Genomic DNA, 56207 nt, shown 5'->3' on the forward strand with positions numbered 1-56207 from the left:
ATCCGCAGCTGGTCGCCGCTGACGCCCTCGTCGGACAGGGCCTGCATGACCTGGTCGGCGAACGCCTCGTCGTCGAGTTGGACGACGCTGACGTTGACCGACAGCCAGGTGTCGAAGGTGCCGCCGTAGCGGCGCTTGTCGCGTAGCGCGCGGCGCAGCACCTTGAGGCCGATGTCGCCGATCAGGCCGTTGCGCTCGGCGGCCGGGATGAACGAATCCGGGGGGACCCAGCCGCGCTCCTGGTCGGGCCAGCGGGCCAGCGCCTCGTAGCCGACGATCCGGCCGCCGTCGAGCGCGACCACGGGCTGGTAGTGCACGGTGAGCCGGTCGGCCTCGACGGCCCGGCGCAGGTCGATGTCGAGGGAGACCCGCTGCCGCGCGGTGGTCATCATCGGCGTTTCACAGACGGTGACGGCGCCGGGGGCGTGCCGGCCGGCCTCCTCGAGGGCGAGGCTCGCGCGGGACAGCACGGTCTCGCCGTCCTCTCCCGGGCGGGCCGCGGCGGCGCCGGCGCTGAGCTGCCCGTAGACCGCCGAGGTCCAGCCGCTGCCCCGGGCGACCAGCTCGTGCAGGCGCTGGTCGAGGCGGTCGGTGCTGTCGAGCATGATGAGCATGTCGCCATCGGGGAGCACCGAGAGGGCGTCGCGCTCGGCCAGGCAGCCGGCGATCCGGGAGCTGATCCGGTCGAGCAGTTCGGTGGCCACGGCCGGGCCCAGTGAGCTGCGGATCTCGCGGTAGTCGTAGATGGCCAGGCGGGCCACGGCGAACCCGGTCCGCCGGTCGCGGGCCAGCGTAGCTACGCGATCACACAGAGTAGCCGCCTCGACGAGAGCGCCGGCAGGCACGCACGTCGTCAGGTCCGCTGTCACAATTTCCCCCTGAGCACGCGGGACCGCTCCAGCCAGCGACCCCGGCGCACTTTGTGATGGCCGGACGACCAACGGTACGGGATAGGTCGGGCAAATCGCGTACCCGGAATGACCGAAATCACCCGCATCCAACATCTCCCCTGTTTGGGGGAATGCAGCGGGCCCGAAACTTGTCATACCCCGCGGTTAGAGTTGCCGAGGCAGAGATTCTGCAGGTCTTCCATCATGTCAGGAGTGGGCTGGGCAGTGGCCGACCGACTGATCGTCCGCGGCGCGCGGGAGCACAACCTGCGCGACGTCAACCTGGATTTGCCCCGCGACGCAATGATCGTCTTCACCGGGCTGTCCGGGTCCGGCAAATCCAGCCTGGCCTTCGACACGATCTTCGCAGAGGGTCAGCGGCGTTACGTAGAGTCACTTTCCTCGTACGCGCGGCAGTTCCTCGGCCAGATGGACAAGCCCGACGTCGACTTCATCGAGGGCCTGAGCCCGGCGGTGTCGATCGACCAGAAGTCGACCTCGCGCAACCCGCGCTCGACGGTCGGCACGATCACCGAGGTCTACGACTACCTGCGGCTGCTCTACGCCCGGGTCGGCGAGCCGCACTGTCCGGTCTGTGGTGAGCCGATCGCCCGGCAGAGCCCGCAGCAGATCGTCGACCGGGTGCTGTCGATGCCCGAGGGCACCCGCTTCCAGGTGCTGGCCCCGGTGGTCCGCGGCCGCAAGGGCGAATATGTCGACCTCTTCGCCGAGCTCCAGTCCAAGGGCTTCGCGCGGGCCCGGGTCGACGGCGTGGTGCATCCGCTGACCGAGCCGCCCAAGCTCAAGAAGCAGGAGAAGCACACCATCGAGGTGGTCGTCGACCGGCTCGCGGTGAAGGCTTCGGCCAAGCAGCGGATGACCGACTCGATCGAGACCGCCCTGCGGCTGGCCGCCGGCGTGGTGCTGGTCGAGTTCGTCGACGAGCCCGACGACTCGCCGACCCGCGAGCGGGTCTTCTCCGAGCACCTGGCGTGCCCCAACGACCACCCGCTGGCGATCGAAGACCTCGAGCCCCGGGTGTTCTCGTTCAACTCGCCCTACGGCGCCTGCCCGGAGTGCACCGGCATCGGCACCAAGAAAGAGGTCGATCCCGAGCTGGTGGTCCCCGACCCGGAGCGCACCCTGCGCGAGGGCGCGATCCAGCCGTGGGCGACCAACCAGACACTCGAATACTTCCTGCGCCTGCTGCAGGCGCTCGGTGACGCCGAGCACTTCGACCTCGACACCCCGTGGCGGGCGCTGTCCAACCGCGCCCAGAAGACGATCCTCTACGGCTCGCACGACCAGGTGCACGTCCGCTACCGCAACAAATACGGTCGCGAGCGGTCCTACTACACCGGCTTCGAGGGCGCGGTGCAGTGGATCGAGCGGCGGCACGGCGACACCGAGTCCGACTGGTCGCGCGACAAATACGAGGGCTACATGCGCGACGTGCCGTGCCCGGTCTGCGGCGGCGCGCGGCTCAAGCCCGAGGTGCTCGCGGTCACCATCGACGGCCGCAACATCGCCGAGGTCACCGGCATGTCCGTCGGCGACTGCGCCGAGCTGCTCGGCGGCATGGAGCTCAACGACCGGCAGAAGCTGATCGCCGAGCGGGTGCTCAAGGAGATCAACGCCCGGCTGCGGTTCCTGGTCGACGTGGGACTCGACTACCTGTCGCTCGACCGGCCGGCCGGCACCCTCTCCGGCGGCGAGGCGCAGCGCATCCGGCTCGCCACCCAGATCGGTTCCGGTCTGGTCGGCGTGCTCTACGTGCTCGACGAGCCGTCGATCGGCCTGCACCAGCGCGACAACCACCGGCTGATCGAGACGCTGGTCCGGTTGCGCCGGCTGGGCAACACGCTGATCGTGGTCGAGCACGACGAAGACACCATCCGCACCGCCGACTGGGTCGTCGACATCGGCCCCGGCGCGGGCGAGCACGGCGGCGAGATCGTCCACAGTGGTTCCTTCGACGACCTGCTGAAGAGCGAGGAGTCGATCACCGGCGCCTACCTGTCCGGCCGCCGGCAGATCCCGACGCCGATGGTCCGCCGGCCCGCGACGCCGGGCCGCGAGCTGGTGGTGCAGGGCGCCCGCGAGCACAACCTGAAGAACCTGACCGTGCCGTTCCCGCTCGGCACCTTCATCGCGGTCACCGGCGTCAGCGGCTCGGGCAAGTCCACCCTGGTCAACGACATCCTCTACACGGTGCTGGCCAACCAGCTCAACGGCGCGCGGCTGGTGCCGGGCCGCCACCTGCGGGTCACCGGCCTCGACGACCTCGACAAGGTCGTCGGCGTCGACCAGTCACCGATCGGCCGCACGCCGCGCTCCAACCCGGCCACCTACACGGGCGTCTTCGACAGCATCCGCAAGTTGTTCGCGGAGACCACCGAGGCCAAGGTCCGCGGCTACGGCCCGGGCCGGTTCTCGTTCAACGTCAAGGGCGGCCGCTGCGAAAACTGCGCGGGCGACGGCACGATCAAGATCGAGATGAACTTCCTCCCCGACGTGTACGTGCCGTGCGAGGTCTGCAAGGGCGCCCGCTACAACCGCGAGACGCTCGAGGTCCACTACAAGGGCCGCACGATCTCCGAGGTGCTGGAGATGCCGATCGAGGAGGCGTCGACCTTCTTCGAGGCGATCCCGGCGATCCACCGCCACCTCAAGACGCTGGTCGACGTCGGCCTGGGCTACGTCCGCCTGGGCCAGCCGGCCCCCACGCTGTCCGGCGGTGAGGCGCAGCGGGTCAAGCTGGCGTCCGAACTGCAGAAGCGCTCGACCGGCCGCACGGTCTACGTCCTCGACGAGCCCACCACGGGCCTGCACTTCGAAGACATCCGCAAGCTGCTCAAGGTCCTGGAGAGCCTGGTCGACAAGGGCAACACGGTCATCGTCATCGAGCACAACCTCGACGTCATCAAGACCGCCGACTGGATCATCGACATGGGCCCGTCCGGCGGCCACCGGGGCGGCCTGCTGATCGCGGCCGGCACCCCGGAGGAGATCGCCGAGGTCCCGGAAAGCGCGACCGGCGAGTTCCTGCGCCACACGCTGGCACTGACCGGCCCACCAAAGGGCTCCGACAAGGCGACGGCGCGGGCGGCCAAGGCCAACGGCAACGGCAAGACCAACGGCAACGGCAAGACCAACGGCAACGGCAAGGCGGCGGTGCCGAAGGCGCAGACCTTGCCTGCCGACGACGAGCCGGCGCCGGCCACGAACGGTCGGGCCACGCGGTCGAAGACCGTCGCGGCGGCGAAGACCGCGCCGGCCCGGAAGTCCGCGGCCGCGGCGAAGGCAGCGCCGGCCGCGAAGGCGACCAGCGCGGCGAAGGCGACCGGCGCGGCGAAGGCGACCGCGGCCAAGACCACCGCGGCCAAGGCCACCAAGGCAACGACGACCAGCACCCGGGGGAAGGCCGCAACACCCACCGAGGAGAAGCCGGCGAAGAAGGCCGCTCCCCGCGCCCGCACGGCCTCCAAGACCACCACCCGCGCGCGCGGCTGAACACCCGGGCCCTTTTGGGCTCGGACACGACTCCGGACGGTGCGGGCTCCGGGAACTCCGCTCGGGCCCCGCGGCCCGGCGGCGGGCTCGGCGACTCGGGTACCTGGCCGACGCGTTGACCCCGTGCCACCTGGCCGCGCGGCGGCCCGGTCATCCGCCGGCCTGCGCTGCCTGGGGTAGGCCCGTCGGCTCGGGTTCCCTGGTCGTAGTCACCCTGCGCCAGCCGCAACACCGCCCCGGCGTCGGGTCGGTACTTGTGGTCCGCGCCGCATGGCGCCCGGCCTGCGGGCTCGGCTCCCCCGTCCATGCGGTGCGCCGCGCCGCTCGGCCTGGCGTGGAGACTCGCGCCCGGTCGTGGACCGGCCTGCTCCGCTTGCCGGCCCGGCCCGACCCGGCCGCGCGGTGATGCGGCTCCGCCGTTCGAGGGCTGAGGAATCAGTGGCATCTGCGGCATTTGGCACCCCTCGCGGCGAGAACTAGGTAAAAGATGGCTGCTGAGGGTGCATTTGTTTCCCAGATCTCTAGTGGACCGGCACGTGGGCGGCGGGTCTGAGCTGACCGACGCTGCGCCGTTCGCGGAGCTGATGGTCGGTCGCGCGCCCGAGCAGGCCGGCACGTACGGCATGGGAATCGACGAACGGTGTGTGGGTGATGATCTCGGCGGTGTTGAGCCGCAAGCGCGCGGTCGCGGCGGGCTCGGCGGTAGTCCTGGCCGCCCCCGTTGTGGCCGGGTGCCTGGTGCGATTGCCGGATCGCCCAGACATGGGCATGTTGGACCCAATCGAGGAGCGGGTGGGTGACGACTATACGCCGGACGGGACGTCGTCGCACCGCTTCCGGGGGGTGGCGCGGCGCTGTCACCGTCGGCGGCCGGCAAAGCAACCAGCGCCGACCCCGGGCGCAGACCGTAGCGACGAGATCGGTGGGGACGGCAACCGGGCCGACCGCGCGGCATCGACCTCACCGTCCACCAGTCGCCCTCAGCCGCGGCTGGGCCGGGGGTGACGCCGGACGGCGGCGACGTGGATCTCGTTCGAAGAGGGGCCACAGCAGGTCACAAGGCTTGGCTCAGTATCGTGCCGGAACGAAATGTCCGACCCGCGCGGGCTGAACCAGAGGCGGCAACCGTTCGTGTGACTTGGCGGGGAAGTAGAACTTTCAACTGACCGTGCGGCCGAGGAGAGGCATAGCGGATGAGTAAGGAAGAGACGGTGACCAGCCGGCGTGCGCTGCTGGCCGGCGTGGGGGCGGTCGGGGCAGTGACCGTGCTCAGCGCCTGCGGCGCCGACGACGATGCCGGGTCGGCGGCCACCTCGGGACAGGCCGGCGAGCCCACCGACCAGGCCGAAGACCCGGGCAGCAACGGCGGCGGCCAGGTGCTCGGCAAGGTCGCGGACGTGCCGGTCGGTGGCGGCGCGATCTTCACGTCGGCCCAGATGGTCGTGACGCAGCCGACCGCGGGGCAGTTCCACGGGTTCCGCGCGGTCTGCACCCACCAGGGTTGCCCGATCGCCAGCGTCGACAGCGGCACGATCAACTGCAGTTGCCACGGCAGCAAGTTCGCGCTCGACAGTGGTGAGCCGCGCAACGGGCCGGCGACGCGGCCGCTGACCTCCCGCGAGGTCGTGGTCAAGGGCGACGAGATCGTCCTGGCATAACAGCCGGGCGGGCCGGCGGGTCGGCCACCAAGATCAACCGATCTTGACAGGGGTGAGCGTTACGCTTGCCGCCGTGGCTGACCCGTCGACCTACCGCCCCCCATCGGGCTCGATACCGGAGCTTCCGGGCGTCTACCGGTTCCGTGACGCGACCGGTCGGGTCATCTATGTCGGCAAGGCCAAAAACCTGCGCAGCCGGCTCAACTCCTACTTCGCCGACCCCTACGGGCTGCACCAGCGCACCCGCCAGATGGTCACCACGGCGGCGTCGGTCGACTGGATCACCGTCGGCACCGAGGTCGAGGCGCTCCAGCAGGAATACACCTGGATCAAGGAATACGACCCGCGGTTCAACGTGCGCTACCGCGACGACAAGTCCTATCCCTACCTGGCGGTGACCCTCGACGAGGAGTTCCCGCGGCTCCAGGTGATGCGCGGCGCCAAGCGCAAGGGTGTGCGCTACTTCGGTCCCTATTCACACGCCTGGGCCATCCGCGAAACGCTCGACCTGCTGTTGCGGGTCTTCCCGGCGCGCACCTGCTCCAAAGGCGTCTTCAAGCGCGCCGGCCAGATCGGCCGTCCGTGCCTGTTGGGCTACATCGGCAAGTGCTCGGCGCCCTGCGTCGGCTCGGTGACCGCGGCGGAGCATCGGCAGATCGTCGACGACTTCGTCGACTTCATGGCCGGCAAGACCGACACCCTGATCCGCCGGCTCGACCGCGAGATGATGGCGGCCAGCCAGGAGCTCGAGTTCGAGCGCGCCGCCCGGCTCCGTGACGACCTGGCCGCCCTGCGCCGGGCGATGGAGAAGCAGACCGTCGTGCTCGGCGACGGCACCGACGCCGACGTGGTCGCCTTCGCCGAAGACCCGCTCGAGGCCGCGGTGCAGGTCTTCCACGTCCGTGGCGGGCGGGTGCGCGGCCAGCGCGGCTGGGTCGTGGAGAAGACCGAAGACCTGAGCACCGGCGACCTGGTGCACCACTTCTGCTCCCAGGTCTACGGCGGCGAGCAGGGCGAGACCGACGTGCCCCGCGAGCTGCTGGTGCCGGCGCTGCCGCCCGACGACGACGCGCTCGCCGACTGGCTCAGCCAACACCGCGGCAGCCGGGTGAGCCTGCGGGTGCCGCAGCGTGGCGACAAGAAGGCGCTGCTCGACACCGTCGCCCGCAACGCGCACGAGGCGCTGGCCCGCCACAAGCTCAAGCGGTCGGCCGACCTGACCACCCGCAGCCAGGCGCTCGAGGAGATCGCCGAGGCGCTCGGCATGGATACCGCCCCGCTGCGCATCGAGTGCTACGACATCTCGCAGATCCAGGGCACCGACGTGGTGGCCAGCATGGTCGTCTTCGAAGACGGGTTAGCCCGCAAGAGTGAATATCGGCGCTTCGTGATCAAGGGTGCGACCGACGACCTGTCCGCGATCTCCGAGGTGCTGCGCCGGCGGTTCGCCCGCTACCTCGACTCGCGCGCCGAGACCGGCGAGCTCGGTGACGAGATGGAGATCGACCCGGACCGACCCGGAATCGACCCGCGTACGGGCAAGCCGCGCCGATTCGCGTACGCACCGCAACTGGTCGTGGTCGATGGCGGTGAGCCGCAGGTGCGCGCGGCGGCCGCGGTGCTGCGCGACCTGGGCATCGACGACATCGCGCTGTGCGGCCTGGCCAAGCGGCTCGAAGAGGTCTGGATCCCCGACGACCAGTTCCCGGTCATCATGCCGCGCACCTCCGAGGGGCTCTACCTGCTGCAACGTGCCCGCGACGAGGCGCACCGGTTCGCCATCACGTTCCACCGCGAGCGCCGCTCGAAGCGGATGACCGCGTCGCAGCTCGACGGCGTCCCGGGGCTCGGCGAGATCCGCCGCAAGGTGCTGCTGCGCCACTTCGGCTCGGTCAAGCGGCTGACCGCGGCCACCGTCGAGGAGATCGCCTCGGTGCCCGGTTTCGGCCTGCGCACCGCCGAGGCGATCAAGGCCGCCCTCGGCGGCGAACCGGCGCCGAACGGGCCAGCCGCGACAGACGAGCCCGCCGCGACAGACGATCCGACACCGCCGGCCGAGCCGACCCCAGCGCCGGCCCGGCCGGCGCCCGACGAACCCATCCCGACAGCGACAGAAGAGGGCGATGAGTCCGATGTTTCCCGCGATGCCTAGGATTTCGCGTCGTGGGTGAGCGGGAGAACGACGAGTTGGACAGGTCCGACACCACGCTCGTGATCGTCACCGGCGTCTCGGGCGGGGGCCGGAGCACGGTCGCGCGCGCGTTGGAGAACGTCGGCTTCTACGTCGTCGACAACCTGCCACAGACGCTGATGCTGGAGATGGCCGAGCTGGCCTACGCCGCCGGCGGCCCGGCCCGGCTCACCGCGATGGTGCTCGACGTGCGCAGCCGGGCCTTCTCCGCCGACCTGACCGGTGCCGTGCACGCGCTGAAGAAGCGCGGCTTCAACCCGCACGTGGTCTTCCTCGACGCCGACGACGACGTGCTGATCCGGCGCTTCGAGAGCGTCCGCCGCTCACACCCGCTGCAGGGCGACGGCCGGCTCGCCGACGGCATCGCGGCCGAGCGCAAGCTGCTCGAGGAGGCCCGCGACCAGGCCGACGTGATCATCGACACCAGCCACCTCAACGTCAACCAGCTGCGCCGCCGGATCGAGGAGATGTTCGGCGGTGAAGACGCCCGCCGGCTCAAGGTGACCGTGCTCAGCTTCGGCTTCAAATACGGCCTGCCGCCCGACGCCGACTTCGTGCTCGACGCCCGCTTCCTGCCCAACCCGTTCTGGGTGCCGGAGCTGCGCGACCTGACCGGGCGCGACGAGGCGGTCAGCGGCTACGTGCTCGGCCAGCACGGCGCGGTGCCGTTCGTCGAGACCTACTCGCGGCTGATCGTCGGCACCGCGCCCGGCTTCGAGCGCGAGGGCAAGCGCTACCTGACGGTGGCGGTCGGCTGCACCGGCGGCAAGCACCGCAGCGTCGCCATCGCCGAGGAGCTGGCCACCCGGCTGCGCGAGGCCCGGGTCTCCGCGTCGGCGCAACACCGCGACCTGGGGCGTGAGTGATGCGGGTCGTCGCGTTCGGGGGTGGCCACGGCCTGTCCGCCTCGCTGCGCGCCCTGCGTGGCCTCGACGCCGACCTCGACATCACGGCCGTCGTCACGGTCGCCGACGACGGCGGCTCGAGCGGCCGGCTGCGGGCCGAGCGGTCCGCGCTGCCGCCCGGCGACCTGCGCCAGGCGCTGGCCGCGCTGGCCGCCGACCGGCCCGACACGCAGGCCACGGCCGAGCTCTTCCAGCACCGGTTCGCGCCCGACGGCCGCGATCACAGCTCGCTCGACGGCCACACTGTCGGAAATCTGGTACTCGTCGGGCTGATGGAACAGCTCGGCGACCCGGTGTCCGCTTTGGATCACGCGGCGCGGATGGTCGACGCCGCCGGCCGGGTGCTGCCGATGGCGGTCAAGCCGGTCGGCATCGAGGCCGACGTGCGCGGCGCCGACCCACGCCGGCCGCTGACGCTGTTGACGGTGGAGGGCCAGCACGCGGTGGCGGTCGCGCCCGGCCGGGTGGAGGCGGTCCGGCTGACACCGGCCGACCCGCCCGCGTGCCCGGAGGCGGTGGCCGCGGTCGAGCGGGCCGACTGGCTGATCTTCGGGCCCGGTAGCTGGTACACCAGCGTGATCCCGCACCTGCTGGTGCCCGACCTGGCCGCCGCGATCGTGGCCAGCCCGGCGCGCCGGCTGGTGACCCTCAACCTGGCAGCCGAGCCCGAGACCTGGGGCCTGTCGGCTGCTGATCACCTGGCCGCGTTGCAGTGGTATCTGCCCGGCCTGAAAGTTGACACGGTTCTCGCCGACGGGACCGCCGTCGGTGACCCCGAACCCGTCCGTCGTGCGGCAGAATCGCTGGGTGCGCGGCTGGTCCTCGCACCGGTGGCCGACGCCGACGGCAGTCCGAGGCATGATCCTGCCGCTCTGGGGGCGGCCCTGGTGCCTGTCCTGGGCGCCAGTCGTTAAGCACGTGAGACCCACCGGCTTCCGGCCGGAGACCAGCACGCGAGGTGACGAAGAGTTATGGCGATGACCGCCGCGGTCAAGGACGAGCTGAGTCGGGTCGACGTGCCCAAGCCGTGCTGTCGGCGGGCCGAGATGGCGGCGCTGCTGCGCTTCGCCGGCGGCCTGCATATCGTCTCGGGCCGGGTGGTGGTCGAGGCCGAGCTCGACACCGGCGCGGTCGCGCGCCGCCTGCGCCGCGAGATCGCCGAGGTATACGGCTACCCGAGCGAGATCCACGTGCTGGCGTCCGGCGGCCTGCGCAAGGCCAGCCACTACATCGTGCGGGTGGTCAAGGACGGCGAGATCCTGGCCCGCCAGACCGGCCTGCTCGACGTCCGGGGCCGCCCGGTCCGGGGCCTGCCGCAGCACGTCGTCTCCGGCAACGTCTGCTGCTCGGTGGCGGCCTGGCGGGGCGCCTTCATGGCACACGGCTCGCTGACCGAGCCGGGCCGCTCCAGCGCGCTGGAGATCACCTGCCCGGGCCCCGAGTCCGCGCTGGCGCTGGTCGGCGCCGCCCGGCGGATCGGCATCACCGCCAAGGCCCGCGAGGTCCGCGGTGTCGACCGGGTCGTGGTCAAGGACGGCGACGCGATCTCCGCGCTGCTCACCCGGATCGGCGCGCACAGCAGCGTGCTGGCCTGGGAGGAGCGCCGGGTCCGGCGCGAGGTGCGGGCCACCGCCAACCGGCTGGCCAACTTCGACGACGCCAACCTGCGCCGCTCGGCGCGGGCGGCGGTGGCGGCCGCGGCCCGGGTGACCCGGGCCCTGGAGATCCTCGCCGACGACGCACCGACGCATCTGACCTCGGCGGGCAAGCTGCGCCTCGATCACCGTCAGGCGTCCCTCGAAGAACTCGGTGCGCTCGCCGACCCGCCGTTGACGAAGGACGCCATCGCCGGCCGGATCCGCCGACTGCTGGCCCTGGCCGACAAGCGGGCGCGTGATCTCGGCATACCCGACACCGAGGCGGCTGTGACGCCCGACATGTTGGTGGTCTGACACCCCCACCTGCCGCGTCGGCAAAACAGCCACTCAGATACTGTCGTCAGGTACGGCGACGGGGCCGGCAACCGGTTCTAACACCGGCCGGCGTACGCGGTATTCGCGGCGGCCGGCAATCTCATCATCGAGGAGATGAAACCTGTGACCATCCGGGTTGGCATCAACGGGTTCGGCCGCATTGGCCGCAACTTCTTCCGGGCCGTCCTCGCCTCTGGGGCGGACATCCAGCTGGTCGGCGCCAACGACCTCACCGACAACGCCACCCTGGCACACCTGCTGAAATACGACTCGATCCTCGGCCGGCTGCCGTTCGAGGTCAAGGCCACGGCCGACGAGATCTCGGTCGGTGGGCAGTCGTTCAAGGTGTTCGCCGAGCGCGACCCGGGCAAGCTGCCCTGGGGTGACCTGGGCGCCGACGTCGTGATCGAGTCGACCGGCCTGTTCACCGACGCGACCAAGGCGCGGGCGCACGTCGACGGTGGTGCCAAGAAGGTCATCATCTCCGCGCCGGCCAAGCACGAAGACTTCACCGTCGTCATGGGTGTCAACGACAACCTTTACGACCCGGCGAAGCACACGATCATCTCGAACGCCTCGTGCACCACCAACTGCCTCGCGCCGATGGCGAAGGTGCTCAACGACACGTTCACGATCGAGCACGGCCTGATGACCACGATCCACGCCTACACGCAGGACCAGAACCTGCAGGACGGCCCGCACAAGGACCTGCGCCGGGCCCGCGCGGCCGCGCTCAACATCGTGCCGACCTCGACCGGTGCCGCCAAGGCGATCGGCCTGGTGCTCCCGGAGCTCAAGGGCAAGCTCGACGGCTACGCGCTGCGGGTGCCGATCCCGACCGGCTCGGCGACCGACCTGACCGTCAACGTCGCGCGCGAGACCTCCGTCGAAGAGGTCAACAACGCGATGAAGGAAGCGGCGGCCGGCGCGCTCAAGGGCTACCTGACCTACACGGAAGACGAGATCGTCTCGACCGACATCGTCACCGACCCGTCGTCGTGCATCTTCGACTCGGGCCTGACCAAGGTCATCGGCAACCAGGTCAAGGTCGTCGGCTGGTACGACAACGAGTGGGGCTACTCCAACCGCCTGGCCGACCTGGTCAAGCTCGTCGGGGCCTCGCTCTGACCATCATGAAGACGCTTGACGATCTCCTCGCGGAGGGAGTCGCAGGTCGGCGCGTCCTGGTGCGCGCCGACCTGAACGTCCCGTTCGCCAAGGACCAGCCGGGTCTGATCACCGACGACGGTCGGATCCGGGCCGTCCTACCCACCATCGAGGCGCTCCGCGACGCGGGCGCCGCCGTGATCGTGATGTCCCACCTGGGCCGCCCCAAGGGCGCGCCCGACCCGAAATACACGCTGGCCCCGGTCGCCACCCGGCTCGGCGAGCTGCTCGACGGCCCGATCGTCTTCGCGGAAGACACGGTCGGCCCTTCGGCGCGCCAAAAGGTCGACGCCCTCGCCGGCGGTCAGGTGCTGCTGCTCGAGAACCTGCGGTTCAACGCCGGTGAGACCAGCAAGGACGACGCCGAGCGCGGCGCGTTCGCCGACCAGCTCGCGGCGTTCGCCGAGGCATACGTCGACGACGCGTTCGGCGCGGTGCACCGCAAGCACGCCAGCGTCTTCGACGTACCCGCGCGGTTGCCGCACTTCGCCGGTGGCCTGGTGCTCCGCGAGGTCGAGGTGCTCGACCGGCTGACCACCGACCCGGAGCGCCCCTACGTGGTGGTGCTCGGCGGTGCGAAGGTCTCCGACAAGCTCGCGGTCATCGAGGCGCTGCTGCCCAAGGTCGACCGGTTGCTGGTCGGCGGCGGCATGTGCTTCACGTTCCTGCGGGCCCAGGGCCACGGCATCGGCAAGTCGCTGCTCGAAGACGAGATGGTCGACACCTGCCGCGACCTGCTCGCCCGCGGCGGCGACAAGATCCTGCTGCCGACCGACGTGGTGGCCGCCACCGCGTTCGCGGCCGACGCCGACCACGAGGTGGTGGCCGTCGACGCGATCCCGGCCGACCGGCTCGGGCTCGACATCGGCCCGGCCAGCGTGGCCGCCTTCGCCGGCGCTCTCGGCGACGCGCGCACGGTCTTCTGGAACGGCCCGATGGGCGTCTTCGAGCTGGCGCCGTTCGCGGCCGGCACCCGGGGCGTGGCTGAGGCGATCATGAAGGTCGACGGCCTGACCGTCGTCGGTGGCGGTGACTCCGCGGCCGCGGTCCGCGCGCTCGGCCTCGACGACGACGCCTTCGGCCACATCTCGACCGGCGGGGGAGCCTCGCTGGAATACCTGGAGGGCAAGAGCCTTCCGGGCATCGCCGCTCTGGAGTCCTGATGGCGCCGCTCGCGCGCCGGCCGTTGATGGCCGGCAACTGGAAGATGAACCTCAACCACCTCGAGGCCATCGCCCTGGTCCAGAAGCTGGCGTTCAGCCTCAACGAGCAGCAGCTCACCGACGTCGAGACGGTGGTGATCCCGCCGTTCACCGACCTGCGCAGCGTGCAGACCCTGGTCGACGGCGACAAGCTGCTCATCGGGTACGGCGCACAGGACCTCTCGCCGCACAAGGGTGGCGCCTACACGGGCGACATCTCCGGCCCGATGCTGGCCAAGCTCGGCTGCTCCTACGTCGTGGTCGGCCACTCCGAGCGGCGGCAACACCACCACGAAGACGACCAGGTGGTCAACGCCAAGGTGCAGGCGGCACTGGCCAACGACCTCACGCCGATCTTCTGCCTCGGTGAGGGCATGGATGTCCGCGAGGCCGCGGGGCACGTGGCGCACTGCACGTCGCAGCTCGAGGCCGGGCTCGCCGGGCTCAAGGCCGAGCAGGTCCGCAAGGTCGTCATCGCCTACGAGCCGGTCTGGGCGATCGGCACCGGCAAGACGGCGACGCCGGACGACGCGCAGGAGGTCTGCGGCGCGGTCCGGGCCCGGCTGCAGGAGCGGTTCGACGCCGAAACGGCCGAGACCACCCGCATCCTGTACGGGGGCTCGGTCAAGGCCAACAACGTGGCCGGCATCATGGCCATGCCCGACGTCGACGGTGCGCTGGTCGGCGGCGCCAGCATCGACGCCGACGAGTTCGTGCAGATCGTCCGGTTCCCGGAGCACCTCAAGAAGTAGTGGGGCACCGGCCGGGTCCGCACACCGCGGACCCGGCCGCTATCCTTGGCGATGCCGCCACCGATGCCTGGACCTTCGGTCGGCACGGAGAACCTGGTTTCGAGGAAGCGCCCACCGAGAGGAACGACCACCACCATGCCGATCGCATTCGCCTACACGTTGATCGTGTTGCTGATCATCACGAGCGTGCTGCTGACGATGCTGATCCTGCTGCACCGCGGCAAGGGTGGCGGCCTGTCCAGCATGTTCGGCGGCGGCGTCAGCACCAACCTCGCCGGTTCCTCGATCGCCGAGAAAAACCTCGACCGCTACACCCTGCTGGTGGGGGTCGTGTGGTTCGCGTGCATCGTGGGTCTGGGCCTCTGGCTCAAACTCGCGGTCGCAAGCTGACCCTCATGTCGGCCAAACAGTCGTAAAATCGTGCGCGGTCCGGACGTCTGATCCGGGCCGCGCACTGTTTTTCCAGCTCAGGTTAGTTCCGCTTCACCGCGTCAGGAAGCCGCGTCCCCCGCGGCCGACCCCGCACGACGACAGGAGCGAGATACCGTGCCAAGCGGCAGCGCAATCCGAGGCACCCGCGTCGGTTCCGGCCCGATCCGACCGACGGAGCGGTGCGAGCCCGCACCTCGCCATCCGGTGACCTACTGGTGCGCCAACTCCCACCCGACCGAGGTCTCCCTCGCCGCCGACGTCACCCCACCGGTGACCTGGGACTGCCCCCGCTGTGGGCAGCCGGGCGGCCTCGACGCGGCCAACCCGCCCGGCCGGCCGCGCAGCGAGCCCTACAAGACCCACCTGGCCTATGTGAAGGAGCGCCGCAGCGACGCCGACGGCGCCGCCATCCTCGCCGAGGCGCTCGCCAACCTCCGCCAGCGCCGCGGCGAAAACTAGCCGCCGCTCCAGCAGCGGGCGCCGGTCGTGAACGCGACCGGCGCCGCCGCCCGTTCGACCTGCCCGGGCTGGCCGGTCAGGTCCGGACGCTGCGGAAGGTGCGCGGCACCTGCGCCGCGGCCGCGCTGTCGAGCTGCCAGATCGTGCGGTTGACGCCGTGCACGCCCGCCGCGGGCAGCTGCACCGGCCCGGCGCCGGCCAGGGCCATGCCCACCGCGCCGGCCTTGTCGGGCCCGGCCGCGACCAGCCAGACCTCGTCGGCGGTGTTGATCGTCGGCAGGGTCAGCGTGATCCGCACCGGCGGCGGCTTCGGGCTGCCCCGCACCGCGCTCACCGGGCGGGTCTCGTAGGCCACCGGGTGCTCCGGGAACACCGACGCCACGTGGCCGTCTTCGCCCACGCCGAGCATCAGCACGTCGAAGTGGGGGAGCGGGGCGGTGCCGGGCCGGGCCGCCCGGGCCAGCTCCTGCGCGTAGCGGGCCGCCGCCGCCTCCGGGTCGTTGCCGTCCGGGCCGTCGGACGGCGGCATCGCGTGCACCCGGGCCGCCGGCACCTTCAGCGCGTCGAGGAGCTGCTCACGGGCCTGGGTCTCGTTGCGGTCGGGATGCCCGGCCGGCAGGAACCGCTCGTCACCCCACCAGAAGTCGACCCGCGACCAGTCGACCGCGTCGCTGGCCGGCAGGTCCCGGACGGCCCGGTGTGTCGCGCCGGCGATGCGGCCACCGGTCAGCACCCACGCCGCGGCACCGCGGTCGGCCTGTGCGTCGATCAGCGCCACCACCAACCGCGCCGCCACCGCGTGCGCCAGCACGTCGGCATCGGCGTGGACGATGACACCCGTCTCACTCATGCGTCGGCGCCCGGCGTGGGGGTGGTCGGCGCGGAGCCCTGTGCGGTGCCCGCACCGGCCGAGGCCGGGCGGACCCGGTCGCCGGTGCGCGGCGGCATGTCTTCGACCTGGGTGGGCGGGCCGCCGCCGACGATGCCGGGCCCCATGCCGGGCGCGTGGCCGGCGGTCACCGGGTCCTTCCAGACGTGCACCCGGTGCGCCGGGCGGGTGTCGAGCCCGGTCTCGCCGGTCATCGCGCTCAGCGCCTCGGCGTAGACCTGGTCGGGGTCGAGCCGGCGCAACTCCTCGGCCAGTTCCTCGCCGAGCGGGCGGCGGACCAGCGGCAGCTGCCGCTCGATCTGGTGCGTGCGGGTGAAGACCGCCATGTCCTGGTCGCGCACGAGCTTGACCTCGTCGTTGTTGGCCGCGACCATCGCGACCGACCGCATGATCCGGTAGTCGTCGGTGGTCACCCAGCGGGGCTCGAGCTTGAGCCGGGCGGCCAGCCAGCCCGACATCAGCGCGGCGGTCGGGTCGTGCTCGGGCGCCTCCACGGTGGCGCCCACGAGCTTGGCCTCGGTGGTGTCGAACGCCGACGCGACCAGCGTGCGCCACGGGGTGATCCGGGTCCACGCCAGGTCGGTGTCGCCGGGGGCGTAGTCCTTGGCCCGCTGTCGCAGCGCGGCGACCGGGTCGGGGGTCTGCGAGACGTCGGTGATCCGGCGGTCGGCGACCACACCGAGGAAGTCGTTGGCGATCCGGTCCGGCGGCTCGCCGTGCCACCAGGTGACCACCGGCACGTCCGGGACGAGCAGCGGCATGACCACCGACTCGGCGTGCAGCGCGAGCCGGCCGTACATCCGCATCACGACGGCCTCGCACGGGCCGAGGCGGCCGCCCACGACCACCTCGGCGTCGAGGCGGTTGCTGGGGCGCTCGACGTCGGCGCGCACCACGATCAGCAGCCGGCACGGGTGCATCTGGGCGGCGATCGTCGCCGCCGCCTCGGCCTCGCGGACCCGCTTCTCGTCGACCACGACGATCAGCGTCAGCGCCATGCCGCTGGCCACGCCGCCGGCCGACCGGCGCTCGGTGGCCAGCGCCTTGACCACCTCGTTGCCGGTGGTGTCCCAGAGCCCGATCATGCCCGCCTCCAGTGCCGGCCGTCGCGCCGCAGCAGCTCGTCGGCCGCGTGCGGTCCCCATTCGCCTGCCCGGTAGGGCTCGGGCGCGGTGCCGGCCCAGGCTTCCTCCAGCGGGTCGATGACCCGCCAGCTCTGCTCGACCTCGGCCGCGTCGGGGAACAAGGTGCGGTCGCCGATCAGCACGTCGCGCACGAGCCGCTCGTATGCCTCGGGGCTGGACTCGGTGAACGCGGCGCCGTACTCGAAGTCCATCGCGATGTCGCGGACCTCCATCGTGGTGCCGGGCACCTTGGAGCCGAACTTGAGCACCACGCCCTCGTCGGGCTGCACCCGGATGACCAGCTGGTTGGCGCCCAGCATCTCGATGTCGTAGGGGTTGAACGGCAGGTGCGGCGCCTTCTTGAAGATGATCGCCAGCTCGGTCACCCTGCGCGGCAGCCGCTTGCCGCAGCGCAGGTAGAACGGCACTCCGGCCCAGCGCCTGTTCTGCACGCCGAGCTTCACCGCGACGTAGGTCTCGGTGGTCGAGTCGGACGGCACGTCCTTCTCCTCGAGATAGCCGACCGCGCGCTCGCCGCCGACCCAGCCGGGCAGGTACTGCCCGCGGACCGTCTCGTCGCGGATGTCGTGCGGCAGCGTGATCGCCCGGAGCACCTTGAGCTTCTCGGTGCGGATCTCCGACGCGTCGAAGCTGGTCGGCTCCTCCATCGCGACCAGCGTCATCAGCTGGAGCAGGTGGTTCTGGAGCACGTCTCTCGCCGCTCCCGCGGCGTCGTAGAAGCCGGCCCGGGAGCCGATGCCCACGTCTTCGGCCATGGTTATCTGCACCGAGTCGACGTATTTGCTGTTCCACAGCGGCTCGAACAGGTTGTTGGCGAACCGCAGGGCCAGGATGTTCTGGACGGTCTCCTTGCCCAGGTAGTGGTCGATCCGGAACACGTCGTCGCGGGTGAACACGTCGTCGACCAGGTCGTTGAGCGACTTGGCCGAGGGCAGGTCGTTGCCGAACGGCTTCTCCACCACGACCCGGCGCCAGCCGCCGGACTTGCGGTTGTCGGCCATCCCGGTGCGGGCGAGTTGCTTGAGCACTATCGGGAACGCCGGTGGCGGGATCGCGAAGTAGAACGCGGCGTTGCCGGCGATGCCGTGCGTGTCGCGCAACTCGTCGAGCGTCGACGCGAGCGTGTCGAACGCCTCGTCGTCGTCGAACGCGCCCGGCACGAACTTGATGTTGCCGACGAGCCGGGCCCAGACCTCTTCCCGCCACGGTGTACGCGCGCCGCGCCGCGCCGCCTCCATCGCCAGCGACTCGAAGTCGCCGTCGCCCCAGTCGCGCCGGGCGAACCCGAGGACCACGAAGCCCGGTGGCAGCAGCCCCCGGTTCGCCAGGTCGTAGATGGCCGGCAGCAGCTTCTTGCGAGACAGGTCGCCGGTGACGCCGAAGATCACCAGCGCACAGGGCTCGGGGATCCGCGGCAACCGGCGGTCCTGCGGATCACGCAGCGGGTTCACTCATACCACCTAGGATTTCGCACTGCCTCTAGTGTCGGTCCTGCCGGGCGGGCAGGCCCGACAACGCGCGCAGCAACTCGTCGATCCCCGCCGCACGCTCGGTGAGGTGCAGCCGGACGACGGGCCGTCCGCGGTCGGTCATCGCCTTCCGGTCGCCGGCCGCCTGGGCGGCCTGCAGGTCGGCGAACGTGTAGGGCTTGCCCGGAATCGCCAGATCGCTAACCACCGCACCGGTGACCTGCAGGAACGAGCCGACCTGGGGCCCGCCCTTGTGGTACTGCCCGGTCGAGTGCAGGTAGCGCGGGCCCCAGCCGAACGTCACCGGACGCCCGGCGGCGGTGGCCAGCAGCGCCCGCGCCTGCTCGGCCCGGGCGTCGGCGAGCCGGTCGAGGAACGCCAGCACGGCCAGATACCCGTGCGGGTCGATGCCGTCGACCAGCGCGCCGAGCACGGCGGCCAGGCTGTCGCCGCTGCCGCCGTAAACCTCGATCGCGCCCTCGGTGAACGCCGGTGCCTCGTCGGGCAGCCCCTCGGCCAGGATCCGGGTCGTGTTGTTCTTCGACTCGGTGACGTTGGGCTGGTTGAAGGGGTCGATGCCGATCGCCCGGCCCGCGATCGCCGTCGCGTATTCCCAGGTCAGGAACTGGGCGCCGAGCGGACCGTTGACGGCCAGGTCGGGCCGGACGCCGCCGCCGGGCATGCCGAACGGCGGCTGGGCGCCGCCGACCGTCACGGTGACGACGTCGCTGCCGTGCGCGCCCGGGCTGTCCGGCGTCTCGATGACCACCGGCAGGATGCCCTTGCCGTCTTTGCCGGTCGACTCGGCGATCAGCTGCTCGGCCCAGTCGCCGAGCCCCATGATGCCGGTGCCGTCGGAGATCAGGGCCACCTTGTCGCGCCCGCCGGCGGCCGCCGCACCGAGCGCGGCGCCTAGCGCGAGGCCGGGGTTGCCGCTCTCCTCGGCCAGCGCCGGCAGCAGTTCCTCGGCCTGGTCGAGCAGCTCGGCGACGTCGACACCGGCCAGCGCGGACGGCACGACCCCGAAGGCGGTCAGCGCCGAGTAGCGGCCGCCGACCTCGGAGTCGGCCAGGAAGACCTGGGCGCCCATCTCGCCGCCGGTGGTCTCCAGCGGCGAGCCCGGGTCGGTGACGACCACGAAGTGGCGGGCCGCCTCGGACTCGCTCATGCCGGCGTCGAGGAACGCCTGCCAGTAGGCCCGCCGTTGGCTGTCGGTCTCGACGGTGCCGCCGGACTTGCTGGACACCACCAGCAGCGTGCGCTCCAGGCGGTCGGCCAGGGCGGCCCGGATCTGGCCGGGGTCGGTGGTGTCGAGCACGGTCAACTCGACGCCCAGGGTTCGGGTGATCACCTCGGGGGCCAGCGACGAGCCGCCCATGCCGGCCAGCACGACGTGGTCGAGGTCGGCCAGCTCGGTGCGCAGCTCGGCCAGCCGGGGCAGCAGCTCCCGGCTCTGCCGGAACGTGTCGACCCAGCCCAGCCGGATCTTCGCCTCGGCCTCCGCGTCGGGACCCCACAGCGTGGCGTCCTTGGCGACCAGCTTGGCCGGCACGTCGGCGCCGACCAGCTCCGACCGGATCGCCGCGGCCTCGGTGCTGCCGGCGCCGTAGACGGCGATGCCGGCCGCGGCGACGACGCCGTCGGCGAACGCCGGACCGGCGTCGTCGTCTGCCGCCGGAACCCCGTCGGACCCGAACCCGTAGGTGCTCACCGAGAACCCACGCTCCCCTTCGCGGCGTCGGTCGGCTTCGAGGACCCGTTGCTCGCCGCCTTCAGCGACTTGTCGACCCCGTCGATAAGCTCCTGCCAGCTCGCGGCGAACTTCTCGACGCCCTCGTTCTCGAGCGTGTCGAACACGTCGTCGAGGTCGATGCCCACCTGGGTCAGGTCGGCCATCACCTGCCGGGCGTCGTCGTAGTTGGTGGTGACGGTGTCGGGCCGGGTCTGGCCGTGGTCGGCCCAGGCGTGGATCAACGACTCGGGCATCGTGTTGACGATGCCGGGCGCGATCAGGTCGGCGACGTAGAGCGTGTCCGGGTAGTCCGGGTTCTTCGTCGAGGTCGACGCCCACAGCGGCCGCTGCGGCTTGGCGCCCGCGTCGGCCAGGGCCTGCCAGCGCTCGCCGCTGAACACCTCGGAGTAGCGCTCGTAGGCCAGCCGCGCGTTGGCGACCGCGCCCTTGCCGCGCATCGCCTTGGCCTCGTCGCTGCCGATCTTCTCCAGCCGCTTGTCGATCTCGGTGTCGAAGCGGGAGACGAAGAACGACGCCACCGATGCCAGGTTGGTCAGGTCGTGCCCGTTGGCCTTGGCCTGCTCCATGCCGGCCAGGTAGGCGTCCATCACCTGGCTGTAGCGGTCGAGCGAGAAGATCAGCGTGACGTTGACGCTGACGCCGGCGGCCAGCGTCGCGGTGATCGCCGGCAGCCCTTCCTCGGTCGCCGGGATCTTGATGAAGGCGTTGGGCCGGTCGATCAGCCACCAGAGGCCCTTGGCCTCGGCGATGGTCTTGTCGGTCTCGTGCGCCAGGCGCGGGTCGACCTCGAGCGAGACCCGCCCGTCGACGCCGTCCGAGGCGTCGAAGGCCGGGCGCAGGACATCACAGGCCCAGCGCACGTCGTACGCCGTGAGCATGCGCACGGCCTCTTCCGTGGAGACGCCCCGGGTGGCCAGGTCCTGGACCTGACCGTCGTAGGCGGTCGCGTCGGAGAGCGCCTTGGCGAAGATGGTCGGGTTGGTGGTCACGCCCACGACATGCTGCTCGCGACGCAACTGGTCAAGGGTGCCGGTGCTCAGCCGTACGCGGGAAAGGTCGTCGAGCCAGATGGCGACGCCCGCGGCGGTGAGTTCGGCCAGGCGGTCGGTCATTATCCTTCGCTCCCTCAGTTGCCCGTGGTGGTGCCGGTGATGGCGCCGACCCGCGCGAGCGAGGCATGCGCCTTCGCCACGACGTTGTCGGCGGTGAATCCGAACTGCTCGAAGAGCACCGTGTGGGGCGCGCTGGCGCCGTAGTGCTCGATGCTGACGCTCTCGCCGAGGTCGCCGACGAGGTCGCGCCAGGACATCGCGATGCCGGCCTCGACGCTGACGCGCGCCTTGACCGAGTTGGGCAGCACGGTCTGGCGGTATTCCTCGTCCTGCGCGCGGAACCACTCCTGGCAGGGCATCGACACGACCCGGGTGGGCGTGCCGTCGGCCTCCAGCCGTTCCCGGGCCGCGAGGCAGAGCTGCACCTCGGAGCCGGTGCCGATGAGGATCACGTGCGGCTGGGCGTCGGACGCCTCGGCCAGGATGTAACCCCCGCGCGCCACGCCGTCGGCCGGTGCGTAGCGCTCGCGGTCGATGGTCGGCAGCGCCTGGCGGGTCAGCGCCAGCGCGGTCGGCCGGTCGGTGTGCTCCATCGCCATCCGCCACGCCCACGCGGTCTCGTTGGCGTCGCCCGGCCGCACCACGTCGAGCCCCGGGATGGCCCGCAGCGCGGTGAGGTGCTCGATCGGCTGGTGCGTCGGCCCGTCTTCGCCGAGGCCGATGGAGTCGTGCGTCCAGACGTAGGTGACCGGCAGCTTCATCAGCGCGGCGAGCCGCACCGACGGTCGCATGTAGTCACTGAAGACCAGGAACGTGCCGCCGTAGGGGCGGGTCGCGCCGTGCAGCACGATGCCGTTGAGGATCGCGCCCATCCCGTGCTCGCGGATCCCGAAGTGCAGCGTGCGGCCGTACTCGTCGCCCGGGAACTCCTTGGTCGCGTGCTCGGCCGGCACGAACGACGGCTCGCCCTTCATGGTGGTGTTGTTGCTCTCGGCCAGGTCGGCCGAGCCGCCCCACAGCTCCGGCAGCACCGGCGCGAGGGCCTCGAGGACCTTGCCGGAGGCGGCCCGCGTGGCGAGGCCCTTCGGGTCTGCCGGCCACACTGGCAACGCGTCGGTCCAGCCCGCCGGCAGGGCGCGCGAGGTGAGCCGGTCGAAGAGGGCCCGGCTGTCGGGGTTGTTGGTCGACCAGGTCGCGAACGCCTTGTCCCACTCGGCGTGCTCGGCCTGGCCGCGGGCGACCGCCTTGCGGGTGTGCTCGAGCACCTCGGCGGAGACGTCGAAGCTCTTCGCGGGGTCGAAGCCGAGCACCTTCTTGGTCGCGGCGACCTCGTCGGCGCCGAGCGCCGAGCCGTGGATCTTGCCAGTGTTCTGCTTGTTGGGCGCCGGCCAACCGATGATGGTGCGCAGCGCGATGAACGACGGGCGGTCGGTGACCGCCTTGGCGGCCTCGATCGCGCGCCAGAGCGCCTCGGGGTCTTCGCGGTAGTCGCCCTCGTCGGCGTGGCCGCTGCGGAAGTCGACCGTCTGCACGTGCCAGCCGTAGGCCGCGTAGCGGGCGGCGACGTCTTCGCTCTTGGCGATCCGGGTGTCGTCTTCGATCGAGATCTCGTTGTCGTCCCAGATCGCGGTCAGGTTGCCCAGCCGCTGGTGCCCGGCGAGCGAGCTGACCTCGTGGCTGATGCCCTCTTCGATGTCACCGTCGGAGACGATCGTGTAGACGTTGTGGTCGAACAGCGGGCCGGCGGAGCCGTCCGCGTCGAACAGGCCCTTCTCGCGCCGGGCGGCCATCGCCATCCCGACCGCGTTGCCGATGCCCTGGCCGAGCGGGCCCGTGGTGGTCTCGACACCCTTGGTGTGCCCGTGCTCGGGGTGGCCGGGGGTCAGCGAGCCCCACTGCCGCAACGACATCAGGTCTTCCAGGCCCAGGCCGTAGCCGGTCAGGTAGAGCTGGATGTAGAGGGTCAGGCTGCTGTGCCCCGCGGAGAGCACGAAGCGGTCGCGGCCCGGCCAGTGCGGATCGGTCGGGTCGTGCCGCATCACCTTGTTGAAGAGCAGGTATGCGGCCGGGGCAAGGCTCATGGCGGTGCCCGGGTGTCCGTTGCCGGCCTTCTCGACCGCGTCCATCGCGAGGACGCGGATCGTGTCGACCGCCTTGCGGTCCAGCTCGGACCAGGTGAATGAGGCTTGCTCTGAGTTGCTGGCTGGCACGATGTATGCGCTCCTCGGCGAGTGTTTCCGGTCCCTCCCCTCTGACCCTAGCGACCCGTGCTAAACACCTGCCGCCGGATCTGGCCCTCGGCGTTGCGATGTGGGCGGACAGACACCGCCCGAGTGGTTCCGGCCGCACCGCGTCGGGTCGACGATCAGCACGGATACGCGCCGCGTACGCTGTCGATCGGCCTGTTGACCGTCGCCGGTCTGCGGTTCGACGAGAAAGGTGGACACGGCCTTGAGCATGGTCACGGAGCGCCCGACGCCGAGCCTCACGCCGGGTCCGGTTCCGGTGCCGCCCCGGCGCGACCCGCGTGCCGTCGTCGGTGCCTATGTGGCCCTGACCAAGCCGCGCATCATCGAGCTGCTGCTGATCACCACGGTGCCGGCGATGCTGTTGGCGGCCGAGGGCATCCCGTCGGTCTGGACGATGATCGTGGTGCTGGTCGGCGGTTCGCTCGCGGCCGGTGCCGCCAACGCGCTCAACTGCTACATCGACCGCGACATCGACCAGCTGATGCGCCGCACCAAGCGGCGCCCGCTGCCCACCCACGCCCTGTCGCCGCGCAACGTGCTGGTGTTCGGGCTGGTGCTCGCGGTGGTGTCGGTCGGCCTGATGGCCGGGTTCACCAACTGGCTCGCGGCCGCGCTGACCGGTGCCGCGATCGCCTACTACGACCTCGTCTACACGCTCTGGCTCAAGCGCACCACGCCGCAGAACACGTTCTGGGGTGGCGCGTGCGGCGCGGCGCCGGTGCTGATCGGCTGGGCGGCCGTCACCGGCGGGCTCTCGCCGCTGGCCTGGGCGCTGTTCGCGGTGGTCTTCTTCTGGCAGATGCCGCACTTCTACGCGCTGGCCATCAAATACAAGGACGACTACGCCCGCGCCGGCATCCCGATGCTCCCCGTGGTCCGCTCGGCGGCCCGGGTCAACCGGGAGATTGTGATCTTCACCTGGCTGACCGTCGCGGCGTCGCTGGCGGCCTGGCCGCTGGGCCTGGGCCCGCTCTACGGCATCACTGCGGTCGTGAGCGGAGCGGTGTTCCTCAGTGAGTCGCACAAGCTGGTGGGCCGATCCAGGGCGGGGGAGCCGCTCAAGCCGATGCGGCTGTTCCACTGGTCGATCACCTATCTGACGATCGTGTCGCTCGCGGTCGCGCTCGACGCGCTGCTCTGAACCGCGTTTCGTACCCCTGTCGCATTTGGGTGGTTAGACCGAGAATCGCGCAATTTTCTCGGGCCGCCGGGCCGCCACGGACGAGGGATACGAGTTGTCCGAGATGTCATCCGCAATTAACCGGATATGTCTAACTTTCGTGTCTCAAACTTCCTGTGGCCTGTCTTAAATCAGCCGATGACAGGAGTCACAAAACACGATCGGATGGCACGCGGAATCCGGTAGGCGTGCTTACGCTCTCGGGCATGGCAGATGGTTCCGATACGACGCTGACGACCGAGCAGCCCGAAAAGGAGACCCCCGCGGGTCTCGTGACCGGGATCCGGTCGTTCGCCGCCGACCACGGCGGCGCCCGGGCAGTCATCGAGTACGTCGGCAAGCGTGGCGCCCGGATCGTCCTCGTCGGCGCGGACGGCACCTGGGCGGACCAGTTCGCGGATGGCACCGACGTGGCCCGCGCGGCCTGTGTGAGCGCGGGCGTCACCGTGGAAAACGAGTGGGAGCGAGAGCTGATGGACCAGATGCGGCCGAGCAACGACCTGTGGCGGTCGATGGCCCGGCGCACCCTGTCCCGCTGACACCTTGTCCACCACCACATCGACTCACGAGCAGGCGGCGACCCGGGAGGCATCCCGGGTCGCTCTTGTCACCTGCGATCAGATTCCCGACCTCGAAGACGACGATCGGCTCGTGCTGGCGCCGCTGGCCGCCCGCGGCGTGACCGCCGAGCCGGTCGTCTGGGACGACCCGACCGTCGACTGGGCCGGCTACGACCTCGTCGTGCTCCGCTCGCCCTGGGACTACGCGCCCCGCCGGCCCGAGTTCGTCGCCTGGGCGCATCGGGTGGCCACCCTGGCCAACCCGGCCGACGTCGTCTTCTGGAACACCGACAAGCGCTACCTGAGCGAGCTGGCGGCGGCCGGCGTTCCGGTGATCCCGACCATCGTGGTCGGGCCCGACGGCGCCTGGTTCAGCTACGGCGGCCTGCCGGACGACATCGTCATCAAGCCGGCCATCGGCGCGGGCAGCGTCGACGCGGGCCGCTACCGCCTCGGCGACCAGGCCGAGGCGAACGCGTTCTACGCCCATCTCCGGCGGCTCACCGAGGCCGGCCGGACGGCGCTGCTGCAGCCGTTCCTGAGCGGGATCGAGAAGGCCGGCGAGACGGCGTTGGTCTACCTCAACGACGGAGACGGCCTGCGGTTCAGCCACGCCGCGCGCAAGGGCGCCATGCTCACCGGCCCGGACGAGGGGGTCAGCGGCCTCTACAAGGAGGAGCGGATCGACCCGGCCGAGCCGTCAGCGGCCGAGCTGGCCGTCGCCGACCGGGCTCTCGACGCCATTCCGGGCGGCCGCGACCGGCTCCTCTACGCGCGGGTCGACCTGGTGCCCGACGACAGCGGCGCGCCCACCCTGATCGAGCTGGAGCTCACCGAGCCCTCGCTCTTCCTGGGCACGGCCGCCGGCGCCGGGGAGCGCCTGGCCGCTGCCATCGCGGCCGCCGCTCGCGCGGGTTGACCACAGCACCGACAGGGTCGCCAGCCAGACCAGGGTGGCGCCGAGCATGTGGAAGCCGACCAGCACCTCCGGCAGCCCGGTGAAATATTGAACGAAGCCGATCAGGCCCTGCGACAGCTCGACCACGACCAGCACCAGGGCGGCCCGGGCGGTGCGCCGGGCACCCGTCGCGCGGGCCGTGAACCAGACCGCGAGCGACAGGCCGATCAGCAGGAACACCACGTCGGCGTGCACCTGGGAGATGGTCTGCGGGTCCAGGCCCGTGCGGTGCGCGTCGACGTCGCCGGCGTGCGGGCCGCTGCCGGTGACGATCACGCCCAGCGCGATGACGGCCAGCGAGACCGCGGTCAGCACGGCGACCAACTGGCGCACGGGCGCCGGCGCGGCCGCCCGGCGGGGAGTGCCGCCGTCGACCGTGCGCCGCCACAGGGCGTACGCCGCGGCCAGCACCCCGATAGACGCGAGGAAGTGCAGGCCGACCACCCACGGGTTGAGGTTGGTCAGCACGGTGATCCCGCCCACCACGCCCTGCGCCGGGATGCCCAGGAACACGCCCAGCGACAGCAGCATCAGCCGCTTGGATTCCGCGGTGCGGGTGCGCCGGAAGTGCAGGAAGGCGGCGACCAGCACGGCGAACGCGACCGCACCGACCACCCAACCGAGCATCCGGTTGCTGAACTCGATCACGCCGTGGATGCCCATCGCGCCGTTCGGCGTGTAGGACGCATCGGTGCATCTGGGCCAGGTCGGGCAGCCCAGGCCGGATCCGGTGAGCCGGACGGCCCCGCCGGTGACCACGATGGCGACGTTCGCGATGATGTTGGCCAGCGCCAGGCGGCGGAGCACGGGGATCACGCGCGAGATCCTACGGACCGTAGGAGAGAGATCCGCCTCCGGCCCCGGTGGCCACGTTGCGGACGGTGATGTCGATCACTGGCGTGCCGGTTTGCTCCTGCCGACGGAATTACGTAACGTTGTGGTAGTGAAATACGTCGCGATGCTGCCTCCGCAGGTGGAGACGCCCGGTTCCCCGGTCGTCCCCGCGGATCGGCGCACCCGCGACCGGGTGCTCCAGCTGTTGCTGGAGCGGGGCACCGCCACGGCGGCCGAGCTCGGCGCCGCCCTGCAGCTCAGCCCCGCAGCGATCCGCAAGCACCTCGACGCCCTGCTCACCGACGGCGACGTGGTCGCCCGGCAGCGCCCGGTGCGCGCCGGCCGGGGCCGGGGCCGCCCGGCCAAGGTCTTCACGCTGACCGACGCCGCCCGGCTGCGCTGCGGCCGGCACACCTACGACAACATGGCCAATGCCGCCCTGCGCTGGATCGCCGCCAACGGTGGCGACGGCGCGGTCGGCGCGTTCGCCGCCGAGCAGGTCGCCGCCCTGGAGAGTCGCTGCCAGGAGGCCATGGCCGGGGCCGGCGACGACCCTATCGCCCGGGCCGAGGCGCTCGCCGACGCGCTGACCGCCGAGGGCTACGCTGCCAACGCGTCCACGATCGCCACCGGCGGGCAGCTGTGTCAGCACCACTGCCCGGTGGCGCACGTGGCGGCCGAGTTTCCCGAGCTCTGCGAGGCCGAGACGGCGGTCATTTCCCGCCTGGTCGGCACTCATGTGCAGCGACTGGCCACCATCGCACACGGTGACGGGGTATGCACAACGCATATCCCGGCCCAGCCAACAGGAACTGTGAGGACAGATAAATGACCGAGCAGATCGTCCAGCCCGTGACGACCCAGGAGGAGCACCTCGCCGCCCTGGGCAGCTACCAGTACGGGTGGGCCGACTCCGACACCGCTGGCGCCTCGGCGCAGCGCGGGCTCAGCGAGGCGGTGGTGCGCGACATCTCCGCCAAGAAGAACGAGCCCGAGTGGATGCTCGACCTGCGCCTCAAGGGCCTGCGGCTGTTCGGCCGCAAGCCGATGCCGGACTGGGGCGCGGACCTCACGGGTATCGACTTCGACAACATCAAATACTTCGTCCGGTCGACCGAGAAGCAGGCGGCCAGCTGGGACGACCTGCCCGCCGACATCAAGAACACCTACGACAAGCTGGGCATCCCGGAGGCCGAGAAGCAGCGGCTGATCGCGGGGGTCGCGGCGCAGTACGAGTCCGAGGTCGTCTACCACAAGATCCGTGAAGACCTCGAAGAGCAGGGTGTCATCTTCCTCGACACCGACACCGGCCTGCGCGAGCACCCGGAGCTGTTCAAGGAATACTTCGGCTCGGTCATCCCGGTCGGCGACAACAAGTTCGCCGCGCTCAACACCTCGGTGTGGTCCGGCGGCTCCTTCATCTACGTCCCGCCGGGCGTCAACGTGGAGATCCCGCTGCAGGCCTACTTCCGGATCAACACGGAGAACATGGGCCAGTTCGAGCGGACGCTGATCATCGTCGACGAGGGTGCCTACGTGCACTACGTCGAGGGCTGCACCGCGCCGATCTACTCGTCCGACTCGCTGCACAGCGCGGTCGTCGAGATCATCGTGAAGAAGAACGCCCGCTGCCGTTACACGACCATCCAGAACTGGTCCAACAACGTCTACAACCTGGTCACCAAGCGCGCCGTGGCGCACGAGGGCGCGACCATGGAGTGGATCGACGGCAACATCGGTTCCAAGGTCACGATGAAGTACCCCGCCGTCTGGATGATGGGCGAGCACGCCAAGGGCGAGGTGCTCTCGGTCGCGATGGCCGGCGAGGGCCAGCACCAGGACGCCGGCGCCAAGATGGTGCACGCCGCGCCGCACACCAGCAGCACGATCATCTCCAAGTCGATCGCGCGGGGCGGCGGCCGCACCTCCTACCGCGGCCTGGTGCAGGTGCTGGAGGGCTCGGCGCACTCCAAGAGCACCGTCAAGTGCGACGCGCTCCTGGTCGACACGATCTCCCGCTCCGACACCTATCCCTACGTCGACATCCGTGAAGACGACGTGTCGATGGGTCACGAGGCGACCGTCTCCAAGGTCAGCGAGGACCAGCTCTTCTACCTGATGAGCCGGGGCATGACCGAAGACGAGGCGATGGCGATGATCGTGCGCGGCTTCATCGAGCCGATCGCCAAGGAACTACCGATGGAATACGCCCTGGAGCTCAACCGGCTCATCGAACTTCAGATGGAAGGGGCCGTCGGCTAAATGCCCACGGAAACCGAGGTGGCCATCACGCCGCCCAAGACGTCGAGCGTGCCCAAGACCAAGGCGCAGAGCCTGCGCTCGACCGATGTCGCCGACTTCCCGGCCCTGACAGGCCTGGAGGAGGAGTGGCGCTTCACACCGCTGAAGCGCCTGCGGGGCCTGGCCACGAAGACGCCGGCGGCGGAGACCAGCCTGCGCTGGGAGCACGAGGGCCTGCCGGCCGGCGTGACCGTGTCGCGGCTGGCCAAGGGCGATGAGCGGATCGGCCGGGTGCTGGTGCCGTTCGACCGCGTCAGCGCGCTCGGCTACGGCAACGCTGACGGCGCGACGCTGATCGCGATCGCGCCCGAGGCCGAGCTGACCGAGCCGGCGCGGCTCCGGGTGATCGGCGGCGGCTCCGGCCCGGCCTACGCACACACCGTGGTCCAGGTGGGCCGGTTCGCCAAGGGCACGCTGGTGGTCGAGCAGGTCGGCACGACGACGCTGGCCGACAACGTCGAGGTCGACATCGCCGACGGCGCCCAGCTCACGCTGGTCACGGTCGCCGACTGGGCGTCCGACGCTGTGCAGGCCCAGCACGTCAAGTTCCGGCTGGGCCGCGACGCCCGGGTCGTGCACATGCAGGTCACCCTCGGCGGCGACCTGGTGCGGCAGTACACCAGCGTGGAATACACCGCGCGCGGCGGCGAGGCCGAGCTCTACGGGCTCTACTTCGCCGACGGCGAGCAGCACCTCGAGCACCGCCAGCTGGTCGACCACAGCGTGCCCGACTGCCGCAGCTACGTCGGCTACCGCGGCGCGCTGCAGGGCGACGGCGCACACACCGTCTGGGTCGGCGACGTGCTGATCCAGGTGCAGGCGACCGGGACCGACACCTACGAGATCAACCGCAACCTGGTCCTCAGCGACGGCGCGCGGGCCGACTCCGTGCCCAACCTGGAGATCGAGACCGGCGAGATCGTCGGTGCCGGGCACGCCAGCGCCACCGGCCGGTTCGACGACGAGCAGCTGTTCTACCTGATGGCACGGGGCATCCCGGAGCACGAGGCGCGCAAGCTCGTGGTCCGCGGCTTCTTCGCCGAACTGCTCCAGAAGATCCCGGACGAGCTGCTCCGCGACCGCCTCGGCGACGCCGTCGAGGCGCGGCTGGCGAAGGGCGAGCAGTGAACTTCGTCCGCCTCTGCTCCGTCGAGGACGTGCCCAAGGGCACGGCGATCCGGGCCGTCACCGACGACCTGGAACTCGCGATCGTGCACGGCGAAGACGACCAGTTCTACGCCGTCTACGACGAGTGCTCGCACGCCGCGGTCGCCCTGTCCGAGGGCGAGGTCGACGGCTGCACGCTCGAGTGCTGGCTGCACGGTTCCCGTTTCGACCTGCGCACCGGCGAGCCCACGGGCCTGCCGGCGACCGAACCCGTACCCGTCTATCCCGTCGAAGTCCGTGACGGCGAGGTCTTCGTCGCCCTCACGCCGAGCAATGGAGTTATGCCCGCATGAGCACTTTGGAGATTCGCGACCTGAGGGTGTCGGTCAAGCTGCCCGACGGCCAGCTCAAGCCGATCCTCTCGGGCGTCGACCTCACTGTCCGCGCCGGGCAGACCCACGCCATCATGGGCCCCAACGGCTCGGGCAAGTCGACGCTGGCCTACTCGATCGCCGGCCACCCGAAATACCAGATCACCGGCGGCTCGGTGACGCTCGACGGCGCCGACGTGCTGTCGATGACCGTCGACGAGCGGGCCCGGGCCGGGCTGTTCCTGGCGATGCAGTACCCGGTCGAGGTGCCCGGCGTCTCGGTCGCCAACTTCCTGCGCACCGCGAAGACCGCGATCGACGGCGAGGCGCCGAAGCTGCGCACCTGGGCCGGCGAGCTGCGGGGCGCGATGGAGCGGCTGCAGATGGACCCGGCGATGGCACAGCGCAACGTCAACGAGGGCTTCTCCGGCGGTGAGAAGAAGCGGCACGAGATCGTCCAGCTCGAGCTGCTCAAGCCGAAGATCGCGATCCTCGACGAGACCGACTCCGGCCTCGACATCGACGCGCTGCGAGTGGTCAGCGAGGGCGTCAACCGGGTTGGCGCGACCGGCGAGACCGGCCTGCTGCTGATCACCCACTACACCCGGATCCTGCGCTACATCACGCCCGACTTCGTGCACGTCTTCGCCCGCGGCCGGATCGTCGAAGAGGGCGGCCCGGAGCTGGCGGAGAAGCTCGAGGCCGAGGGCTACGAGCGCTACCTGGCGGAAACCGGCCCGGCCACCGCCTGATCCACGCACGAAGGGGCTGCCCAGTCATGACGTCTCTCGCGATCCCGTCGACGTTCGACGTCGCCGCGCTGCGTGCCGACTTCCCGATCCTCGGTCGGGAGGTCAACGGCCACCCGCTGGTCTATCTGGACAGCGCCAACACGTCGCAGAAACCACGTCAGGTGCTCGACGTCATGCGCGCGCACCACGAGCGGCACAACGGCAACGTGTCCCGTTCGGTGCACACACTGGGCACCGAGGCGACCCTCGCCTACGAGGGCGCACGGGAGAAGGTGGCCGCGTTCATCAACGCGCCGGCGGCGTCCGAGGTGGTGTTCGGCAAGAACTCCACCGAGGCGATCAACCTGCTGGCGTACGCCTTGTCCAACGCCTCGGCGACCCCCGGCAGTGACCCGCGCTTCCGGCTCGGCCCCGGCGACGAGGTGGTGATCTCCGAGATGGAGCACCACTCCAACATCGTCCCGTGGCAGTTGCTGTGTGAGCGCACCGGCGCGACCCTGCGCTGGTTCGGCGTCACGGAGGAGGGCCGGCTCGGCGAGTCGGGCCTGGAGACCTTGGTCAACGAGCGCACCAAGCTGGTGTCGCTGGTGCACATGTCCAACATCCTGGGCACGATCAACGACCCGACCCGGATCGTCGCGCGGGCCCACCAGGTCGGCGCGCTGGTGATGCTCGACTGCTCGCAGTCGGTGCCGCACCTGCCGGTCGACGTGCGGGCGCTCGGCGCCGACTTCATCGCGTTCACCGGGCACAAGATGCTCGGCCCGACCGGCATCGGGGTGCTCTGGGGGCGCGCGGAGTTGCTCGAGGCGATGCCGCCGGTGTTCGGCGGTGGCTCGATGATCGAGACCGTGACGATGGAGAAGTCGACGTTCGCGCCGGCGCCGGCCCGATTCGAGGCCGGCACGCCGCCGATCGTCGAGGCGATCGGGCTCGGCGCGGCGGTCGACTACCTGACCGGGGTCGGCATGACCGCGGTGCAGGCACACGAGCAGGAGATCACCGCATACGCCCTGGAGGCGCTGGCCTCCGTGCCGACCTTGCGGATCTTCGGCCCGACGACGCCCGACGGGCGCGGCGGCACCATCTCGTTCGCGCTGGAGGGCATCCACCCGCACGACGTGGGCCAGGTGCTCGACGACGAGGGTGTCGAGGTGCGGGTCGGTCACCACTGCGCGCGGCCGGTCTGCGTGCGCTACGGGGTGCCGGCGACCACCCGGGCCTCGTTCTACGTCTACACGACGACCGAGGAGGTCGACGCCCTCGTGCGAGGGCTCGAACGGGTCCGAAAGGTGTTCGGCTGATGCAGTTCGACCAGCTATACCAGGAGATCATCCTGGAGCACTACAAGCGGCCGCACGGCCGTGGGCTCCGCGAGCCGTTCGGCGGCGAGGCGCACCACGTCAACCCGACCTGCGGCGACGAGGTGACCATCCGGGTCGCGGTGTCCGGCGACAAGCTCGCCGACGTGTCGTACGAAGGCATGGGTTGCTCGATCAGCCAGGCCTCGGCGAGCGTCCTGCACGACCTGCTGGCCGACCTGTCCGTCGGCGAGGCGTTCAAGGTGCACGACGCGTTCGTCGAGCTGATGCAGGGCCGCGGTCAGGTCGAGCCGGACGAGGAATTGTTGGGCGACGGCGTGGCGTTCTCCGGAGTAGCGCGCTATCCGGCGCGTGTGAAGTGCGCCCTGCTGCCGTGGATGGCGTTCAAGGACGCGGCCGTACGCGCCGGCGTCACGGTCGGACCCGAGGTGAAGGCATGAGTGAGGAAACTGTGAGCACGCCCGCTCCGTCGAAGGCGTCGATCGACGAGATCGAAGAGGCGATGAAGGACGTCGTCGACCCCGAACTCGGCATCAACGTGGTCGACCTCGGCCTGGTCTACGGCGTCCACGTCGACGAGGAGAACGTCGCGACCCTCGACATGACGCTGACGTCGGCGGCCTGCCCGCTGACCGACGTGATCGAGGACCAGACCCGGGCGGCGCTGACCACCGGCCCGGGCGGCGGCATCGTCACCGACTTCCGGATCAACTGGGTCTGGCTGCCGCCATGGGGCCCCGACAAGATCACCGACGAGGGCCGCGACCAGCTCCGCTCGTTGGGCTTCAACGTCTGACGTAGGTCTCCAGACTTCGGATGAGCATGTCCAGGCCGAACGCGAAGCGTTCGTCGCTGTCGGCCTGCATGAGCTCCTCGACGTGTGCCGTGAGGGTCGGGAAGCGGTCCCGGGGCAGCGTCCGGTAGTAGTCGTGGATCTCTTTGAGGCGGGCTTGGAAGCGCTCGCTCGCGTCGGCCGCGTCGAGGCCGTGGCGCGCGACGATCAGGGCGCCCTCGAACGAGTCCGCCGCGATGTAGAGGGCGAGCCGGTCGGTGGCCAGCGCGGCCACACTCGGCGGCACCCCGCCCGCCAGCATGATCGCGAGCATCCCCTCGCCCATTCGCAGCGCGTGATAACCCACCGGGATGTTGCCCAGGCTCAGCCGGGCGATGTCCCGGTGGTTTGCGTGCGCCCGCTGGATCTCGAACGCCAGCTCGCGTAGCTGCTCCTGCCAGCGCGCCGGGTCGGGCTCCGGTATCCGGATCTCGCTGAGCACCCGCTCGCGGATCAGTTCGAGCAGTTCCTCCTTGTTGGCGACGTGCGCGTAGAGCGACGCCGCGCCCGTGTCCAGCTCGTCGGCGACCCGCCGCATGCTCACCGCGTCGAGCCCCTCCGCGTCGAGCACCTTGAAGGCCGCGTCGACGATCTTGTCCGCGCTGAGCGGCTCCCGAGCGGGGGAGGGCGCACGGCGGGGCTTCTTCCAGGGCGGCGGCGGCAGCACGTCGGTCACACCGAACATCGTACTTGACGCGAACGATGTTCGAGCGTAGAACGGTGTTCGTACATCATCGAACGCCGTTCGTCAGGAGCTGTTCCCATGTCAGTCGCTACCGCGCCCGCCGCTGCCACGACGACGGATCCCCCCGCGTACCGGTGGCGCTGGGTGGTCCTGTTCGCGATCCTCACCGCCGAGGTGATGGACCTGCTCGACTCGCTGGTCACCACCATCGCCGGCCCAACGATCCGGGCCGATCTGGGCGCGCCGCCGAGCACCGTCCAATGGCTGGCCGCGGGTTACACGTTGGCGATGGCGGTCGGCCTGGTGACGGGGGGCCGCCTCGGCGACCTCTACGGCCGCCGCCGGATGTTCCTGGTCGGCACCGTGGGTTTCGTGGCGTCCTCGATGCTCTGCGCCGTCGCCCAGAGCGAGGGCACGCTGGTCACCGCCCGCGTGCTGCAGGGCCTGTTCGGCGCGGTGCTGCTGCCGCAGGGCTTCGGGCTGATCAAGGAGATGTTCCCGCCGCGGCAGGTGGGTTCCGCGTTCGGCCTGTTCGGCCCGATCATGGGCCTGTCGGCGGTGTGCGGCCCGATTCTCGCCGGCTGGCTGGTCAGCGCCGACCTGCTCGGCCTCAGCTGGCGGATGATCTTCCTGGTCAACCTGCCGATCGGCCTGCTGGGCCTGATCCTCGCGGTCCGCTTCATGCCCGAGTCCCGCGACCCGGCCGCCCCGCGCCTGGACCTGGCCGGCGTGGGCCTGATCTCCGCGGCGATGTTCCTGCTGGTCTACCCGATCGTGCAGGGCCGCGAACTGGGCTGGCCGGCCTGGACGTTCGCGTCCATGGCGGCCGCGCTGGCGCTCTTCGCCGCGTTCGGCTGGTGGGAGGCCCGCCGTCAGCGGCGCGGCGCCGACCCGCTGGTCGTGCCGACGCTGTTCCGCAAGCGCGCGTTCACCGGTGGTCTGGTAGCCGGGACCGCGTTCTTCGCCGGGCTGCTCGGGTTCGGCCTGGTGCTGACCCTCTACTTGCAGGTCGGGCTGGGCTTCTCGCCCTTGAAGACCGGCCTGACCGGGGTGCCGCAGGCGGTCGGGGTGATCGTCGGCTTCGGCCTGTCCGCGGCCGGCGGCCTGGCCCGCCGGCACGGTCGTCGGGTGCTCCAGGCCGGCGTCACGGTGATGGCCGTGTCCGCGCTCGGCTTCGTGGCGACGATCCATGTCGCCGGTGCCGTGACGCCGTGGCGGCTGGCACCGGTGCTCGGCCTGTTCGGCATCGGCATGGGCCTGGCGATGGCGCCGTTCTTCGACATCATCCTGGCCGGCGTGGAGCCGCGGGAGAGCGGATCGGCGTCGGGCGCGCTCAACGCGGCGCAGCAGTTCGCGGGGGCACTCGGGGTGGCCGCGCTGGGCACGCTGTTCTTCAACCGGGCGGGCGGCGGTGCCGGGGTCTCCGGGGCCATCGAGACCGTGCTGTGTGCGGTGGCCGGGCTGCTTGTGTTGACCTTCGCGCTGACGTTTCTGCTGCCCCAGACAGCCAGGGCCGAGTGACCCAAAGCCTCGAAAACCCGGTGCGGTCGGTCGGCCGGTTGCCCCATGATGTGCGGGTGATCGAACTGACCCGGACCCAGGTTTCTGTCGCGACGGCCCTCGCCGGTCGCCGACAGCAGCCTGGCTCCGTGCCGGCGTCGATCTCGCCCGATCCGCGATGAGCGACGCGTTCCTCGCCGGCCTGGTCGCCGGCTACGGCGTCGCGATCCCGGTCGGCGCCATCGCGATTCTGATCATGGGGATCGCCGCCCGCACCTCGTTCAAGGTCGGTGCGTCCGCGGCGCTGGGAGTGGCCACCGCCGACGGGCTCTACGCCGCGGTCGCGGTGCTCGGCGGTGCGGCGTTGGCCGGCGTCATCGAGCCGATCGCCACGCCGCTGCGCTGGGTCGCCGTCGTCGTGTTGCTGGTGCTCGCCGGCCACACCGGGTGGTCCGCCGTGCGCCACCACCGCGATCCGGCCCGGGCGGCCCGCTCCGGTGCGGGCCTCGGCACGCCGGCCCGGGCGTACGGCGGCATCCTGGCCCTCACCCTGCTCAACCCGATGACGATCGTCTACTTCGCCGCGCTGGTGCTCGGCCGGCAGGCCAATGACGAGCTGAGCTCGGCCGGTGAGGTGCTCTTCGTGCTGGGTGCCTTCGTCGCCTCGGCGAGTTGGCAGCTGCTGATCGCCTCGGGCGGCTCGCTGGTCGGCCGCCTGCTGACCGGCCCGCGAGGGCGGCTCTACACCGCCCTCGCGTCCAGCCTGCTGATCGTCGTGCTGGCGATCAACCTGGCGGCCGGCTGACGGTCAGCGCTCCGGCGCGTCGAAGTGCACCGAATACATGTCGACCAGCATCGAGTTGCCCTTGATCGTCGAAGCCGACTCGGCACCGGAGACACCGTCGGGTAGCTGGCTGGCACCGCCCTCCGGGCCGAGCGGCACGACGATCAGCGTCGGGCCGACCTCGTAGGCCCGCGGTCCGCCGACGCCGGTGATGGCGGCCCGGATGTTGGCCGCCACCACCTCGGACTGGCGGCCGGCGGCGCCGGCGGTGTCGCGGTCGGCGGTGGAGATGTCGCCGAGCGCGAACACGTCGTCGCCGCCCTTGACCCGCAGCTGTTCGTCGACGGCGACATAGCCCCGGTCATCGACCGCGGCCGCCAGCGCACCGCGCAGGTAGTCGGTCGCCGGCCGGACGCCGAACGCGCGGAACCAGATGTCGGCCTGGACGGTCTCGCCGCTCTCGGTGGTCACCTCGACCGCGGCCGGCGTGGCCGGTGCGACGTCCGGCAGCGCGTGCAGCGGGCTGCCCAGCACGAGCCGGACGCCCATCTTGTCGAGCTGGCGCCGCAGCTCCTCACGCAGCTCCTGGTCGAACGGGCCGTGCAGGATGTCCGGGTTGACGTCGACGACGGTGACCTCCTTGTCAGGGAAGTACGCCTTGATCTCGCCGGCGAGCTCGAGCCCGGACGGTCCGGCACCGACGATCAACGCCCGGTCCGCACCGCTGAGTGCGTCGTGCGCCGCCCGCAGTTGGGCCTTGGCCCGGTGCTGGTCGGAATCGGCGGCCTTGGCCGGGAACGGATAGGCCGAGCCGGTCGCGAGAACCAGGTAGTCGGGTTCCAGCTGGGCGCCGGACGCCAGCGTGACCGTGCGCCCGTCGACGGCCACGGCGCGGTCGCGCACGTATCGGCCGTGGTGCAGGAGCCGGTTCAACGGCATGAAGATCTTGTCGATCCAGGACGGCTCGACGAGCGCGCGCCAGGCCGCGACGTTGTGCAGGAAAGCGTCGGACGGGTCGACGAGCGTGACGTCCGCGACGTCATCCAGCGCCTTGGCGGTCTTCAGTCCGCCGTAGCCGCCGCCGAGTACGACGACGGAAGGGCGCTTGACCTCGGTGTCGGTCACCAGTGTTACCTCCGTGAAAAGGCTAGCCGCACGTATTCGGCTAGCTGCTTCGGAAATACTAGCGACCACGATCGCGCTAGCATGGCGACATGGGGGATAGTCCGGAACGTCACACCGACGAGCTGCGCCAGCGCTGCTCGCGTGGCGACATCGCGCTCGCGCGGGCCTTCAGCCTGCTCGGCAAGCGCTGGACGGGGCTGGTGGTGGGCAGCTTGACCCTGGGGCCGGTGGGGTTCCGCGAGCTTTCCCGCACGATCGGCGGCGTGAGCGACTCGGTGCTGTCCGACCGGCTGGCCGAGCTGTGTGACCAGGGGATGGTGGAGCGGGCGGTCAACCCGGGGCCGCCGGTGACCGTCACCTACAAGCTGACCGAGGCCGGCGAGGGGCTCATCCCGGCGCTCACGATGATCGCCGAGTGGGCCGACAAGTTCATGCCCGAGCCGCCGACCGCCTGCTAGAGGTTCTTCAGCGCCTCGCGCCGGGAGAGTCCGGACAGCGAGGTGGCGGCGACGAACGCGCGCACCGAGTCCGGATCGGTCTTGGCATACTCGCGCAGCGCCCAGCCGATCGCCTTGCGGATGAAGAAGTCGCCGTGCCCGGCCCGCAGAGCGCAGTAGCCGAACAGCCTCTCGACGTCGGTCCGCGACTTGTAGAACAGCTGGTGCAGCAGCGCCGTGCGGATCACCCAGAGGTCGTCGTCGGCGATCCAGGCGTCCATCTCCGCGACCAGGCCGTCGTGCCGCGCGACCATCGGCCCGACCACCCGGGCCGCCACGATGTCGACCGTGTCCCACCAGGGCCTGGTGGTGATCAGCCGGCGGAGCACGGGCAGTGCGGCCGGCGTCAGCACCGCCACGTGCCGCCGCAGATGACCGCACGCGAAGTACTGGTACTCGCGCTCCTCGCGGGCCCAGCACGCGTCGGCGAGCGCGAGCAGGTCGGCCTCGTTCGGCCGGCGCACACCCGCGGTGGCCACGCGGGCCAACTCCCGCTGGCGCGGCGCCATGATGCCGAGAAAGGCGAACTGATCACGCATGTACGCCCGCATCGCGGCCGCTTTCGCCGGGTCGCGGTCGGCCTCGAACAGCGTGGTCAGGCGGGCCAGCACCGGCTCGGTCATTCCGACATTCTGGCGTGCCGTAGCGTCCCGTGGATGACCACCAGCCGGCCGGCCGCGGGCGGCGGGCGCTGGGTCGACGTCGACCCCGACCGCCTGACCCGCTGGGTCGACGGTTTCCGGGAGCGGCACGGCGACTACGCGCAGCGGCCCACCGAGGAGGGCGTCCTGCTCGCCGCGTTCGACGGCGCCACCGCCGCGCTGCACCCGCCGCCCGGCGCGCCGCTCGCCACCGACCTGGCCGACTTCGTGGACACCGCCCGCACCCCCCGCCGGATCGGGCTGCTGCTGGCCCGCAAGTCGGCGGTCGCGGTCGGGGTGGCCGACGGCGACCGGCTGCTCGCGTCCAAGGTGGACAGCTCCTACGTGCAGGGTCGCACCGCCGCCGGTGGCTGGTCGCAGCAGCGGTTCGCCCGGCGCCGCGACAACCAGGCCAGGGCCGCGGCCCGGGAGGCGGCCGACCTCGCGGCCCGGATCCTGCTGCCCGAGGCCGGGACGCTGAGCGCGCTGGTCTGCGGCGGCGACCGGCGCGCGGTCGACGCCGTGCTCGCCGACCCGCGGCTGGCCCCGCTGCTGCCGTTGCGGGCCGACCGCCTGCTCGAGGTCGCCGAACCGCGGCACGCCGTGCTGGTCGAGGCGATCGCCGCCGCCCGAGCCGTATCGATCCTGGTGCGCGACCCGGTGTAGCCTCCCGCCATGGTTTCGCGGTGGACCGTCGACGACACCCTGCGCCAGCCGCTGCGGCGCGCCGGCGTGCTCGCGGCCGTGCTGGTCGTCGCCGGCCTGGTGGTCGGCGGCTTCTTCCTCTTCCGCGGGCAGCGCGCGCCCGAGCAGGGCGCCCGGCTCGCGGCCGACTCGTTCCTCACCCGGCTCGCCGCGGGCAACATCGCCGGCGCCTACGACCAGCTCTGCAACGACACCCGGGGGCGGGTCGAGCGGGAAGACTTCGTCGCCGGGATCGGCGGCCGGCCGGCGGTCCGCTCCTACCGGATCGACGGCGTGGCCGCGACGGGCCCGCACGACGCCACCGTCAGCGCCGCCCTGGTCGACCCGACCGGAGCGAGCACGGCGTACGAGATGCGGGTCACCGTCGATCGCGGCACCTGGCGGGTCTGCGGCAACCCGCTGGACGCCGGCTGAGCCCGGCACTCAGGCCTTGAACGTGTCGCACGCCTTCGGGTCGCCGCTGTCGTAGCCGGTGCGGAACCACTGCTGCCGCTGCGCCGACGTGCCGTGCGTGAAGGCGTCCGGGTTGACCTGCTGCCCGGCCTGCTTCTGCAAGGTGTCGTCGCCGATCGCGGCTGCGGTGTCCAGGCCTTCCTTGATGTCCTGGTCCGTGATGCTCTTGAAGATCGGGTCACCGTCGGCGTCAGCGGTCTGTGTCGCGTTCTTGGCCCACGCACCGGCGTAGCAGTCGGCCTGCAGTTCGAGCTTCACCGACAACTCGTTGGCGTCGCCCGGGTCGCGCTCCTGCTGGCGCCGCATCTGCGCCTCGGTGCCGATCAGCGACTGGATGTGGTGCCCGTACTCGTGGGCGAGCACGTAGGGCTGCGCGAACTCGCCCTTGGCACCCAGCTGGTCGGCCAGCACCTGGTAGAAGGTCAGGTCGATGTAGACCTTGTGGTCGGCCGGGCAGTAGAACGGCCCGACGCCGGAGTCGGCGGCACCGCACCCGGTCTGCACCGACTGGTCGAAGAACACCGTCGGCGCCTTCTGGTACTGCTCGCCGAAGCTCTGCGGCAGCCGCTTGGCCCACCACGACTGGATCGAGTTGACATACAGCGTGTTGCGGCAGTCGAGTTGCTCCAGTTTGTCGGCCGCGTCACAGTGCTGCTGGATGGCACCGTTGTCGGCCGGCTCGTCATTGGTGATGGCGTTCACACCGAAGCCGCCGCCGACCAGCACGGCGATCAGTGTCACGATCAGCCCGACGATGCCGCCGCCGCTGGTCGGGATGGGTAGGCGACCGCCGCCCCCGCCCCCGCCCGCGCCGCGCCGGTCCTCTATCTGGCTGGTGTCGACGTCAGCCCGCTCGTTGAGTTCCACGGGCGTGGATGTACCCGATGATCTTGATGGTTAATCCGGTGGGGATTCGGTCCGGGCAACCGGTACACTTCTCCCGTGCTGCTCTGCGAAGACTGACCTGCCCCGGCGCCGACGGGATCCCACCCGATCGGCGCTCTTGCGTGCCCAGAGTCAGCCTTCCTCACAGAGAGAGCGTTCCTGATGATCACTGCCACCGGGCTGGAACTTCGCGCCGGCGCGCGGATCCTGCTGTCCGACACCACCCTGCGGGTGCAGCCCGGCGACCGGATCGGCCTGGTCGGTCGCAACGGCGCCGGCAAGACCACGACCCTGAAGGTCCTGGCCGGAGAGGGTACGCCGTACGCCGGCGCGGTCGAGCGCACGAGCGTGGTCGGCTACCTGCCGCAGGACCCGCGTACCGGCGACCTCGAGGTCACCGCCCGCGACCGGGTCCTGTCCGCGCGCGGCCTGGACACCCTGCTCGCCGAGATGAACGCCGTCGAGGCCAAGCTGGCCGAAGACCCGACCGACGCTCTGGTCCGCCGCTACGGCTCGCTCGAGGAACGGTTCGCGGCGCTCGGCGGGTACGCGGCCGAGGCCGAGGCCGCCCGGATCTGCGCCAACCTCGGGCTCCCCGACCGGGCGCTGGCCCAGACGATCGGCACGCTCTCCGGTGGTCAGCGCCGCCGGATCGAACTGGCCCGCATCCTGTTCCGTGACGCGGGCGAGGAGGGCGCCGGGATCCTGCTGCTCGACGAGCCCACCAACCACCTCGACGCCGACTCGATCGTCTGGCTGCGCGGTTACATGGCCGCACACAAGGGCGGCCTGATCGTGATCAGCCACGATGTCTCGTTGCTCGACGCGGTGGTCAACAAGGTCTGGTACCTCGACGCGAACCGGGCCGTGGTCGACAGCTACAACGTCGGCTGGAAGACCTACCTGGAGCAGCGCGAGACCGACGAGCGCCGGCGCCGCCGGGAGCGGGCCAACGCCGAGAAGAAGGCCGGCGCCCTGAAGGCACAGGCCGACAAGATGCGGGCCAAGGCGACCAAGGCCACCGCGGCGCAGAACATGGCGAAGCGCGCCGAGAAGCTGCTCGCCGGCCTCGAAGACGAGCGGGTCGGGGACCGGGTCGCCAAGGTGCGCTTCCCGGAGCCGGCGCCCTGCGGGCGTACCCCCTTGACCGCTTCCGGCCTGTCGAAGTCCTACGGCTCCCTGGAGATCTTCACCGACGTCGACGTGGCCGTCGACAAGGGCTCCCGGGTCGCCATCCTCGGCCTCAACGGCGCCGGCAAGACGACCCTGCTGCGGATGCTGGCCGGCATCCTGACGCCGGACACCGGCGAGGTGGTGGCCGGGCACGGGTTGCGGCTGGGCTACTACGCGCAGGAGCACGAGACGCTCGACGTCGACCGCACCGTGCTCGAACACATGCGCTCGGCCGCGGCCGACCAGACCGACGGCGACCTGCGCCGGATCCTCGGCGCGTTCCTGTTCAGCGGCGACGACGTGAGCAAGCCGGCGGGCGTGCTCTCCGGCGGCGAGAAGACCCGGCTGGCGCTGGCCACGCTGGTCTGTTCCGGCGCCAACGTGCTGCTGCTCGACGAGCCGACGAACAACCTCGACCCGGTCAGCCGCGAGCAGGTGCTCGACGCGATCGCCCGCTACCCCGGGGCGATCGTGCTGGTCACCCACGACCCGGGCGCGGTGCTGGCACTCAAGCCCGACCGGGCGATCCTGCTGCCCGACGGCGACGAAGACGCCTGGAGCGACGATCTGCTGGAACTCGTCGAGCTGGCCTAGGTCCGGCTAGACCAGGATCGCTTTGATCACGATGGCGGTGATCGCGCCGGTCGCCACCAGGAGCAGGGGAGTCGGTATCGTCTCGCCGCCCTGGTGGCGCGGTGCCACCGAGGCCATCGTCAGCCAGGGGAAGAACGGCAGCCAAGAGGTCTCCGCCCCGCCGCGGGCCAGGCCGGTCACCAAAGTGAACAGAACGGCGATGCCGGCGGCGACCAGGAACGGCCAGCCCGGCGTATTGCGTGACTTGCGCAAACTGGCATAGAGCGCAGGTCCGGCCGCCAGCAGCAGCACGACCAGGCTGATCCCGCTCCACCAGAGCACCGAGCGGTGCGGCTCGACCCGCACCGCGAAGTCGTGCCGCGCGTCCATCACGCCGTCGAACCAGTTGAAGCCGAGCCGCTCGGCCACGACCACCGGGATCAACGCGGCGAGGCCGGTGAAGAGGTTGAGCGCGGCGCGCCGGCGGGCGAAGTAGAGGAACGCGGCAGCCAGGCCGAGCCAGGGCGCACCGTACGCGAACAGGGCCGCGAGGCCGAGCAGCAGCCCGGCGACGCTGGCCCAGATGCCGGCCCGCACGCCGGTGCGGCGCTCGTCGGAGGCGTGCACGCCGGCCGCGATCATCGCCGCGCCGAGCACCGCGACCACGCCCTCGACCCCGGCGGCGAGCCAGACCGCGTAAGGAGCGAGGGCCAGCACCGGCAGGTAGCGACGGGCGGCGAGATCACCGCAAACGCCCCGGACGGCGAACAGCACCAGGGGTACGACGGCCGCACCGACCGCGGTCAGCAGCAGGCCCAGTCCGACACGTTCCGTGATACCGATGCGCATCAACGCCCAGAGCAGAAGGATCGGCCCCGGTGGATGTCCTCGGGCGACGACCGAGGGGATCACCCCTTCGGTGGTGTAACCCCGCAGATAGTGAAGAGGATCGTCACCCACTCGGGTGGCGTCGGCGACGTAGTCATCGGGTGCGGTCAATGCGTCGGCCAGGTCGTGATAGCCGTGCGCGAGGGCCAGCGACAGGGTCCAGAACACCGCCACCAGCCAGCCGGAAAGCAGCACGAGCGGCCATTTCATGCGCTCCCACCACCCGCGATGGGCCGCCGCGACGGCCCCCGCGGCGACCATCGGCGCAAGCACGCTGGCCAGCGAGATCGTCAGCGTGTAGGAGCCGAGAAAGGGTGCGCCGGCGGTGCCGAGGCGTGCCCCGCCGCGCACCGCGAGCCACGTCGCGAGGGCGCCGACAGCGGCCAGGACGAGCCAGCCGACGAGGTCGGTCCGCTCGTCCCGATGGGCGGCTCGGGCCTCCTCAGGCGTCACGGGCCATCACGGTATCGGGTTGCCGACAGTACCGTGCGTGTCGGTTGGCGAAGAGTTGATATCTAGCGCATGATCGTCCGAGGCGGTCTAATAGGTGGGACCGCATGAAACCGCACAGTCTGGGACGTGAGGAATCAACATGGCAGCCACCGGCACAGCCACCAGCACTGAGAAGGGTCGCCGAATCGTCGGGGCCGAGCGGCAGACGCTGGCCAAGGACCTGGTCAAGCGGTACACCTCCGGTGAGAGCATCCGCGCGCTCGCGGCCTCGACCGGTCGTTCCTACGGTTTCGTCCACCGGGTGCTCACGGAGTCGGGCGTCCAGCTTCGCCAGCGCGGCGGCGCTCGTCGTCGCAAGAAGGCCTGACCCCCGTCCCACCCGGTTTTCCGCCACCCGTGGAGCACGGCCCTCGATGACCACCAGTGGGGTTGATGTCAGCCACGCCGGGCCGGTCGCGACCGTGACGTTGCGCCGGCCCGACGTGCTCAACGCACAGACCACGGCGACCTGGATGGCGCTGCGCGACATCGGTCGCGAGCTGCCCGGCGACGTTCGGGTCGTCATCGTGCGAGGCGAAGGCCGGTCGTTCTCGGCCGGCCTCGACATCTCCGGTGGCGCCGGCTCGGGCTTTCTGGCCGAGATCGGCCGGTTGAGTCCCGAAGACGCTGCCGAACGGGTGCGTGGATACCAGGAAGGCTTCACCTGGCTGCACCGGCCCGACATCGTCTCGGTTGCCGCCGTGCAGGGGCACGCGATCGGCGCGGGGTTCCAACTCGCGCTCGCCTGCGACCTGCGGGTGCTGGCCGACGACGCCCGGCTGACGATGGCCGAGGTCACCCTCGGGCTGGTGCCCGACCTGGCCGGCACGAAGCGGCTGGTGGAGCTCGTCGGATACGCCCGGGCGCTGGAGGTCTGCCTGACCGGCCGGCGGATCGCCGCCGACGAGGCGCTGCGGGTCGGTCTCGCCACGGTGGTCGTACCCCGTGATGATCTTGACTCGGCGGTTTCCGACCTGGTCGCCGCGCTGCTGTCCGCGCCGCGCGACGCCGTCGTCGAGATGAAGTCGCTGCTGTCCGGCGCCGCGTCGCGCTCGTGGGAGGAGCAGCTCCGCGCCGAGCGCGAGGCGCAGGTACGCCGGCTGCGCGACCTGGCCGGCCTGGGAGAGTAGGGAGCCCTCGGGAAGATCCCGTTTACTCCGAATGTTGTCGTACCCGTCAGGGAGACTTCCCCTGTCGAATCACGGCACGGAGGTGCGGGGTGACTTCTCCCGGTGGGATGAACGCGTGGACCATGCTCCGCGCGGAGCGTGACCGCGAGTCCATCCGCGCCCACCGGCTGGCCAGCGGCACCTGGCGGCGGATCATGCGGTTCGCGCGGCCCTACCGGCTCGACATCACGATCTTCCTGATCACGGTCGTGATCGGCGCGGCGATCGGCGTCGCGACGCCGATCCTGGCCGGCCGGGTGGTCAACACGATCACCGGAGGCGGCGCCGGCGCGGCCACCGAGGTGATCCGCATCGCGGTGCTGATCGGCATCCTCGCGGTCGCCGACGCGCTGCTCTCGCTCGCCCAGCGGTGGTACTCGGCGCGCATCGGCGAGGGCATCATCCTCGACCTGCGCACCCGGGTCTACGACCACGTCCAACGCATGCCCCTGGCGTTCTTCACCCGCACCCAGACCGGCGCGCTGGTCAGCCGCCTCAACAACGACGTGCTGGGCGCGCAGCGCGCGTTCACCTCCACGCTCTCGGGCGTGGTCAGCAACACGATCCAGTTGGTGCTCACCGCGGTCGTGATGTTCACCCTCTCCTGGCAGATCACCCTGCTGTCGTTGGCCCTGCTTCCGCTGTTCATCATCCCGGCCCGGCGGGTCGGGCGGAAATTGGCCGCGATCACCAAGGAGTCCTACAACCTCGACGCCAAGATGAACGCCACGATGACCGAGCGGTTCGGCGTGGCCGGGGCGATGCTGGTCAAACTGTTCGGCAAGCCCGAGCTCGAGGCCAAGCGGTTCGGTGAGCGGGCCGAGCGGGTCCGCGACATCGGCATCCAGCAGGCGATGTTCTCCCGCACCTTCTTCGTCGCCATGCTCCTGGTCGCCTCGCTGGCCCAGGCGCTGACCTACGGCCTGGGTGGCTACTTCGCGGTGACCGGCGCGGTGAGCGCCGGCACGGTGGTCACCCTGGCCCTGCTGCTGACCCGGCTCTACGGGCCGCTGACCGCGCTGTCCAACGTGCGGGTCGACGTGATGGGTGCGCTGGTCTCCTTCGACCGGGTCTTCGAGGTGCTCGACCTGACACCGGCGATCACCGAGAAGCCCGACGCGGTCACCATCCCGCGGGGTGCCGGCTCGGTCGAGTTCCGCGACGTGACATTCCGCTACCCTTCGGCCGCCGAGGTCTCGTTGGCCTCCCTCGAAGACGTGGCCACCCTCGACCGCACGGTCTCCGAACCCGTCCTGCACGGCGTCTCGTTCACCGTCCGGCCGGGCGAGATGGTCGCGCTGGTCGGTCCCTCCGGTGCCGGCAAGTCGACCACGTCGATGCTGGTCTCCCGGGTCTACGAGGCGACCGGCGGCGCCGTGCTGGTCGGCGGCGTCGACGTGCGCGACGCGACGCTCGACTCCCTGCGCGACACCATCGGCGTCGTCACCCAGGACGCACACCTGTTCCACGAGACGATCGCCGAGAACCTGCGCTACGCCAAGCCCGACGCCACCGACGACGAGATCTGGGCGGCGCTGGCCGGCGCCCAGATCGCCGAGCTGGTCCGCGAGCTGCCCGACGGTCTGGAGACGATGGTCGGTGAGCGCGGCTACCGCTTCTCCGGCGGTGAGAAGCAGCGCATCGCGATCGCCCGGCTGCTGCTCAAGGCCCCGTCGGTGGTGATCCTCGACGAGGCCACCGCCCACCTCGACTCCGAGTCCGAGGCCGCGGTCCAGCGGGCCCTGGCCACCGCGCTGGCCGGGCGCACGGCCCTGGTCATCGCCCACCGGCTCTCGACGGTCCGCGACGCCGACCAGATCCTGGTCCTCGACCACGGCCGCATCGTCGAGCGCGGTCGCCACGAGGAGTTGGTCGCGGTCGACGGCCTCTACGCCGAGCTCTACCGCACGCAGTTCGCGGTGGCCGACTCGCCGACGCCCTATGCCGACGCCGCCCTCGACGCGGGCGAGGTGATCACCGTCCCCGACACGGCCTCAGCGCGCGACTGACGCCCGCAACGACGCGACGGCGTCGGCGATCTCGGATGCCTGGCGCATCGGCAGGAAGCCGTGCGCGGCATCGGGCACGACCCGGTGCTCGCCGCGCGGCACGGCGGCGGCCATCGCCCGGTGCATGGCGTCGATGCCCATATGGGCGCGGTCGACCAGGTCTGGGTCGGCGAACTGATGCCAGAACGGGTTGCGGGCGCCGGCGGTGAGCACGATCAGCGGCACGTCCGGCAGCGGGCCGCCGCCGCGCAACTCCGCGTAGATCTCCGTGTCGAAGTTGCGGGTCTCCTCGATCGAGGTGCGCCAGTGGTCGAGGTGATAGTCGGTCAGGGCCGCGCGCTCGTCCGCTGGCCAGGCGGCGTAGAGCTGCGCGTACTGGCCGCGGGCGAGCGCGACCTGCTCGGCGGTGAGGTCGGGCATCGCCTCGGTGTGCCGTTTCATCCGCCCGTCGAGCGCCTTGGCCTCGGGCGGGAGGAAATCCAGGATGTCTTCGTGGCCGGGGTCGAGCAGGAGCAGGCCGGCGACCTCGGTGGGGAAGAGCTGGGCGTAGCGGCGGGCGTAGAAAGCGCCGAGCGAATGGCCCGCCAGGATGACCGGGCCAGCCACACGGGCTCTGGCGAGCAGGTGTCTCAGCTCCGTCGCGACCCCGGCCGCGCTGCGCGGCAGCGGCACCGGGTCGCTCCAACCGGTGCCGGCGCGGTCGTAGATCACCGCGTCGGTCGTCGCCTGGAGCGCGGCCCAGAAGTCGAGGCCGACGAGCCCGGCGCCCGGGAGGAAGACGACCGGTGGCCCCGTGCCGTCGGTCCGGCGGTGGAGCCACAGTGCGCGGTCGCCGGCGTCGTAGCGCTGGCCGAGGGTGGTCATGAATCAATGTTCGCACGGATGCGAACAGTGTCAAGTGTGAGACAATTCGCGAATGGACACGGTCGAGCTGTTGGTGCACCCCGTGCGGCTGCGGATCGTGCACGCCCTGTCCGGCGGGCGGGTGGTGACGACGGGGCAGCTCGTGGCGCGGATGCCCGACGTCTCGAAGGCCACCGTCTACCGGCACGTCGGCTTGCTGGCCGAGGCCGGCATCATCGAGGTCGCCGGCGAGCAGCGGGTCCGTGGCTTCGTCGAGCGCAGCTACCGGCTGCACCGCGACCGGGCCAGCATCCCCGCCGACCGGGTGGCCACGGCGTCACCCGACGAGCTGCGCGCGGCCTTCGCGACGGCGATGGCGACGTTGATCGCGGAGTTCGACGGCTACCTCGACGGTGGCGCCGCCGACCCGGTGGCCGACCTCGTCGGGTTCCGCCAGCACGCGATCTGGCTGTCCGACGAGGAGCGCGCCGACCTGGTCGAGGCGATGCGGGCAGCGTTGGTCACCCGCATCGGCAACCCGCCCGCGCCCGGCCGCCGGCCCCACCTGCTCAGCCCGATCCTGTTCCCGGTCGCCGGCGACTGACCGTTTGTCGCGGCCCGCGCGGTGCGGCAGGATCGACACCATGGATCTGGGGCTGGCCGACCGCGTGTACGTGCTCACCGGCGCCACCCGCGGCCTCGGCCTCGCGACCGCCCGCAGCCTGGTCGCGGACGGTGCCCGGGTGGTCGTCTCGTCACGCCACCCCGCCCACGTCGACGCCGCGGTCGCCGAACTCGGCGGCGTCGGCAAGGTCCGGGGCGTGGTGGCCGACCTGGCCGACGCCGACACCCCGGCCCGCCTGGTGTCCGCGGCGCAGGAGTCGTTCGGCCGCCTGGACGGGGCCCTGCTGTCGGTGGGCGGCCCACCCCGGGGCACCGCGCTCGACGCGTCCGACGACGACTGGCGCACCTCGTTCGAGACGGTGTTCCTGGGCGCGGTCCGCACCGCCCGGGTGGTCGCCGCGGCCCTGCCAGCGGGCGGGGCGATCGCGCTGGTGCTCTCCTCGTCGGCCCGCACCCCGATCCAGAGCCTGGGCATCTCCAACGGTTTCCGGCCCGGCCTGGTCGGCGTGGCCAAGGCCATGGCCGACGAACTGGGCCCGCGCGGCGTGCGCGTGGTCAGCCTGCTGCCGGGTCGCTTCCTCACCGACCGCACCCGCGACGCCTACGGCGACCCCGCGGACCCGACCAGGCCCCGCGCCGACGCCGCGTCGGACGTCCCGCTCCGCCGGATCGGCGACGCGGCCGAGTTCGGCCGCACGGCTGCCTTCCTGCTCTCCCCGGCGGCGTCCTACGTGACCGGCTCGTCGATCTCCGTCGACGGCGGCCTGATCCGCGCCCTGTGACCCGCCCGACCAAGGCCGATCTGGCCGCCGCGGCCGAGGTGACCCTGCCGGATGTGATCGGGTCCGATCTTCGGGTGCTCTTCGTGGGGATCAACCCCGGCCTCTACTCCGCGGCGACCGGGCACCACTTCGCTCGCCCGGGCAACCGGTTCTGGCCGGCCCTGCACCGCTCCGGCTTCACCGACCATCAGCTCGACCCGGCCCAGCAGATGTCCCTTCTGGACGTCGGCCTGGGCATCACCAACATCGTCTCCCGCGCCAGCGCCCGTGCTGACGAGCTGTCCGCGGCCGAACTCGTCGCCGGCGGAGAGGCGCTGGCGGCCAAGGCCGCGCGGTGGCGGCCGCGCTGGGTGGCGGTGGTCGGCATGACCGCCTACCGCACGGCCTACCGGCGGCCCAAGGCGACCGTGGGTCCACAGGACCATCTCCTGGGCGCGTCACGGGTCTGGGTGCTGCCCAACCCGAGCGGGCTGAACGCCCACTACACGCCGGTCACGCTGGCGGCGGCGTTCGCCGAGCTGCGGGCGGTCGCCGGGTGATCGACCCGCCCGCGCCGGACTGCTGGCTGCATCCGGCCGTCGAGGTCCGCGACTCGCCGATCGCCGGGCGCGGTCTCTTCGCCACGGCCGTCATCCCGGCCGGCACGGTGGTCTCCCGGCTCGGCGGTCGGCTGGTCTCCGGCCGGGAGCTGCGGGAGCTGTTGGCGGGCGATTCCTACGTCGACACCATCACGGTGGACGCCGACCTGCACCTGGTGCTGCCACCGCGGCGGCCGAACGGTTACGGCAACCACAGCTGCGACCCCAACCTGTGGTGGGTCGGCGCGTACGAGCTGGCGGCTCGCGTGACGATCGCGGCGGGCGAGGAGCTGACCAACGACTACGCCACCAGCACGGCGGACCCGGCGTTCACCATGGCCTGCTCCTGCGGCTCACCCCGCTGCCGCGGCGTGGTCACCGGCGACGACTGGCGCCGGGCCGACCTGCACGAGCGCTACGGCCCGCACTGGGTCCCGGCCCTCGCCCGGCGGCGGTAGGTATGCCGACCGCGCACCGCCGGACCTCAGCGGCGCTGCCGGGCGCTGATTTCAGCGGAGCTAATGCCGGTGCCGGCCCAGGCGTTCGCGGACCATCTGCCCGAACAGGCCGTTGGGCTGGCCGCACGACAGGCAGGTGAACGTCTCGTCGAGCCGGCCCGTGCCGCACTGGTCGCACGAGCCGTGGTCGCGCGGGTCGTGATAGGACCGCAACGCCGCCACGAGCGCCTCCGCCGCGGCCGGACTCAACGTCACCGTCAGCGACACCGGCCGTCCCGAACCGGGCGCCAGCGCGTCGGTCCGTGCCGCGAACGAGGCCAGCGCGGCCTCCACCTCGGCGGCGTTCATCGGGCCACCCGGAAGCAAACCACGCCGATCTCCGTAGGTTTCATCGGACCAGGATCTGGACGGCGACGGCGATAGCGATCACGTCGGGGCCGCGGACGACCTGGCGGATCAGGTCGACCGGCATCGAGCCCATGGGGGATTCCGCCACCGAGCCACCGTAGATCATGGGGCCGCGGGTCGCGGACCGGTACACGCCCCCGGCCACGGCGAGGACCAGAAACACCGGCAGCCAGGTCGGGCCGGCACCGACCGCGGGCACGGTCGCGAGCCACCAGAGCGCGGCCGCGAGCGTCGGCACGACGAGGTGGATCATTTTCAGGCTGCCGTCGGTGCCGCCGATCGCCCGGCGCAGACCGGCCGAGCGGGAGATGCCGCGCAGGCCGCCGGCGAACCGGTCGGCGGCCAGGAAGGCGGCGATCACCTGCACCGACGGTGCGACGGCGGGGAGGGCGACCTGCACGGCGTACACCGCGAGAACGAGCACCGCCCACCAACCGAGGGCGGCCGGGTTGCGGCCGATCCGGCGGACGTCGGCCTGGAGCAGCACCCAACCGCGCGGACCGGGCCGGAAGCGGCCCGTGCGGACCCGGCCGACCGCGCGCCAGCGCTGGTTCTCCACGACCGCGGCCAGCATCGACGGGTCCAGCAGCAACAGCGCCGACGACGCGGCCGAGGCGAAGCGGGCTCCCGTCGACAGCGTCGAACGGTCGATTCGCGGCAGCGCGCGCACGGCCAGAACCAGGAAGATCGCCGCGGGTACGAGGCCCGCCAGCGCGACGGCCGGCAGCACCGACACCGGCGGCCGGGGCGGAGCGTGGTCGAAAAGGCCGTAGTCGAGCACCACCCCGAGCACCAGCACTCCGCCCACGCCCGCCAGCACCACGGCCGGCCAGCGGGTGCGGCGGCCGAAGAACGCCTGTGCCGACACGGCGCCGGCGGCGAACGCGGTGCCCCAGGTCAGGCCGGCGACGGCCGCCCACACGTAGCCGCCGGACCGGCCGATCGCGGCGGCCACCGCGGCCAGCAGGGCCGCGCCGCCGGCCGCGGCCAGCGCCAGGCCGGCGAACCTCGGTGCGAGCAGCGCCCGCCGGGAGATCGGCGTGCTCGCCAGCCAACTCTGCACGGCCGGGCCGACCTGTAGCGGGCCGACGGCGGTCAGGCCCTGCCAGACGAAACCGGCCAGCGCGATGCCGGCGCCGACCCCGATCCAGTAGCGCGCGGCCGGGTCCGCGGGAGACGCCTTCACCTCGCGGTGCAGGAAGCCGCTGATCGAGTCGATACCGGCCCAGCCGTAGATCGCGATCAGGAAAGCGATCATGTAGAGGTCGGTCAGCAGGTCGCCGATCGACCGGTCGCGGTGCTGGCGGCGGGCGCGGCGCAGCCGGGCCTTCAGCTCGCCGGCCGGTGGCGGTGCCGCCCCGGGTGGCGGCATCAGGGTCGTAGTGGTCACCCGCCGATGCCGATCCGCACGTCGGCGACCGCGTCGACGAGTTCGGTGTCGTGGGAGGCCATCAGCACGGCCGTGCCGGCCGCCTTCTCCCGCCGCAGCCGATCGGTCAGCCAGGCCCGGCCGTCGACGTCGAGCCGCTGCTCGGGCTCGTCGAGCACCAGCACCCGGCGCGGGCGGACCAGGCAGGACGCGAGCGCGAGGCGGCGTCGCTGGCCGCTGGACAGGGTGATCGGCAGTTGGTCGCGGGCGGATTCCAGGCCCAGCTCACCGAGGACCTCGTCGACCGGGTCACCACCGCCGCCGTGTGCGTAGGCCAGCAGCGCGAGGTGCTCGGCCACCGACAGGTCGGGGAAGAAGTCGATGTCGTCGAGCGCCGCGGCCATGATCCCCCGGGCCCAGGCGTCGGTCTCGTAGATCCGGCGCCCGCCGACCGTCACCACCCCCTCGTCGGGCCGGTCGGCGCCGATCACGCAGCGCAGCAGCGTCGTCTTGCCCGAGCCGTTGGCACCGAGCACGGCACCGACCTGGCCGGGTTCGACGGTGAAGGTGACCGCGTCGAGCACCACGAGGTTGCCGAACCGGCGGGTCAGTCCTTCGGCCTTAAGCGAGTCCACAACCCGCCACTCTCCCAGAGCGCCCCGGAGCGGACGCTGCGGGCCCAGCCGGAAAGCCGGCCGCGGGGCACGGGTGCGGAGATTCCGTCGTAGCGCCAGGCCGCCTCTCGGGCCGCCAGCTCGGCCGCGGCCGGCCCAGTGCGCGGGGCCAGCGACCGGGCCAGGTCCCATCCGTCCCGCAGCGAGCCGTTGGTCGGCCGGGCGGCGGCCCATTCCATGAACACCGCCGGCCACCGGTCGCCCCGGTCGGCCGCGAGCAGCGGCCAGGCCCGCGCGACCTCACCGGCCCGCTTGCGCAACAGGGCGTCGCGGGCGATGCCGACCAGCCGCTCGTCGAATCCGTGCGGCACGGCCGCGCCCGACGTCAACGCCGCGACCAGCGCCGCCTGCCGGGCCGCCAGGTCGCCGGTCGCGTGCTCGCCCGCCGGCCGCGGCCCGGCGTCGCCGGTCGCGTGACCGCCCGCCGGCCGGGCCGCGAGGTCGCCGGTCATGTGACTGCCGGGTAGCCGGATGCGGCCGCGATCGCGTCCAGCTCGGCTCGCAAGGTGTCGGCGGCCGGGTAGGCGCCGTCGCGTTCCAGCAGCAGGGCCGGTGGCCGGCAGCGGGCGCAGAGGGCCGAGACCAGGTCGAGCACCGGCTCCGGCACCGGGTGGGTGTGCGTGTCGTGGTAGACGCCGCCGGCCTCGGCCCCGCCGGCTACGTGGCAGTAGGCGATGCGGTCCAGCGGCAGCGCGTCGAGCAGGGCGAGCGGGTCGGTGCCGCGGTTGCGGGCGTTCGCGTACACGTTGGCGATGTCGAGCAGCAGCAGCGCGTCGGTGCGCTCCAGGATCTCGGTCAGGAACTCGGCCTCGCTCAGTTCGTCGTCGGGCCAGTCGAAGACCGCGGCGATCGGTTCCAGAGCGATCGGGACCGCAAGAGCGGCCTGGGTACGGGCGACGTTGGCCACGACCGCGTCGACCGCCTCCCGGCTGCGGGGGAGGGGTAGCAGGTGGCCGGCCTCGACCCCGCCCGCCCGGACGAACGCGATGTGCTCGCTGACCAGCGGCGCGTCGAGCAGCGAGGCGACCGCGGCGAGGTGGTCGACCCGGTCCGGGTCGACCGGTTCGGCGCCACCGAGCGACAGTCGCACGCCGTGCGGGATGACGGCGACGTCGCGGTCCCGCAGCGCGGCGAGGCCTGGCGGGACCGGCGCGTCGGCGTGCACCGACTCGGCGACCACCTCGACGAAGCGCAGCCCGGGCAGCTCCGCGACGAAACCGGCGATCTCGGGTCGCCAGCCGATGCCGACGCCGTAGGGCGTCATCCGCCGCACCCGCCGCCACCGCAGCCGCCCCCGCCGCCGCAGGAGCTGCCGCCGCTGCACGAGCTGCCGCCGCCGCACGAGGAGCCGCTGCCGCAGGACGAGCCGCCGCTGCTGGAACCGGAGCCGGTGACCGCCCGGTTGATCTCGGCCTCGGCGGCGAACGCCGGGTCGACCATGTAGAGCGTCGACGCGCCGAACAGCGCGATGCCCATGGCCGCCGCGCCCGCGCCGTAGGTCGCGTAGCTCGGCGACTGGCCGGGGGACAGGTGCTGGTTTTCGGTCCGCAGGCTGGCCAGCGCGCTGGTGCCCGCCCTCGTCCGGGTCTTGGCCCGGGCCAGGCTGAGCAGCATCCAGACGACGGTGACGAGCACCAGGACGGTCAGGAAGCCGACCGGGCGCTCGTTGGCCATGCCGGCCGAGATCCGCGCGCCGCCGAGCACGATCACCGGCAGGAGCAGCAGCGCCGCCAGCCGCGACTGGCCGCGCTGCCCGCGGGACAGCAGCAGGCCGGCGCGCTCGAGGCCGGCCCGGATGTCGTCGAGGGTGCTCGACACCCACGGGTCGCCGGTCAGGTCGCGGGTCCGCAGCCGTTTGCCGGCGGCGTTGTAGACGGCCGTGTCCAGCGCCGTCGAACCGGCCGGCAGCGGCCCGGTCGGCACCAGCGTGCGGTCAGGGTTGGCACCGATCGCGCCGGCCCGGCGCAACCCGCCCAGCGCGGCGTAGGTGGTCAGCTGCGGGCCACCGTTGAGGAACGCGACCTGGTCGGGCGTCAGCCGCGGGCCGGGGCCGGTGTGGCCGCGGGCGAGCAACGACCGGACGATCGCCGTGGCGACGATGGCGGCTAGCGCCAGCGCCACATAGAGCCCGAGGAAGCTGGGACCGGAGATGCCCCAGGTGTCGCCGGGTGCGGCCAGTGTCATCGTGGTCTCCTGTTTCGCAGGGCGCGTGCGCCCATTGTGGATCGACCCCGCCACCGGGGCCGAAATCGGTCGTGATCCCGACGACCAGGGCCGGTCATCCGCCGCACCCGCTGCCACCGCCACCGCAGCCACCGCCGGAGCCGGCTTCGGCCCCGGAACCGGATCCGTAACCGGTGCCCGTGCCGAACAGGCCCGGCAGGTAGCCCGCGGTCCCGGCCGTGGCCGCGCCCGCCGCCCCCGTCCAGCGGACCTCCGCCGCGACGGCCAGGGCGGGATCGAGCAGGAACAGCGCGGACGCGCCGAAGAGCGCGACACCCATCGCGGCCGTCGCGGCGTCGTAGGTCGCGTAGCTCGGATGATGGTCGGGCCCGAGGTGGGCATGGCGTGCCCGCAGCCGGAGCACCGCCGTGTCGCCGGCCCTGGTGCGCCACGGTGCCCGGCTGAGCAGGCTGGCGATCAGCCAACAGCTCGACACGGTGACGAGCAGGATGAGGATGTCGGCCGGCCGGTGTGCCCGGGCGCCGGCCGCGATGCGGACGCCGCCGAGCGCGATCACGGGGAGCAGGATGAGCGCCGCGGCCCGGTAGCCCCAGGCCCGCCCGCGCGAGACCAGCAGCCGGTCGCCCTCCAGGCCGCGGCGCAGGTCGTCGAGGGCGCGCTGGACGGACGCGTCGCCGCTGAGCCGCGCCACCCGCGTGCCGGGCCCGGCCGCGGCGTGCACGGCGCGGTCGAGGGCGCCGGCGTCGGCCGGGACCGGCCCGGTCGCCCTCGGCCCGCGGCCCGGACGCGCTC

General features: G+C 71.6%; 53 protein-coding genes and 3 pseudogenes (2 of these 56 cut by a window edge). 34 read left to right on the forward strand and 22 right to left on the reverse strand.

The annotated features are described in order from the left end of the window. Nucleotides 1-869, reverse strand: the 5' portion of a protein-coding gene (locus AB0J74_RS00790) for a GGDEF domain-containing phosphodiesterase (RefSeq protein ID WP_363442820.1). It extends 400 nt beyond the left edge of the window; the window shows 869 of its 1269 coding nt (coding positions 1-869); it begins with the start codon at nt 867-869; its stop codon lies off the left edge, out of view. 246 nt (nt 870-1115) lie between these two features. Here AB0J74_RS00790 and uvrA point away from each other — a divergent pair. Next, nucleotides 1116-4013: pseudogene (gene uvrA, locus AB0J74_RS00795) on the forward strand (excinuclease ABC subunit UvrA); the annotation flags it as partial. Between the two features lie 911 nt (nt 4014-4924). Here uvrA and AB0J74_RS00800 read toward each other — a convergent pair. Continuing rightward, nucleotides 4925-5167: a hypothetical protein gene (locus tag AB0J74_RS00800; RefSeq protein WP_363442823.1), complete on the reverse strand. Its 243-nt coding sequence runs from the start codon at nt 5165-5167 to the stop codon at nt 4925-4927. Nucleotides 5168-5596: 429 nt separating this feature from the next. Here AB0J74_RS00800 and AB0J74_RS00805 point away from each other — a divergent pair, with 429 nt between their 5' ends. From AB0J74_RS00805 to AB0J74_RS00850, 10 genes are all read left to right on the forward strand, one after another. Further along, nucleotides 5597-6061 carry a Rieske (2Fe-2S) protein gene (locus AB0J74_RS00805; protein ID WP_363442825.1) on the forward strand — a complete coding sequence of 155 codons (465 nt, stop codon included), beginning with the start codon at nt 5597-5599 and terminating at the stop codon, nt 6059-6061. Nucleotides 6062-6134: 73 nt separating this feature from the next. Further along, nucleotides 6135-8213 (forward strand): excinuclease ABC subunit UvrC, encoded by a 2079-nt coding sequence (gene uvrC / locus AB0J74_RS00810; protein WP_363442828.1) that lies wholly within the window; start codon nt 6135-6137, stop codon nt 8211-8213. 11 nt (nt 8214-8224) lie between these two features. Then, a complete protein-coding gene (gene rapZ, locus AB0J74_RS00815) occupies nt 8225-9118 on the forward strand; it encodes an RNase adapter RapZ (RefSeq protein ID WP_363442831.1) in 894 nt (297 codons plus the stop codon). Further along, a complete protein-coding gene (gene yvcK / locus AB0J74_RS00820) occupies nt 9118-10071 on the forward strand; it encodes a uridine diphosphate-N-acetylglucosamine-binding protein YvcK (RefSeq protein ID WP_363442834.1) in 954 nt (317 codons plus the stop codon). The genes rapZ and yvcK overlap by 1 nt, the downstream gene beginning before the upstream one ends. A 57-nt stretch (nt 10072-10128) precedes the next feature. Then, nucleotides 10129-11109, forward strand: a complete 981-nt coding sequence (gene whiA, locus AB0J74_RS00825) for a DNA-binding protein WhiA (RefSeq protein ID WP_116074554.1) — start codon at nt 10129-10131, stop codon at nt 11107-11109. A gap of 144 nt (nt 11110-11253) precedes the next feature. Beyond that, entirely contained in the window at nt 11254-12258 is a 1005-nt protein-coding gene (gap, locus tag AB0J74_RS00830) for a type I glyceraldehyde-3-phosphate dehydrogenase (protein WP_363444004.1), read from the forward strand. A gap of 5 nt (nt 12259-12263) precedes the next feature. Further along, nucleotides 12264-13460 (forward strand): phosphoglycerate kinase, encoded by a 1197-nt coding sequence (locus tag AB0J74_RS00835; RefSeq protein WP_363442838.1) that lies wholly within the window; start codon nt 12264-12266, stop codon nt 13458-13460. Continuing rightward, complete coding sequence (gene tpiA, locus AB0J74_RS00840; protein ID WP_363442841.1) at nt 13460-14251, forward strand: triose-phosphate isomerase; 792 nt, start codon at nt 13460-13462, stop codon at nt 14249-14251. Before AB0J74_RS00835 ends, tpiA begins: the two co-directional genes overlap by 1 nt. A 135-nt stretch (nt 14252-14386) precedes the next feature. Further along, nucleotides 14387-14641, forward strand: coding sequence for a preprotein translocase subunit SecG (gene secG, locus AB0J74_RS00845; protein ID WP_363442844.1), 255 nt, complete (start codon nt 14387-14389; stop codon nt 14639-14641). Between the two features lie 156 nt (nt 14642-14797). After that, nucleotides 14798-15142 (forward strand): RNA polymerase-binding protein RbpA, encoded by a 345-nt coding sequence (locus AB0J74_RS00850; RefSeq protein ID WP_363442847.1) that lies wholly within the window; start codon nt 14798-14800, stop codon nt 15140-15142. Nucleotides 15143-15218: 76 nt separating this feature from the next. Here the strand turns inward: AB0J74_RS00850 and pgl are convergent, their stop codons facing one another. From pgl to tkt, 6 genes and pseudogenes are all read right to left on the reverse strand, one after another. Further along, nucleotides 15219-15992, reverse strand: coding sequence for a 6-phosphogluconolactonase (pgl, locus tag AB0J74_RS00855; protein ID WP_363442850.1), 774 nt, complete (start codon nt 15990-15992; stop codon nt 15219-15221). Between the two features lie 170 nt (nt 15993-16162). After that, nucleotides 16163-17116, reverse strand: a pseudogene (locus AB0J74_RS00860) (glucose-6-phosphate dehydrogenase assembly protein OpcA); the annotation flags it as partial. Continuing rightward, nucleotides 17113-18627 carry a glucose-6-phosphate dehydrogenase gene (gene zwf / locus AB0J74_RS00865; RefSeq protein ID WP_363442853.1) on the reverse strand — a complete coding sequence of 505 codons (1515 nt, stop codon included), beginning with the start codon at nt 18625-18627 and terminating at the stop codon, nt 17113-17115. The pseudogene AB0J74_RS00860 and the gene zwf, both read right to left, overlap by 4 nt. A 28-nt stretch (nt 18628-18655) precedes the next feature. Next, nucleotides 18656-20263: a glucose-6-phosphate isomerase gene (locus tag AB0J74_RS00870; protein ID WP_363444007.1), complete on the reverse strand. Its 1608-nt coding sequence runs from the start codon at nt 20261-20263 to the stop codon at nt 18656-18658. Between the two features lie 89 nt (nt 20264-20352). Further along, nucleotides 20353-21510 (reverse strand): transaldolase, encoded by a 1158-nt coding sequence (gene tal, locus AB0J74_RS00875; RefSeq protein ID WP_363442856.1) that lies wholly within the window; start codon nt 21508-21510, stop codon nt 20353-20355. Nucleotides 21511-21524: 14 nt separating this feature from the next. After that, a complete protein-coding gene (tkt, locus tag AB0J74_RS00880) occupies nt 21525-23660 on the reverse strand; it encodes a transketolase (protein ID WP_363442859.1) in 2136 nt (711 codons plus the stop codon). Nucleotides 23661-23964: 304 nt separating this feature from the next. Between tkt and AB0J74_RS00885 the strand changes: the two are divergent. Further along, a pseudogene (locus AB0J74_RS00885) lies at nt 23965-24840 on the forward strand (heme o synthase); the annotation flags it as partial. A 245-nt stretch (nt 24841-25085) separates the two neighbouring features. Beyond that, the gene (locus tag AB0J74_RS00890; protein ID WP_363442862.1) at nt 25086-25418 is read left to right on the forward strand and encodes a hypothetical protein; all 333 of its coding nucleotides are present in this window, start codon (nt 25086-25088) and stop codon (nt 25416-25418) included. A 721-nt stretch (nt 25419-26139) separates the two neighbouring features. Here AB0J74_RS00890 and AB0J74_RS00895 read toward each other — a convergent pair. After that, nucleotides 26140-27213, reverse strand: a complete 1074-nt coding sequence (locus AB0J74_RS00895) for a COX15/CtaA family protein (RefSeq protein WP_363442865.1) — start codon at nt 27211-27213, stop codon at nt 26140-26142. A gap of 142 nt (nt 27214-27355) precedes the next feature. Between AB0J74_RS00895 and AB0J74_RS00900 the strand changes: the two genes are divergently transcribed. The 8 genes from AB0J74_RS00900 to AB0J74_RS00935 are packed head-to-tail and all read left to right on the forward strand — an operon-like array spanning nt 27356 to nt 33880. Further along, on the forward strand, nt 27356-28063 hold the full coding sequence (locus AB0J74_RS00900) for an HTH domain-containing protein (RefSeq protein ID WP_363444010.1): 708 nt from the start codon (nt 27356-27358) through the stop codon (nt 28061-28063). After that, complete coding sequence (sufB, locus tag AB0J74_RS00905; protein WP_363442868.1) at nt 28060-29493, forward strand: Fe-S cluster assembly protein SufB; 1434 nt, start codon at nt 28060-28062, stop codon at nt 29491-29493. Before AB0J74_RS00900 ends, sufB begins: the two co-directional genes overlap by 4 nt. Beyond that, the gene (sufD, locus tag AB0J74_RS00910) at nt 29494-30660 is read left to right on the forward strand and encodes a Fe-S cluster assembly protein SufD (RefSeq protein ID WP_363442871.1); all 1167 of its coding nucleotides are present in this window, start codon (nt 29494-29496) and stop codon (nt 30658-30660) included. Further along, entirely contained in the window at nt 30657-30992 is a 336-nt protein-coding gene (locus AB0J74_RS00915) for a non-heme iron oxygenase ferredoxin subunit (protein ID WP_363442874.1), read from the forward strand. Before sufD ends, AB0J74_RS00915 begins: the two co-directional genes overlap by 4 nt. Further along, nucleotides 30989-31762, forward strand: coding sequence for a Fe-S cluster assembly ATPase SufC (gene sufC, locus AB0J74_RS00920; protein ID WP_363442876.1), 774 nt, complete (start codon nt 30989-30991; stop codon nt 31760-31762). The genes AB0J74_RS00915 and sufC overlap by 4 nt, the downstream gene beginning before the upstream one ends. A 26-nt stretch (nt 31763-31788) precedes the next feature. Next, nucleotides 31789-33066 (forward strand): cysteine desulfurase, encoded by a 1278-nt coding sequence (locus tag AB0J74_RS00925; RefSeq protein WP_363442879.1) that lies wholly within the window; start codon nt 31789-31791, stop codon nt 33064-33066. Further along, nucleotides 33066-33524 carry a Fe-S cluster assembly sulfur transfer protein SufU gene (gene sufU / locus AB0J74_RS00930; RefSeq protein WP_363442882.1) on the forward strand — a complete coding sequence of 153 codons (459 nt, stop codon included), beginning with the start codon at nt 33066-33068 and terminating at the stop codon, nt 33522-33524. Before AB0J74_RS00925 ends, sufU begins: the two co-directional genes overlap by 1 nt. Then, entirely contained in the window at nt 33521-33880 is a 360-nt protein-coding gene (locus tag AB0J74_RS00935) for a metal-sulfur cluster assembly factor (RefSeq protein ID WP_363442885.1), read from the forward strand. Before sufU ends, AB0J74_RS00935 begins: the two co-directional genes overlap by 4 nt. On the opposite strand, the gene AB0J74_RS00940 is transcribed toward AB0J74_RS00935, so the two are convergent. Then, nucleotides 33870-34592 (reverse strand): TetR/AcrR family transcriptional regulator C-terminal domain-containing protein, encoded by a 723-nt coding sequence (locus tag AB0J74_RS00940; protein WP_363442888.1) that lies wholly within the window; start codon nt 34590-34592, stop codon nt 33870-33872. The two genes, AB0J74_RS00935 and AB0J74_RS00940, sit on opposite strands and share 11 nt — an antisense overlap. 87 nt (nt 34593-34679) lie before the next feature. On the opposite strand from AB0J74_RS00940, the gene AB0J74_RS00945 reads away from it, so the two are divergent. Further along, entirely contained in the window at nt 34680-36122 is a 1443-nt protein-coding gene (locus AB0J74_RS00945) for an MFS transporter (RefSeq protein ID WP_363442891.1), read from the forward strand. 157 nt (nt 36123-36279) lie between these two features. Next, nucleotides 36280-36906 carry a LysE family transporter gene (locus tag AB0J74_RS00950; protein WP_363442894.1) on the forward strand — a complete coding sequence of 209 codons (627 nt, stop codon included), beginning with the start codon at nt 36280-36282 and terminating at the stop codon, nt 36904-36906. A gap of 3 nt (nt 36907-36909) precedes the next feature. Here AB0J74_RS00950 and AB0J74_RS00955 read toward each other — a convergent pair whose 3' ends face one another. Beyond that, nucleotides 36910-38010: an FAD-dependent oxidoreductase gene (locus AB0J74_RS00955; RefSeq protein ID WP_363442897.1), complete on the reverse strand. Its 1101-nt coding sequence runs from the start codon at nt 38008-38010 to the stop codon at nt 36910-36912. Nucleotides 38011-38099: 89 nt separating this feature from the next. On the opposite strand from AB0J74_RS00955, the gene AB0J74_RS00960 reads away from it, so the two are divergent. Continuing rightward, nucleotides 38100-38468 (forward strand): helix-turn-helix domain-containing protein, encoded by a 369-nt coding sequence (locus AB0J74_RS00960; RefSeq protein WP_363442899.1) that lies wholly within the window; start codon nt 38100-38102, stop codon nt 38466-38468. Here AB0J74_RS00960 and AB0J74_RS00965 read toward each other — a convergent pair. After that, nucleotides 38465-39130: a DNA alkylation repair protein gene (locus tag AB0J74_RS00965; protein ID WP_363442901.1), complete on the reverse strand. Its 666-nt coding sequence runs from the start codon at nt 39128-39130 to the stop codon at nt 38465-38467. The two genes, AB0J74_RS00960 and AB0J74_RS00965, sit on opposite strands and share 4 nt — an antisense overlap. 33 nt (nt 39131-39163) lie before the next feature. Between AB0J74_RS00965 and AB0J74_RS00970 the strand changes: the two genes are divergently transcribed. Further along, nucleotides 39164-39814: an acVLRF1 family peptidyl-tRNA hydrolase gene (locus AB0J74_RS00970; RefSeq protein WP_363442903.1), complete on the forward strand. Its 651-nt coding sequence runs from the start codon at nt 39164-39166 to the stop codon at nt 39812-39814. Nucleotides 39815-39823: 9 nt separating this feature from the next. Then, nucleotides 39824-40267, forward strand: a complete 444-nt coding sequence (locus tag AB0J74_RS00975; protein ID WP_363442905.1) for a hypothetical protein — start codon at nt 39824-39826, stop codon at nt 40265-40267. Between the two features lie 9 nt (nt 40268-40276). On the opposite strand, the gene AB0J74_RS00980 is transcribed toward AB0J74_RS00975, so the two are convergent. After that, complete coding sequence (locus AB0J74_RS00980) at nt 40277-41173, reverse strand: neutral zinc metallopeptidase (protein ID WP_363442907.1); 897 nt, start codon at nt 41171-41173, stop codon at nt 40277-40279. Between the two features lie 180 nt (nt 41174-41353). Here AB0J74_RS00980 and AB0J74_RS00985 point away from each other — a divergent pair, with 180 nt between their 5' ends. Beyond that, the gene (locus tag AB0J74_RS00985) at nt 41354-42958 is read left to right on the forward strand and encodes an ABC-F family ATP-binding cassette domain-containing protein (RefSeq protein ID WP_363442909.1); all 1605 of its coding nucleotides are present in this window, start codon (nt 41354-41356) and stop codon (nt 42956-42958) included. 6 nt (nt 42959-42964) lie between these two features. Here the strand turns inward: AB0J74_RS00985 and AB0J74_RS00990 are convergent, their stop codons facing one another. Continuing rightward, nucleotides 42965-44278, reverse strand: a complete 1314-nt coding sequence (locus tag AB0J74_RS00990; RefSeq protein ID WP_363442911.1) for a hypothetical protein — start codon at nt 44276-44278, stop codon at nt 42965-42967. A gap of 139 nt (nt 44279-44417) precedes the next feature. Here AB0J74_RS00990 and AB0J74_RS00995 point away from each other — a divergent pair, with 139 nt between their 5' ends. From AB0J74_RS00995 to AB0J74_RS01005, 3 genes are all read left to right on the forward strand, one after another. After that, nucleotides 44418-44645: a helix-turn-helix domain-containing protein gene (locus AB0J74_RS00995; protein WP_085066491.1), complete on the forward strand. Its 228-nt coding sequence runs from the start codon at nt 44418-44420 to the stop codon at nt 44643-44645. A 46-nt stretch (nt 44646-44691) separates the two neighbouring features. Continuing rightward, on the forward strand, nt 44692-45447 hold the full coding sequence (locus tag AB0J74_RS01000; RefSeq protein ID WP_363442913.1) for an enoyl-CoA hydratase/isomerase family protein: 756 nt from the start codon (nt 44692-44694) through the stop codon (nt 45445-45447). Nucleotides 45448-45554: 107 nt separating this feature from the next. Next, nucleotides 45555-47495: an ABC transporter ATP-binding protein gene (locus AB0J74_RS01005; RefSeq protein ID WP_363444013.1), complete on the forward strand. Its 1941-nt coding sequence runs from the start codon at nt 45555-45557 to the stop codon at nt 47493-47495. Here AB0J74_RS01005 and AB0J74_RS01010 read toward each other — a convergent pair. Next, the gene (locus tag AB0J74_RS01010; RefSeq protein ID WP_363442915.1) at nt 47481-48359 is read right to left on the reverse strand and encodes an alpha/beta hydrolase; all 879 of its coding nucleotides are present in this window, start codon (nt 48357-48359) and stop codon (nt 47481-47483) included. The two genes, AB0J74_RS01005 and AB0J74_RS01010, sit on opposite strands and share 15 nt — an antisense overlap. Nucleotides 48360-48411: 52 nt before the next feature. Between AB0J74_RS01010 and AB0J74_RS01015 the strand changes: the two genes are divergently transcribed. The 4 genes from AB0J74_RS01015 to AB0J74_RS01030 are packed head-to-tail and all read left to right on the forward strand — an operon-like array spanning nt 48412 to nt 50780. Continuing rightward, the gene (locus AB0J74_RS01015; RefSeq protein WP_363442917.1) at nt 48412-48942 is read left to right on the forward strand and encodes a helix-turn-helix domain-containing protein; all 531 of its coding nucleotides are present in this window, start codon (nt 48412-48414) and stop codon (nt 48940-48942) included. 40 nt (nt 48943-48982) lie between these two features. Then, nucleotides 48983-49744, forward strand: coding sequence for an SDR family oxidoreductase (locus AB0J74_RS01020; RefSeq protein ID WP_363442919.1), 762 nt, complete (start codon nt 48983-48985; stop codon nt 49742-49744). Beyond that, nucleotides 49741-50283, forward strand: coding sequence for a G/U mismatch-specific DNA glycosylase (mug, locus tag AB0J74_RS01025; RefSeq protein WP_363442921.1), 543 nt, complete (start codon nt 49741-49743; stop codon nt 50281-50283). The genes AB0J74_RS01020 and mug overlap by 4 nt, the downstream gene beginning before the upstream one ends. Then, nucleotides 50280-50780 carry an SET domain-containing protein-lysine N-methyltransferase gene (locus tag AB0J74_RS01030; protein WP_363442923.1) on the forward strand — a complete coding sequence of 167 codons (501 nt, stop codon included), beginning with the start codon at nt 50280-50282 and terminating at the stop codon, nt 50778-50780. The genes mug and AB0J74_RS01030 overlap by 4 nt, the downstream gene beginning before the upstream one ends. Nucleotides 50781-50840: 60 nt before the next feature. Here the strand turns inward: AB0J74_RS01030 and AB0J74_RS01035 are convergent, their stop codons facing one another. The 7 genes from AB0J74_RS01035 to AB0J74_RS01065 form a co-directional block, all read right to left on the reverse strand. After that, nucleotides 50841-51128, reverse strand: coding sequence for a hypothetical protein (locus tag AB0J74_RS01035; protein WP_363442925.1), 288 nt, complete (start codon nt 51126-51128; stop codon nt 50841-50843). Between the two features lie 40 nt (nt 51129-51168). Next, entirely contained in the window at nt 51169-52578 is a 1410-nt protein-coding gene (locus tag AB0J74_RS01040; RefSeq protein ID WP_363442927.1) for a DUF6297 family protein, read from the reverse strand. After that, nucleotides 52575-53192: an ABC transporter ATP-binding protein gene (locus AB0J74_RS01045; RefSeq protein WP_363442929.1), complete on the reverse strand. Its 618-nt coding sequence runs from the start codon at nt 53190-53192 to the stop codon at nt 52575-52577. Before AB0J74_RS01045 ends, AB0J74_RS01040 begins: the two co-directional genes overlap by 4 nt. Then, the gene (locus tag AB0J74_RS01050; RefSeq protein WP_363442931.1) at nt 53165-53683 is read right to left on the reverse strand and encodes a hypothetical protein; all 519 of its coding nucleotides are present in this window, start codon (nt 53681-53683) and stop codon (nt 53165-53167) included. The genes AB0J74_RS01045 and AB0J74_RS01050 overlap by 28 nt, the downstream gene beginning before the upstream one ends. Further along, nucleotides 53680-54495: a DUF692 domain-containing protein gene (locus AB0J74_RS01055; protein ID WP_363442933.1), complete on the reverse strand. Its 816-nt coding sequence runs from the start codon at nt 54493-54495 to the stop codon at nt 53680-53682. Before AB0J74_RS01055 ends, AB0J74_RS01050 begins: the two co-directional genes overlap by 4 nt. Then, nucleotides 54492-55415, reverse strand: a complete 924-nt coding sequence (locus AB0J74_RS01060) for a TIGR04222 domain-containing membrane protein (RefSeq protein WP_363442935.1) — start codon at nt 55413-55415, stop codon at nt 54492-54494. The genes AB0J74_RS01055 and AB0J74_RS01060 overlap by 4 nt, the downstream gene beginning before the upstream one ends. Nucleotides 55416-55509: 94 nt before the next feature. Further along, on the reverse strand, nt 55510-56207 hold the 3' portion of the coding sequence (locus AB0J74_RS01065) for a TIGR04222 domain-containing membrane protein (protein ID WP_363442937.1). The gene runs 235 nt beyond the window's last position; 698 of the gene's 933 nt are visible here — the last part of the coding sequence; its start codon lies off the right edge, out of view; the stop codon is at nt 55510-55512.

Origin of the sequence: Asanoa sp. NPDC049573, from assembly GCF_040676615.1 — a bacterium.
In the GTDB taxonomy this organism is placed as follows: Bacteria; Actinomycetota; Actinomycetes; order Mycobacteriales; family Micromonosporaceae; genus Asanoa.

Bases quoted from the DNA above. Each gene is read 5' to 3' on its own strand.
- AB0J74_RS00800 (WP_363442823.1), bottom strand. From the start codon at position 5,167: ATGTCTGGGCGATCCGGCAATCGCACCAGGCACCCGGCCACAACGGGG.
- AB0J74_RS00805 (WP_363442825.1), top strand. From the start codon at position 5,597: ATGAGTAAGGAAGAGACGGTGACCAGCCGGCGTGCGCTGCTGGCCGGC.
- yvcK (WP_363442834.1), top strand. From the start codon at position 9,118: ATGCGGGTCGTCGCGTTCGGGGGTGGCCACGGCCTGTCCGCCTCGCTG.
- whiA (WP_116074554.1), top strand. From the start codon at position 10,129: ATGGCGATGACCGCCGCGGTCAAGGACGAGCTGAGTCGGGTCGACGTG.
- AB0J74_RS00835 (WP_363442838.1), top strand. From the start codon at position 12,264: ATGAAGACGCTTGACGATCTCCTCGCGGAGGGAGTCGCAGGTCGGCGC.
- tpiA (WP_363442841.1), top strand. From the start codon at position 13,460: ATGGCGCCGCTCGCGCGCCGGCCGTTGATGGCCGGCAACTGGAAGATG.
- secG (WP_363442844.1), top strand. From the start codon at position 14,387: ATGCCGATCGCATTCGCCTACACGTTGATCGTGTTGCTGATCATCACG.
- pgl (WP_363442850.1), bottom strand. From the start codon at position 15,992: ATGAGTGAGACGGGTGTCATCGTCCACGCCGATGCCGACGTGCTGGCG.
- tal (WP_363442856.1), bottom strand. From the start codon at position 21,510: ATGACCGACCGCCTGGCCGAACTCACCGCCGCGGGCGTCGCCATCTGG.
- AB0J74_RS00890 (WP_363442862.1), top strand. From the start codon at position 25,086: ATGGCAGATGGTTCCGATACGACGCTGACGACCGAGCAGCCCGAAAAG.
- AB0J74_RS00900 (WP_363444010.1), top strand. From the start codon at position 27,356: ATGCTGCCTCCGCAGGTGGAGACGCCCGGTTCCCCGGTCGTCCCCGCG.
- sufB (WP_363442868.1), top strand. From the start codon at position 28,060: ATGACCGAGCAGATCGTCCAGCCCGTGACGACCCAGGAGGAGCACCTC.
- sufD (WP_363442871.1), top strand. From the start codon at position 29,494: ATGCCCACGGAAACCGAGGTGGCCATCACGCCGCCCAAGACGTCGAGC.
- sufC (WP_363442876.1), top strand. From the start codon at position 30,989: ATGAGCACTTTGGAGATTCGCGACCTGAGGGTGTCGGTCAAGCTGCCC.
- AB0J74_RS00925 (WP_363442879.1), top strand. From the start codon at position 31,789: ATGACGTCTCTCGCGATCCCGTCGACGTTCGACGTCGCCGCGCTGCGT.
- sufU (WP_363442882.1), top strand. From the start codon at position 33,066: ATGCAGTTCGACCAGCTATACCAGGAGATCATCCTGGAGCACTACAAG.
- AB0J74_RS00935 (WP_363442885.1), top strand. From the start codon at position 33,521: ATGAGTGAGGAAACTGTGAGCACGCCCGCTCCGTCGAAGGCGTCGATC.
- AB0J74_RS00945 (WP_363442891.1), top strand. From the start codon at position 34,680: ATGTCAGTCGCTACCGCGCCCGCCGCTGCCACGACGACGGATCCCCCC.
- AB0J74_RS00950 (WP_363442894.1), top strand. From the start codon at position 36,280: ATGAGCGACGCGTTCCTCGCCGGCCTGGTCGCCGGCTACGGCGTCGCG.
- AB0J74_RS00960 (WP_363442899.1), top strand. From the start codon at position 38,100: ATGGGGGATAGTCCGGAACGTCACACCGACGAGCTGCGCCAGCGCTGC.
- AB0J74_RS00965 (WP_363442901.1), bottom strand. From the start codon at position 39,130: ATGACCGAGCCGGTGCTGGCCCGCCTGACCACGCTGTTCGAGGCCGAC.
- AB0J74_RS00970 (WP_363442903.1), top strand. From the start codon at position 39,164: ATGACCACCAGCCGGCCGGCCGCGGGCGGCGGGCGCTGGGTCGACGTC.
- AB0J74_RS00975 (WP_363442905.1), top strand. From the start codon at position 39,824: ATGGTTTCGCGGTGGACCGTCGACGACACCCTGCGCCAGCCGCTGCGG.
- AB0J74_RS00985 (WP_363442909.1), top strand. From the start codon at position 41,354: ATGATCACTGCCACCGGGCTGGAACTTCGCGCCGGCGCGCGGATCCTG.
- AB0J74_RS00995 (WP_085066491.1), top strand. From the start codon at position 44,418: ATGGCAGCCACCGGCACAGCCACCAGCACTGAGAAGGGTCGCCGAATC.
- AB0J74_RS01000 (WP_363442913.1), top strand. From the start codon at position 44,692: ATGACCACCAGTGGGGTTGATGTCAGCCACGCCGGGCCGGTCGCGACC.
- AB0J74_RS01005 (WP_363444013.1), top strand. From the start codon at position 45,555: ATGAACGCGTGGACCATGCTCCGCGCGGAGCGTGACCGCGAGTCCATC.
- AB0J74_RS01010 (WP_363442915.1), bottom strand. From the start codon at position 48,359: ATGACCACCCTCGGCCAGCGCTACGACGCCGGCGACCGCGCACTGTGG.
- AB0J74_RS01015 (WP_363442917.1), top strand. From the start codon at position 48,412: ATGGACACGGTCGAGCTGTTGGTGCACCCCGTGCGGCTGCGGATCGTG.
- AB0J74_RS01020 (WP_363442919.1), top strand. From the start codon at position 48,983: ATGGATCTGGGGCTGGCCGACCGCGTGTACGTGCTCACCGGCGCCACC.
- AB0J74_RS01035 (WP_363442925.1), bottom strand. From the start codon at position 51,128: ATGAACGCCGCCGAGGTGGAGGCCGCGCTGGCCTCGTTCGCGGCACGG.
- AB0J74_RS01050 (WP_363442931.1), bottom strand. From the start codon at position 53,683: ATGACCGGCGACCTCGCGGCCCGGCCGGCGGGCGGTCACGCGACCGGC.
- AB0J74_RS01055 (WP_363442933.1), bottom strand. From the start codon at position 54,495: ATGACGCCCTACGGCGTCGGCATCGGCTGGCGACCCGAGATCGCCGGT.
- AB0J74_RS01060 (WP_363442935.1), bottom strand. From the start codon at position 55,415: ATGACACTGGCCGCACCCGGCGACACCTGGGGCATCTCCGGTCCCAGC.